53 protein-coding genes (1 of these 53 cut by a window edge) are annotated in these 57,671 nt (G+C 73.1%); 46 read left to right on the top strand and 7 right to left on the bottom strand.

The window, feature by feature from the left end; translation table 11 throughout:
- Together CRP52_RS10330 and CRP52_RS10325 are read left to right on the top strand one after the other, a co-directional pair.
- On the top strand, positions 1-662 hold the 3' portion of the coding sequence (locus CRP52_RS10330; RefSeq protein WP_257032396.1) for an NAD(P)H-dependent glycerol-3-phosphate dehydrogenase. The gene continues 343 nt to the left of window position 1, outside the view; 662 of the gene's 1,005 nt are visible here — the last part of the coding sequence; the start codon falls outside the window, past its left edge; its stop codon occupies positions 660-662.
- A gap of 73 nt (positions 663-735) precedes the next feature.
- Positions 736-1,881 (top strand): D-alanine--D-alanine ligase family protein, encoded by a 1,146-nt coding sequence (locus CRP52_RS10325; RefSeq protein WP_097236125.1) that lies wholly within the window; start codon positions 736-738, stop codon positions 1,879-1,881.
- Positions 1,882-1,975: 94 nt separating this feature from the next.
- On the opposite strand, the gene CRP52_RS10320 is transcribed toward CRP52_RS10325, so the two are convergent.
- On the bottom strand, positions 1,976-2,494 hold the full coding sequence (locus tag CRP52_RS10320; protein WP_097236124.1) for a DUF3515 domain-containing protein: 519 nt from the start codon (positions 2,492-2,494) through the stop codon (positions 1,976-1,978).
- Between the two features lie 19 nt (positions 2,495-2,513).
- Positions 2,514-2,747, bottom strand: coding sequence for an Lrp/AsnC family transcriptional regulator (locus CRP52_RS10315; RefSeq protein ID WP_097239984.1), 234 nt, complete (start codon positions 2,745-2,747; stop codon positions 2,514-2,516).
- A 223-nt stretch (positions 2,748-2,970) separates the two neighbouring features.
- Between CRP52_RS10315 and CRP52_RS10310 the strand changes: the two genes are divergently transcribed.
- From CRP52_RS10310 to thiD, 3 genes are all read left to right on the top strand, one after another.
- On the top strand, positions 2,971-3,936 hold the full coding sequence (locus tag CRP52_RS10310) for a thiamine-phosphate kinase (RefSeq protein ID WP_097236123.1): 966 nt from the start codon (positions 2,971-2,973) through the stop codon (positions 3,934-3,936).
- A 182-nt stretch (positions 3,937-4,118) separates the two neighbouring features.
- Positions 4,119-5,144 (top strand): ATP-dependent 6-phosphofructokinase, encoded by a 1,026-nt coding sequence (locus tag CRP52_RS10305; protein WP_097236122.1) that lies wholly within the window; start codon positions 4,119-4,121, stop codon positions 5,142-5,144.
- A 23-nt stretch (positions 5,145-5,167) separates the two neighbouring features.
- Positions 5,168-5,995: a bifunctional hydroxymethylpyrimidine kinase/phosphomethylpyrimidine kinase gene (gene thiD, locus CRP52_RS10300; protein ID WP_097236121.1), complete on the top strand. Its 828-nt coding sequence runs from the start codon at positions 5,168-5,170 to the stop codon at positions 5,993-5,995.
- 183 nt (positions 5,996-6,178) lie between these two features.
- On the opposite strand, the gene rpmB is transcribed toward thiD, so the two are convergent.
- Positions 6,179-6,364 (bottom strand): 50S ribosomal protein L28, encoded by a 186-nt coding sequence (rpmB, locus tag CRP52_RS10295; RefSeq protein WP_014138233.1) that lies wholly within the window; start codon positions 6,362-6,364, stop codon positions 6,179-6,181.
- Positions 6,365-6,663: 299 nt separating this feature from the next.
- Between rpmB and CRP52_RS10290 the strand changes: the two genes are divergently transcribed.
- The 10 genes from CRP52_RS10290 (at position 6,664) to mutM (ending at position 16,627) form a co-directional block, all read left to right on the top strand.
- Positions 6,664-8,295, top strand: a complete 1,632-nt coding sequence (locus tag CRP52_RS10290) for a DAK2 domain-containing protein (protein WP_179852745.1) — start codon at positions 6,664-6,666, stop codon at positions 8,293-8,295.
- Positions 8,296-8,336: 41 nt separating this feature from the next.
- Positions 8,337-10,568, top strand: coding sequence for an ATP-dependent DNA helicase RecG (recG, locus tag CRP52_RS10285; protein ID WP_097236119.1), 2,232 nt, complete (start codon positions 8,337-8,339; stop codon positions 10,566-10,568).
- Between the two features lie 105 nt (positions 10,569-10,673).
- Positions 10,674-11,207: a hypothetical protein gene (locus tag CRP52_RS10280; RefSeq protein ID WP_097236118.1), complete on the top strand. Its 534-nt coding sequence runs from the start codon at positions 10,674-10,676 to the stop codon at positions 11,205-11,207.
- Between the two features lie 112 nt (positions 11,208-11,319).
- A complete protein-coding gene (gene rsmD / locus CRP52_RS10275) occupies positions 11,320-11,904 on the top strand; it encodes a 16S rRNA (guanine(966)-N(2))-methyltransferase RsmD (protein WP_097236117.1) in 585 nt (194 codons plus the stop codon).
- 49 nt (positions 11,905-11,953) lie between these two features.
- Positions 11,954-12,445, top strand: a complete 492-nt coding sequence (gene coaD / locus CRP52_RS10270) for a pantetheine-phosphate adenylyltransferase (protein WP_097236116.1) — start codon at positions 11,954-11,956, stop codon at positions 12,443-12,445.
- A 187-nt stretch (positions 12,446-12,632) separates the two neighbouring features.
- Positions 12,633-13,805: an ATP synthase F0 subunit B gene (locus CRP52_RS10265; RefSeq protein WP_097236115.1), complete on the top strand. Its 1,173-nt coding sequence runs from the start codon at positions 12,633-12,635 to the stop codon at positions 13,803-13,805.
- 145 nt (positions 13,806-13,950) lie between these two features.
- Positions 13,951-14,637, top strand: coding sequence for a YceD family protein (locus tag CRP52_RS10260; protein WP_097236114.1), 687 nt, complete (start codon positions 13,951-13,953; stop codon positions 14,635-14,637).
- 2 nt (positions 14,638-14,639) lie between these two features.
- Positions 14,640-14,813, top strand: a complete 174-nt coding sequence (gene rpmF / locus CRP52_RS10255) for a 50S ribosomal protein L32 (RefSeq protein WP_097236113.1) — start codon at positions 14,640-14,642, stop codon at positions 14,811-14,813.
- A gap of 20 nt (positions 14,814-14,833) precedes the next feature.
- Positions 14,834-15,622, top strand: coding sequence for a ribonuclease III (gene rnc, locus CRP52_RS10250; RefSeq protein ID WP_097236112.1), 789 nt, complete (start codon positions 14,834-14,836; stop codon positions 15,620-15,622).
- A gap of 126 nt (positions 15,623-15,748) precedes the next feature.
- On the top strand, positions 15,749-16,627 hold the full coding sequence (mutM, locus tag CRP52_RS10245) for a bifunctional DNA-formamidopyrimidine glycosylase/DNA-(apurinic or apyrimidinic site) lyase (protein WP_097236111.1): 879 nt from the start codon (positions 15,749-15,751) through the stop codon (positions 16,625-16,627).
- Positions 16,628-16,635: 8 nt separating this feature from the next.
- Here the strand turns inward: mutM and CRP52_RS10240 are convergent, their stop codons facing one another.
- Positions 16,636-17,556, bottom strand: coding sequence for a hypothetical protein (locus CRP52_RS10240; protein WP_097236110.1), 921 nt, complete (start codon positions 17,554-17,556; stop codon positions 16,636-16,638).
- 346 nt (positions 17,557-17,902) lie between these two features.
- Here CRP52_RS10240 and CRP52_RS10235 point away from each other — a divergent pair, with 346 nt between their 5' ends.
- The 5 genes from CRP52_RS10235 (at position 17,903) to ftsY (ending at position 25,342) form a co-directional block, all read left to right on the top strand.
- Positions 17,903-19,261, top strand: coding sequence for a hypothetical protein (locus CRP52_RS10235; protein ID WP_097236109.1), 1,359 nt, complete (start codon positions 17,903-17,905; stop codon positions 19,259-19,261).
- A 107-nt stretch (positions 19,262-19,368) separates the two neighbouring features.
- Positions 19,369-19,668: an acylphosphatase gene (locus tag CRP52_RS10230; RefSeq protein ID WP_097236108.1), complete on the top strand. Its 300-nt coding sequence runs from the start codon at positions 19,369-19,371 to the stop codon at positions 19,666-19,668.
- A gap of 424 nt (positions 19,669-20,092) precedes the next feature.
- The gene (locus CRP52_RS10225; protein WP_097236107.1) at positions 20,093-20,296 is read left to right on the top strand and encodes a hypothetical protein; all 204 of its coding nucleotides are present in this window, start codon (positions 20,093-20,095) and stop codon (positions 20,294-20,296) included.
- A gap of 160 nt (positions 20,297-20,456) precedes the next feature.
- A complete protein-coding gene (gene smc, locus CRP52_RS10220; RefSeq protein ID WP_097236106.1) occupies positions 20,457-24,068 on the top strand; it encodes a chromosome segregation protein SMC in 3,612 nt (1,203 codons plus the stop codon).
- A gap of 47 nt (positions 24,069-24,115) precedes the next feature.
- Positions 24,116-25,342, top strand: coding sequence for a signal recognition particle-docking protein FtsY (ftsY, locus tag CRP52_RS10215; RefSeq protein ID WP_097236105.1), 1,227 nt, complete (start codon positions 24,116-24,118; stop codon positions 25,340-25,342).
- A 74-nt stretch (positions 25,343-25,416) separates the two neighbouring features.
- Here ftsY and CRP52_RS10210 read toward each other — a convergent pair whose 3' ends face one another.
- A complete protein-coding gene (locus tag CRP52_RS10210; protein ID WP_097236104.1) occupies positions 25,417-26,109 on the bottom strand; it encodes a bifunctional DNA primase/polymerase in 693 nt (230 codons plus the stop codon).
- Positions 26,110-26,723: 614 nt separating this feature from the next.
- On the opposite strand from CRP52_RS10210, the gene nsdA reads away from it, so the two are divergent.
- From nsdA to ftsH, 7 genes are all read left to right on the top strand, one after another.
- Entirely contained in the window at positions 26,724-28,178 is a 1,455-nt protein-coding gene (gene nsdA, locus CRP52_RS10205; protein WP_097236103.1) for a transcriptional repressor NsdA, read from the top strand.
- Positions 28,179-28,511: 333 nt separating this feature from the next.
- A complete protein-coding gene (locus tag CRP52_RS10200; RefSeq protein WP_097236102.1) occupies positions 28,512-29,918 on the top strand; it encodes an ammonium transporter in 1,407 nt (468 codons plus the stop codon).
- Positions 29,918-30,256 (top strand): P-II family nitrogen regulator, encoded by a 339-nt coding sequence (locus CRP52_RS10195; RefSeq protein WP_097236101.1) that lies wholly within the window; start codon positions 29,918-29,920, stop codon positions 30,254-30,256. The genes CRP52_RS10200 and CRP52_RS10195 overlap by 1 nt, the downstream gene beginning before the upstream one ends.
- Before the next feature lie 282 nt (positions 30,257-30,538).
- Positions 30,539-33,043, top strand: coding sequence for a [protein-PII] uridylyltransferase (locus tag CRP52_RS10190; RefSeq protein WP_097236100.1), 2,505 nt, complete (start codon positions 30,539-30,541; stop codon positions 33,041-33,043).
- Positions 33,044-33,145: 102 nt separating this feature from the next.
- Entirely contained in the window at positions 33,146-34,711 is a 1,566-nt protein-coding gene (gene ffh / locus CRP52_RS10185) for a signal recognition particle protein (RefSeq protein ID WP_097236099.1), read from the top strand.
- Between the two features lie 107 nt (positions 34,712-34,818).
- A complete protein-coding gene (locus CRP52_RS10180) occupies positions 34,819-35,343 on the top strand; it encodes a GNAT family N-acetyltransferase (protein ID WP_097236098.1) in 525 nt (174 codons plus the stop codon).
- Positions 35,344-35,484: 141 nt separating this feature from the next.
- Complete coding sequence (gene ftsH, locus CRP52_RS10175; protein WP_097236097.1) at positions 35,485-37,422, top strand: ATP-dependent zinc metalloprotease FtsH; 1,938 nt, start codon at positions 35,485-35,487, stop codon at positions 37,420-37,422.
- A gap of 251 nt (positions 37,423-37,673) precedes the next feature.
- Here ftsH and CRP52_RS10170 read toward each other — a convergent pair whose 3' ends face one another.
- Complete coding sequence (locus CRP52_RS10170; protein ID WP_373560476.1) at positions 37,674-38,501, bottom strand: class I SAM-dependent methyltransferase; 828 nt, start codon at positions 38,499-38,501, stop codon at positions 37,674-37,676.
- Positions 38,502-38,784: 283 nt separating this feature from the next.
- Here CRP52_RS10170 and proS point away from each other — a divergent pair, with 283 nt between their 5' ends.
- From proS to CRP52_RS10080, 18 genes are all read left to right on the top strand, one after another.
- Positions 38,785-40,197 carry a proline--tRNA ligase gene (proS, locus tag CRP52_RS10165; RefSeq protein WP_097236095.1) on the top strand — a complete coding sequence of 471 codons (1,413 nt, stop codon included), beginning with the start codon at positions 38,785-38,787 and terminating at the stop codon, positions 40,195-40,197.
- A 432-nt stretch (positions 40,198-40,629) separates the two neighbouring features.
- The gene (locus CRP52_RS10160; protein ID WP_049650398.1) at positions 40,630-41,208 is read left to right on the top strand and encodes a hypothetical protein; all 579 of its coding nucleotides are present in this window, start codon (positions 40,630-40,632) and stop codon (positions 41,206-41,208) included.
- A gap of 455 nt (positions 41,209-41,663) precedes the next feature.
- Complete coding sequence (rpsP, locus tag CRP52_RS10155; protein WP_097236094.1) at positions 41,664-42,092, top strand: 30S ribosomal protein S16; 429 nt, start codon at positions 41,664-41,666, stop codon at positions 42,090-42,092.
- Between the two features lie 2 nt (positions 42,093-42,094).
- Positions 42,095-42,334 carry an RNA-binding protein gene (locus CRP52_RS10150; RefSeq protein WP_030056773.1) on the top strand — a complete coding sequence of 80 codons (240 nt, stop codon included), beginning with the start codon at positions 42,095-42,097 and terminating at the stop codon, positions 42,332-42,334.
- Positions 42,335-42,579: 245 nt separating this feature from the next.
- A complete protein-coding gene (gene rimM, locus CRP52_RS10145) occupies positions 42,580-43,242 on the top strand; it encodes a ribosome maturation factor RimM (protein WP_097236093.1) in 663 nt (220 codons plus the stop codon).
- Between the two features lie 62 nt (positions 43,243-43,304).
- Positions 43,305-44,123, top strand: coding sequence for a tRNA (guanosine(37)-N1)-methyltransferase TrmD (trmD, locus tag CRP52_RS10140; protein ID WP_097239983.1), 819 nt, complete (start codon positions 43,305-43,307; stop codon positions 44,121-44,123).
- Between the two features lie 154 nt (positions 44,124-44,277).
- Positions 44,278-44,628, top strand: a complete 351-nt coding sequence (gene rplS, locus CRP52_RS10135; protein ID WP_030056776.1) for a 50S ribosomal protein L19 — start codon at positions 44,278-44,280, stop codon at positions 44,626-44,628.
- A gap of 77 nt (positions 44,629-44,705) precedes the next feature.
- Complete coding sequence (gene lepB, locus CRP52_RS10130) at positions 44,706-45,551, top strand: signal peptidase I (RefSeq protein ID WP_097236092.1); 846 nt, start codon at positions 44,706-44,708, stop codon at positions 45,549-45,551.
- 220 nt (positions 45,552-45,771) lie between these two features.
- On the top strand, positions 45,772-46,551 hold the full coding sequence (gene lepB, locus CRP52_RS10125) for a signal peptidase I (protein ID WP_373560475.1): 780 nt from the start codon (positions 45,772-45,774) through the stop codon (positions 46,549-46,551).
- Positions 46,552-46,794: 243 nt separating this feature from the next.
- Positions 46,795-47,823 carry a signal peptidase I gene (gene lepB, locus CRP52_RS10120; RefSeq protein WP_097236090.1) on the top strand — a complete coding sequence of 343 codons (1,029 nt, stop codon included), beginning with the start codon at positions 46,795-46,797 and terminating at the stop codon, positions 47,821-47,823.
- 145 nt (positions 47,824-47,968) lie between these two features.
- Positions 47,969-48,724: a signal peptidase I gene (gene lepB / locus CRP52_RS10115; protein WP_097236089.1), complete on the top strand. Its 756-nt coding sequence runs from the start codon at positions 47,969-47,971 to the stop codon at positions 48,722-48,724.
- A 112-nt stretch (positions 48,725-48,836) separates the two neighbouring features.
- Positions 48,837-49,310, top strand: a complete 474-nt coding sequence (locus CRP52_RS10110; protein ID WP_097236088.1) for an NUDIX hydrolase — start codon at positions 48,837-48,839, stop codon at positions 49,308-49,310.
- Positions 49,311-49,365: 55 nt separating this feature from the next.
- Complete coding sequence (locus CRP52_RS10105) at positions 49,366-49,692, top strand: DUF2469 domain-containing protein (protein ID WP_030056781.1); 327 nt, start codon at positions 49,366-49,368, stop codon at positions 49,690-49,692.
- Positions 49,693-49,860: 168 nt separating this feature from the next.
- Complete coding sequence (locus CRP52_RS10100; RefSeq protein WP_097236087.1) at positions 49,861-50,409, top strand: YraN family protein; 549 nt, start codon at positions 49,861-49,863, stop codon at positions 50,407-50,409.
- A 1-nt stretch (position 50,410) separates the two neighbouring features.
- Complete coding sequence (locus CRP52_RS10095) at positions 50,411-52,120, top strand: YifB family Mg chelatase-like AAA ATPase (RefSeq protein ID WP_097236086.1); 1,710 nt, start codon at positions 50,411-50,413, stop codon at positions 52,118-52,120.
- On the top strand, positions 52,117-53,331 hold the full coding sequence (gene dprA / locus CRP52_RS10090; protein ID WP_097236085.1) for a DNA-processing protein DprA: 1,215 nt from the start codon (positions 52,117-52,119) through the stop codon (positions 53,329-53,331). Before CRP52_RS10095 ends, dprA begins: the two co-directional genes overlap by 4 nt.
- A 591-nt stretch (positions 53,332-53,922) precedes the next feature.
- A complete protein-coding gene (gene whiG / locus CRP52_RS10085) occupies positions 53,923-54,780 on the top strand; it encodes an RNA polymerase sigma factor WhiG (RefSeq protein ID WP_373560553.1) in 858 nt (285 codons plus the stop codon).
- Positions 54,781-54,921: 141 nt separating this feature from the next.
- Positions 54,922-55,506, top strand: a complete 585-nt coding sequence (locus tag CRP52_RS10080; RefSeq protein ID WP_097239982.1) for a TetR/AcrR family transcriptional regulator — start codon at positions 54,922-54,924, stop codon at positions 55,504-55,506.
- A 66-nt stretch (positions 55,507-55,572) separates the two neighbouring features.
- Here the strand turns inward: CRP52_RS10080 and CRP52_RS10075 are convergent, their stop codons facing one another.
- A complete protein-coding gene (locus CRP52_RS10075) occupies positions 55,573-56,181 on the bottom strand; it encodes a M23 family metallopeptidase (protein WP_097239981.1) in 609 nt (202 codons plus the stop codon).
- Between the two features lie 605 nt (positions 56,182-56,786).
- Here CRP52_RS10075 and rpsB point away from each other — a divergent pair.
- A complete protein-coding gene (rpsB, locus tag CRP52_RS10070) occupies positions 56,787-57,656 on the top strand; it encodes a 30S ribosomal protein S2 (RefSeq protein WP_097236083.1) in 870 nt (289 codons plus the stop codon).
- Positions 57,657-57,671 lie beyond the last annotated feature (15 nt).

Genomic DNA, 57,671 nt, shown 5'->3' with positions numbered 1-57,671 from the left:
GGATGAGCGAGGTGATCGACGAGGTCACCAAGGTCGGCCCGGAGCGCGTCGCGGTGGTCAGCGGGCCCAACCTGGCCAAGGAGATCGCCAACCGGCAGCCCGCGGCCAGTGTCGTCGCCTGCGCCGACGAGGCCGTCGCCAAGCGGCTCCAGGCGGCCTGCCACACGCCGTACTTCCGGCCGTACACCAACACCGACGTGGTGGGCTGCGAACTCGGCGGCGCCGTCAAGAACGTGATCGGCCTGGCCGTCGGCATGGCGGCCGGCATGGGGCTCGGCGACAACACCAAGGCGACGCTGATCACCCGCGGGCTGGCCGAGACCACCCGGCTCGGCGAGGTGCTGGGCGCCGACCCGCACACCTTCGCGGGGCTGGCCGGGATGGGCGACCTCGTCGCCACCTGCTCCTCGCCGCTGTCCCGCAACAACACCTTCGGCATGAACCTGGGCCGGGGCATGTCGCTGGAGGAGACCATCGCGGCCACCCGGCAGACCGCGGAGGGCGTCAAGTCCTGCGAGTCGGTGCTCGACCTGGCCCGGCGCAACGGGGTCGACATGCCGATCGTCGAGGCCGTGGTGGACGTGGTGCACAACGGGCGGCCGACCCAGGAGGCGCTGCAGGCGCTGATGTCGCGCTCGGCGAAGGCCGAGCGGCGGCGCTGACACTCCGGGGGGACGTGCCCGCCGGGGCGGTTGACGTCCCGGAAACACGTCGCACGGTAGTCTCAAACCCGATATGAGCATCGAACAGTCCTCCCCGAACCCGTCCGCCCCGAAGCCGCGCGTCGCGCTGGTCTTCGGCGGACGCAGCTCCGAGCACGCCATCTCGGTCTCCACCGCGGGCAGCGTGCTCAGGTCGATCGACCGCGACAAGTACGACGTGCTGCCGATCGGCATCACGCACGAGGGCCGCTGGGCGCTGACCAGCGACGAGCCGGCCCGGATGGCCATCACCGACGGCAGGCTGCCGGACGTGGCCCACGTCGCCGAGGCCGTCGACGGGCAGGTCGCGCTGCCGGTCGCCCCGGGCAGCCGGGAGGTGCTGCTCAACGAGCCGGGCAGTGCCCCCAAGGCCCTCGGCGAGGTCGACGTGGTGTTCCCGCTGCTGCACGGCCCCTGGGGCGAGGACGGCACCCTGCAGGGCCTGCTGGAGCTCTCCGGCGTCCCGTACGTGGGCAACGGCGTGCTGGCCAGCGCGGCCGGCATGGACAAGGAGTTCTCCAAGCGGATCCTGGCCTCGCACGGCCTGGACGTCGGCCGCTACACCATCGTCCGGCCGCGCGACTGGGAGACCGAGGAGGGCCGCGCGGAGGTGCGCGAGCGGGCCGGCGAGCTCGGTCTGCCGCTGTTCGTGAAGCCCTGCCGGGCCGGCTCCAGCATCGGCATCACCAAGGTCAAGGACCTGGCCGACCTCGACGCCGCGATCGAGGAGGCCCGCCGGCACGACCCCAAGCTGATCATCGAGGCGGGCGTGACCGGCCGCGAGATCGAGTGCGGTGTGCTGGAGTTCGAGGACGGCCCGCGGGCCAGCGTGGCCGGCGAGGTCCTGGTCGGCGAGGGCTACGACTTCTACGACTTCGAGGCCAAGTACATCGACTCCTCCGACGTGCAGATCCCGGCGAACCTCACCCCCGAGGAGCTCGCCGAGATCCGGCGCCAGGCCGTCGTGGCCTTCGAGGCGCTCGGCTGCGAGGGCCTGGCCCGGGTGGACTTCTTCCTGCTGGAGGACGGCACCTGGATGATCAACGAGATCAACACCATGCCCGGCTTCACCCCGATCTCGGCCTACCCGAAGATGTGGGAGGCCAGCGGGGTCCCCTACCCGGAGCTGATCGACCGGCTGCTGCAGACGGCGCTGCGGCGCTCGACCGGTCTGCGCTAGCGGTCCGTACGGCGGAGTCTTCGTACGGCGGAGGGCGGGCCGGGAGCTCCCGGCCCGCCCTCCGTACGTCGTGCGCCGTGTGGTGCCGTCCCGCTCAGCCGGGGACGTTGGCCTTGACCAGCGGGGTGAGCGCGGCCGCCGGGTCGAAGGGGTTCCGTGCGGCCCCGGCCGGGACGGTCACCTCGACGTAGGCGGCGCGCATGGTCGTCACGAAGCGGTAGCCGCCGTCGCCGAGCTTCTGCGACCACCAGGTGACGTCGTCGACGGTCGGGGACCAGTCCTTGGCGTGCTCGCCGTCCAGCTCCTCCGGGCGGTCGATGCCGCAACGCAGCACCGTCCGGGGCGAACTGTCCCAGGCGGCCACGTACGGGGAGGCGGGCGACGGGTCCTTGCGGGCGTGCCCGAGCAACTCCGGTGGCAGCGCGGCGGCCAGCGCCCTGCAGTAGCCGGCCGCCTTGCCGCCCGGCGTCGGGGCCTCGACCTTCGGATCGGCCGGGCCCCAACTGCCGACCAGTGCGACGACCGCGCAGGTCAGCGCGACGGGCAGGGCAAGCCAGCGGATCGGCGCCGGCAGGGCGGTCAGCGCCCGGGGGACACGGAGTTCTCTGGCCACCCGCCGATGGTAGCCGGGGTTACAGGTGGACCACGGGACAGGTGAGGGTGCGGGTGATGCCCTCGACCTTCTGCACCTCGGCCACCACCAGGCGGCCCAGGTCGTCCATGGTCTCGGCCTCGGCCTTGACGATCACGTCGTAGGGGCCGGTGACGTCCTCGGCGGTGAGCACGCCGGGGATCCCGGCGATCGTACGGGCCACCGCGGTGGCCTTTCCTACCTCGGTCTGGATCAGGATGTATGCCTGTACCACGGGGACCTCCCGGCGGCCGGTTACGGGGATCGCCGCCGTGATCACCCGGTCAGGATTCGAGGGTGGGGTGGGCTCACCGGCAGTCTGATCACCACGCTACCGCGCAGCGGGCCGGGGAGGGGAGACTTCCGCACCTCCGAAGGGCGTACGCTGCGCGCGGGGGAGCGCGACGGGGACCGGAACGGATGGCAGTGCCATCCGGAAGAAAGGCGAGAGGACGCAGATGCAGGGGACCGTGGGCGAGCTCGGCGAGTTCGGCCTCATCAGGGAGCTGACCGCCCGGGTACCGCTCACCGATGCGGTCGACCTCGGCCCGGGGGACGACGCCGCGGTGGTGCGGGCTCCGGACGGCCGGGTCGTGGCGACCACGGACGTCCTGATCGAGAACCGGCACTTCCGCCGGGACTGGTCCACCGCCTACGACGTGGGCCGCAAGGCCGCCGCCCAGAACCTCGCCGACGTGGCCGCGATGGGGGCGGTGCCGACCGCGATACTGCTCGGCCTGGTCGCCCCCGCCGACCTGCCGACCACCTGGGCAACCGAGTTGATGGACGGGCTGCGCGACGAGTGCCAGGTGGCCGGGGCGACGGTGGTCGGCGGCGACGTGGTGCGCGGCGACACCGTCACGCTGGCCATCACGGCGCTTGGGGACCTCCAGGGGCGCGCGGCGGTGACCCGCTCCGGCGCGCAGGTCGGCGACGTGGTCGCGGTGACCGGCTGGCTCGGCTGGTCGGCCGCCGGACTGACCGTGCTGCAGCGCGGCTTCCGCTCCCCGCGCGCCTTCGTCGAGGCGCACCGCAGGCCCGAACCGCCGTACCACGCGGGCCCGGCGGGGGCCGAGTTGGGCGCCACCTCGATGATCGACGTGAGCGACGGGCTGGTCGCCGACCTCGGCCACGTGGCCCGGGCCAGCGAGGTGGACATCGACCTGAAGGCCGCCGACTTCGACGTCCCGGCGCAGATGGCGGACATCGGCCAGGCGGTCGGGGTGGACCCGTTGGTCTGGGTGCTCTCCGGCGGCGAGGACCACGCGATCGTGGCGACCTTCCCGCGCGGGGTCCAACTCCCGGCCCGCTGGCGGGTGGTGGGCGAGGTGACCGGCCGGCCGACGGGCAGCCGCAGCGGCCGGGTCACGGTGGACGGCGCGCCCTGGGACCGGGTCGGCGGCTGGGACCACTTCGCCGAGTGAGAGGCTGCCGATCGCGCAGTCGCGGGTGCTGTTCTCCTCGCGGGGAGCGGGACATGACGCTCCGCGCGTGCGAGGGACGGGCTTCGCGGGTGCGTTGTGCGTAGGCTTGCGCCATCCGAGCCCGCCCGCCGGCCCGTCCGGCGCGGGCGGGCCGAACCACGGCGAGCGGGAGCACACCTGACATGCGCATCGGTGTACTGACCAGCGGCGGCGACTGCCCCGGCCTCAACGCGGTGATCCGCTCGGTGGTGCACCGGGGGACGGACGTCCACGGCGACGAGATCGTCGGCATCCTGGACGGTTTCCTCGGCCTGATCGAGGGCCGCACCCGGACGGTCTCGCACGACGACGTCACCGGTCTGCTCACCCTCGGCGGCACCGTCCTCGGCTCGGCCCGGGTGCGGCGCGACCGGATCGCCTGGGCGGTGGAGAACGCCAAGGTGCTGGCCCGGGACATCGGCATCGACGCGCTGATCGCGATCGGCGGCGAGGGGACGCTGACCGCCGCCAAGCTGTTCAGCGAGGCCGGGCTGCCGGTGGTCGGGGTGCCGAAGACCATCGACAACGACATCGAGGCCACCGACGTCACCTTCGGCTTCGACACCGCGGTGCACGTCGCGACCGAGGCGATCGACCGGCTGAAGACCACCGCCGAGTCCCACCAGCGCGTCATGGTCGTCGAGTTGATGGGCCGGCACACCGGCTGGATCACCCTCACCGCGGGCATGGCCGGCGGTGCGCACGGCATCCTGATCCCGGAGAAGCCCTTCGACATCGAGGCGGTGGCCCGGATAATCGAGGACCGCTTCGCCCGGGGCAAGAAGTTCGCCATCATCGCCGTCGCCGAGGGCGCGGCCCCGGTGCCCGGCACCATGCGCTTCGACCACGGCGAGGTCGACCAGTACGGCCACCGGACCTTCGGCGGGATCGGCAACCGGCTCGCCCACGAGCTGGAGGACCTGCTCGGCAAGGAGGCCCGTCCGGTCATCCTCGGCCACGTCCAGCGCGGCGGCACCCCGACCGCCCGGGACCGGGTGCTCGCCACCCGCTTCGGCTGGCACGCGGTGGAGGCCGTGCACCAGGGCGCGTTCGGGCACTTCACCGCGCTGCGCCGGACCGGGATCGAGCTGCTGCCGATCGGCGAGGCGGTGACCCGGCTGAAGACGGTGCCGGAGGACCGCTGGGTGGAGTCCGAAGCCGTGCTGTGAGGCCGCGCGGGTAGGTTGGGGGCATGGTTTCGACTGCACCTCCCCAGGTGGCACGCCCGCACGTGGCGCCCCCGCGCGTGCTCACCGTCGCCGGCTCGGACTCCGGCGGCGGCGCCGGCATCCAGGCCGACCTCAAGGCGATGCTCGCCCTCGGTGTCCACGGCATGAGCGTGATCACCGCCGTCACCGCGCAGAACTCCCTCGGCGTCCAGGGCTACTGGGAACTGCCCGCCGAGGCCGTCCGGGCGCAGTTCCGCAGCGTGGTGGACGACATCGGCGTGCAGGCCGTGAAGACCGGCATGCTCGCCTCGATCGAGCTGGTCGAGACCGTCGCGGAGCTGCTGGCCGGGGTGGACGCCCCGGTGGTGGTCGACCCGGTCGGCGTCTCCAAGCACGGGGACGCGCTGCTGGCCGCGGAGGCCGTCGCCACCGTCCGCGAGAAGCTGCTGCCGGTCGCCACCCTGGCCACCCCCAACCTGCACGAGGTGACGCAGCTCACCGGCCGGACCGTCGAGGCCGAGGGGCAGATGCTGGACGCCGCGAAGGCGCTGCTCGACCTCGGGCCGCGCTGGGTGCTGGTCAAGGGCGGCCACCTGGAGGGCGAGGCCGCCGACCTGCTGTACGGCGGGCCGGGGGAGGAGCACTGGTACCGGGCGCCGCGCTACGACAACCGGCACACCCACGGCACCGGCTGCACCCTGGCCAGCTCGATCGCGGCCGGCCTGGCCAAGGGCGAGTCGCTGCCGGAGGCGGTGGGCTCGGCCAAGGAGTACATCACCGGTGCGATCGCCGGGGGCTTCGCCCTGGGTGCGGGCATCGGGCCGGTCGACCACGCCTGGCGCTGGCGCTGAGGGAGCCGGGGGAGCCCGGGGGAGCCGGGAAACGGCTCCGGAAACAGTGGTGGGCGGGCTCCCGGGAGAGCCCGCCCACCACTGGTGAGTCCGGAAAACGGCGTGACCGGTCCGAAGAACAGCGAAGCCGGTCCATCCGAGGATGAACCGGCTCACTGGAGGACCGGCATGCCGGTCTGCGCGTCAGCGCGAGACCTTACCGGCCTTGATGCACGAGGTGCAGACGTTGAGCCGCTTCGGCGTCCGCCCAATCACAGCGCGCACCGTCTGGATGTTGGGGTTCCAACGACGGGGGGTACGGCGGTGAGAGTGGGAGATGCTGTTGCCGAAGCCCGGCCCCTTGCCGCAGACGTCGCAGTTGGCAGCCACAGGAGTCACTCCAAGACTTCAGATCAGTTACTTTCGAAAACCCCGCCCACCCACCGGAGCACTCGCGTGAACCAGACCGGACAAGGGGGTGAGCCTGGACGGTTCCAGGCAACCGGAAGAGCATACAACGCTTGCTTCCGTCCCACGAAACTACCATGACCGGCCGAGTGATCGCTGCGGTCGCCGGTCCGGACGGCCCTCCCCGGCCCCCGATAACCTGCCGGTACCACCCCTCGCCGCAGCTCTGCACGTGCTGCTGCCCCACAGGCCATCGCGGCGTCCCATCCGGAGGAGACCTGGTGCTGCACACGCTCGACGCCCCGGCCGTGCGCACCTGGTGCCAGCTCGCCCTGCGCGCGCTCGGCCAGGCGCGCGAGGAGATCGACGCGCTCAACGTCTACCCGGTCCCGGACGGCGACACCGGCACCAACCTCTACCTGACCGTCGAGTCCGCCGCCGCCGAGGTGGAGAGCCGCTTCGCCGACCCCGCCGCCGACCCGGCCCCCGGACTGGCCGACGCCGTCCGGGCGATGGCCCGCGGTGCGCTGGTCGGCGCCCGCGGCAACTCCGGGGTGATCCTCGCCCAGTGGCTGCGCGGAACCGCCGAGACGCTGGCCGAGGGCGGCGGCGCCGAACAGCTGCGGGCCGCCCTGCAACGGGCCGCCGACTCCGCCTACCAGGCCGTCGCGGAGCCCGTCGAGGGCACGCTGCTGACCGTCGCCAGGGTTGCCGCCCGGGAGGCGGTGCAGGCCGGGGACGGGCTCGCCCAGGTCGCCGACACCGCGTACCGGGCCGCCCGGGACGCGCTGCGGCACACCCCCGAGCAGCTCGCCGTCCTGGCCGAGAACGGGGTCGTGGACGCCGGCGGGCGCGGCCTGGTCACCGTCCTCGGGGCGCTCGCCGACGCCGTCGCCGGGCAGCAGCCGATGGGGCCGGTCGCGCTGCGCGGGGACGTCCGGGCCATGGAGAGCTGCGAGGTGCACCTGCGGCCGCCGGGCCCCGGCCACCCCGCCTTCGAGGTCATCTACCTGCTGGACGCCCCCGACGAGGCGCTGCCCGCGCTGCGCGAGCGGCTCGGCGGGCTCGGCGACTCGCTGGTGATCGGCGGCGGCGACGGCCTGTGGAACGTGCACGTCCACGTGGACGACGCGGGCGCCGCCGTGGAGGCGGGCGTCGAGGCCGGGCGCCCGCACCAGATCCGGATCACCCACTTCGCCGAGGCCGCCGCCCGCTCCGGCACCGCCGCCGAAGGCGGCGAGCGCGAGGAGCGGGCCCGCGCGGTGCTCTCCGTCGTCTCCGGCGGGGGCCTGGCCGAACTCTGCGAGCAGGCCGGCGCCGTCGTCCTGCACGCCGACCCGGACCGGCCGCCGTCCAGCACCGAACTCGCCGCCGCCGTGCGCCGCTCGGCCGCCCGCGAGGTCGTCCTGCTGCTCAACGACCCCGAGCTGCGCGCCGCCGCCGGGGCCGCCGCCGACCAGCTGCGCGAGGAGGGGGTCCGGATCGCCGTCCTGCCCACCCGCTCGCCGGTGCAGGGGCTGGCGGCGCTCGCGGTGCACGAGGGCGGCCGCCGCTTCGACGAGGACGTCGTCGCCATGACCTCCGCCGCCGGGGCCACCCGGTACGCCGAACTCGCCGTCGCCGAGGGGGAGTCCTGGACGATGGCAGGGGTCTGCCAGGCCGGTGACGTGCTCGGCCTGATCGACGGCGACGTCGCGGTGATCGGCACCGGGCTGGCCGAGGTCGGCGAGAGCGTGCTCGACCGGATGCTCGGCGCGGGCGGCGAACTCGTCACCCTGGTCCTCGGCGAGGGCACCGAGGAGGCGCTGGCCGAACGGCTGGTCGCGCACGTGCGGCACCGGCGGCCCGAGGTGGACGCGGTGGTCTTCCACGGCGGGCAGGAACCGGCACCGCTGCTGATCGGCGTGGAGTAGGGCGCGGTTTTTGTCGGTGGTGTGGTGTAAACAGGGCGCTGATGGGCGCTCTCGATGAACCACTGACCAAGCTCGTCGGCGACCGCACCGCGAAGGTGCTCGCCGACAGCCTCAAGCTGCGCACGGTCGGGGACCTGCTGCACCACTACCCGCGGCGCTACGTCGAACGCGGCCAGCTCACCAGCCTGGACGAGCTGGAGGTCGACGAGCACGTCACCGTGCTGGCCCGGATCGAGAAGGTCACCCTGATCCCGTTCCGCGGCCGCAAGGGCGACCGCCTGGAGGTCGTCGTCACCGACGGCCGCAGCCGGCTCTCGCTGGTCTTCTTCAACCAGGGCTGGCGGCAGAAGGAGCTCAAGGCCGGCGCCCAGGGCCTGTTCGCGGGCAAGGTCGGCGTCTTCAACCGCAGCCGCCAACTGGTCTCGCCCGACTACCAGCTGCTCGACGAGGACGCCACTGCATCGACCGGAGCTGGCGACGCCGCGAAGCAGTTCGCCGGCCGGCTCATCCCGGTGTACGGCGCCAGCGCGCAGATGCCCAGCTGGAAGCTGTCGATCTGCATCGAGACCGCGCTCACCAAGCACCTCGGCGACGTCGGTGAGCCGCTGCCCGCAGAGCTGCGCGAGCGGCACGAGCTGATCCCGCTGCCCGAGGCGCTGGAGCTGATCCACCGCCCGCGCAGCCAGGCCGACCGCGAGCGCGCCCAGAGCCGGCTGCGCTGGGACGAGGCCTTCGTGCTCCAGGTCGCCCTGGCCCGGCGCCGGGCCGCCGACTCCGCGCTGCCCGCCAAGCCGCGCGAGGCCCGTGCGGGCGGACTGCTGGACGCCTTCGACGCCCGGCTGCCGTTCACCCTCACCGAGGGCCAGCAGAAGGTGTCCGCGGAGATCGCCGCCGACCTCGCCACCGACCACCCGATGCACCGCCTCCTCCAGGGCGAGGTCGGCTCAGGCAAGACCTTGGTCGCGCTGCGGGCCATGCTGGCCGTGGTCGACGCGGGCGGCCAGGCCGTGCTGCTGGCGCCCACCGAGGTGCTGGCCCAGCAGCACCACCGCTCGATCGTCGAGATGATGGGGGACCTCGCCGAGGGCGGCATGCTCGGCGGCTCCGACCTCGGCACCCGGGTGGTGCTGCTGACCGGCTCGATGGGCGTCCCGGCCCGCCGCCAGGCGCTGCTGGACATGGCCTGCGGGGACGCCGGGATCGCCATCGGCACCCACGCGCTGATCGAGGACAAGGTGCAGTTCCAGGACCTCGGCCTGGTCGTGGTGGACGAGCAGCACCGGTTCGGCGTCGAGCAGCGGGACGCGCTGCGGGCCAAGGGGGACCAGCCGCCGCACCTGCTGGTGATGACCGCCACCCCGATCCCGCGCACCGTCGCGATGACCGTCTTCGGGGACCTGGAGACCTCCGTCCTGGACCAGCTGCCGGCCGGCCGCTCGCCGATCTCCACCCACGTCGTCCCGGCGCTGGAGAAGCCCAACTTCCTGGCCCGGGCCTGGGAGCGGGTCCGCGAGGAGGTCGCCAAGGGCCACCAGGCGTACGTGGTCTGCCCCCGGATCGGGGACGAGGAGCCCGCGGCCGAGCCGAAGAAGCGGCGCAGGGCCGCCGAGGAGGACTTCGAGGAGGTCGCCGACATCGGCGCCGCGAGCGACGAACGACGGCCCCCGCTCTCGGTGGTGGAGACCGCCGAGCAGCTGCTGAAGGGCCCGCTCGCCGGGCTGCGGGTGGAGATCCTGCACGGGCGGCTCGCCCCGGAGGCCAAGGACGAGGTGATGCGGCGGTTCACGGCCGGCGAGGTGGACGTGCTGGTCGCCACCACGGTCATCGAGGTCGGCGTCAACGTCCCCAACTCGACCGTGATGGTCATCATGGACGCCGACCGCTTCGGCGTCTCCCAGCTCCACCAGCTGCGCGGCCGGGTCGGCCGCGGCAGTGCGGCCGGCCTGTGCCTGCTGGTCAGCGACATGCCCGGGGGCAGCGCCGCGCGGGCCCGGCTGGACGCGGTGGCGGGCACCCTGGACGGTTTCGAGCTGTCCCGGATCGACCTCGAACAGCGCCGCGAGGGCGATGTGCTGGGCCAGGCGCAGTCCGGGGTGAAGTCCTCGCTCAAGGTGCTCTCGGTGCTGGAGGACGAGGAGGTCATCCTCACCGCCCGGACCGAGGCCACCCGGCTGGTCGCCGAGGACCCGGAGCTGGCTGCCCACCCGGAGCTGCGCACCGCGCTGGAGAGCCTGCTCGACGAGGACCGCGCGGCCTACATGGAGAAGGGCTGAGCGGGTCGCAGGGGAGGCCCGATTGTCAGACCCCCGGGAGAGAATGAAGGTGTTCAGGACGCACCCTCAAGGTGCGTACCTGGCGCGACACTTGGGGGTCCTGCCATGGCATTCCGTCATCTCAACGAGCTCCCGCTGGGCGACAAGGTCTTCCGGATCGAACTCGCCAGCGACGACGACCGCGAGGTCACCCTCACCCTGACCGGCTGGCGCGAGGGGGCGGCCGCCGCGCCGCTCGCCTCGGGCAAGCTCCGCCTGCCGGTCGAGGACGTCGCCTCGCTGCGGATCGCGCTCAACCGCGCGCTGCGGGCGCTGGCGATCGTCGCCGACGTCTCCGAGCCCATCCCCGACCGCGACGTGCTGCGCGAGCTGTACCCCGGCCACGGCGCCCCCTGGGTGCCGCAGCACGAGGAGGAGCTGGTCCGGCGCTTCCACGACAGCGAGACCATCGCCCGGATCGCCGCCCGCTTCGGCCGCACGCCCGACTCCGTCCGGACCAAGCTGCGCGAGCTCGGGCACGACCCGCGCCGCCCCGAGTTCTGCCCGCCCGACGGCTGCCTGTCCTGGTCCCGCTACGCGTCGCCGGCCCTGCTCGGCGCGGCCGTCCCGGCCCAGCAGACGGGCTCCGAGGCGAGCTGACCGCCCGACTCCGCAGGCCCCGCCGGTCCGATCGGCGGGGCCTGCGAAGGTCACTCGCGGGCTCGGCGCGGGATAGCGTGGTCGGGCAGCGACGAAAGGACCTTCCACCACCATGACCCGCGTGATCGCCGGGTCGGCCGGCGGCCGCCGGCTGGCCGTACCGCCCGGCCGGGGCACCCGTCCGACCTCCGACAAGGCCCGGGAGGCGATGTTCTCCACCCTGGAGGCGTTCCGCGGCACCCTGCACGGGGCGCGGATGCTGGACCTGTTCGGCGGATCGGGCGCGGTCGGCCTGGAGGCGCTGTCGCGCGGCGCCGAGCACGTCCTGCTGGTCGAGGCGGACAGCCAGGCGGCCCGGGTGATCCGGGAGAACGTCCGCACGATCGGCCTGCCGGGCGCCGAGGTTCGGGCCGCCAAGGCGGAGAAGGTGATCGCCGGGCCACCCCCGCAGTCCCCTTACGACCTGGTGTTCCTCGATCCGCCGTACGCCGTGACGGACGAGGAACTGCGCGAGATGCTGATCACACTGTCGGCTGGGGGCTGGCTCGCGGAGGACGCACTCGTCACCGTGGAGCGCAGCACCCGTGGCGGCGAGTTCGGCTGGCCCGAGGGCTTCGAGGTGCTGCGCTCCCGCCGCTACGGCGAGGGCACGCTCTGGTACGGTCGCGCCGCCGCCGAGGCCAGCGATCACGAGTAGCGGGCCGCGGCCCGCAGCAGCCGTCACCCCACGAGGGAGCACACACGCCATGCGCCGAGCCGTCTGCCCCGGTTCGTTCGACCCGATCCACAAGGGCCACCTGGAGATCATCGAGCGGGCCTCGAAGCTCTACGACGTGGTGCATGTCGCGGTCCTGATCAACCGGAACAAGCAGGGCATGTTCACCGTCGAGGAGCGGATCGGCCTGATCGAGGAGGTCACCGCCCCGTTCGGAAACGTGGTGGTCGAGTCGCACCACGGCCTGCTGGTGGACTACTGCCGGGAGCGCGGCATCCCCGCGATCATCAAGGGCCTGCGGGCGGTCAGCGACTTCGACTACGAGCTGCAGATGGCCCAGATGAACCACGGCCTGTCCGGCGTGGAGACGCTGTTCCTGCCGACCTCGCCGACGTACAGCTTCCTCTCCTCGACGCTGGTCAAGGAGGTCGCCTCGTACGGCGGCGACGTCTCGCACCTGCTGCCGGAGACGGTGCACCGCCGGCTGGTCGAGCGGATCGCGGAGCGCAGGGCCGAGCAGTAGTCGGCTGCCTGCCCCTTTCTGCCGGTTCGTCACGGATTGTCCGAAGGGCGGGAGGCGGGTTCGACTCAGGCGTTGTGACCCTGCCCCGCGGTGGCCGTACAGTCTGTATTCCTGCCCTGCGGTGAGGTCCACCGCGCCGGGCCTGCCTCCGCCGGACCGTCGGCGGCACACGGAAAGACGAAGCCCCGTGGACGTGCAGAACAAGGTCGACGAGATCGTGGCGGCGGTCGAGAACGCCCGCTCGATGCCGATGTCGGCCTCCTGCGTGGTGAACCGGGCCGAGCTGATCGGCCTGCTCAACGACCTCAAGGCGGCGCTGCCCGCCGAACTGGCCCAGGCGCAGTCGGTGATGGCCGACCACGAGCAGGTGGTGGCCGGTGCGCAGGAGGAGGCCGAGCGGATCATCCAGGGGGCGCACGCCGAACGCGGCTCGCTGATCTCGGACACCGAGGTCGTCCGCCAGGCGCAGTCCCAGGCCGACCGGATCCTCGCCGAGGCGCGCGCCGAGGTCGAGACCAAGCGGGCCGAGGCCGACGACTACGTGGACAGCAAGCTCGCCAACTTCGAGGTGGTGCTGACCAAGACGCTCGGCGCGGTCGGCCGCGGCCGCTCCAAGCTGCGCGGCGACGCCGGCGTCTTCGAGAGCGAGCCCGCGGGCGAGGGCGACGGCGAGGAGTTCCGCCCGCAGCGGATCAGCCCGAGCCCCGAGGTGGACGAGTACGTCGATGTGAAGCTCGCCACGCTGGAGAACGTGCTGAGCGCCACCCTGGACGCCGTCGGCAAGGGCCGCGACAAGCTGCTCGGCAAGCGCCCCATCGACGAGCTGGGCGCCTACCTGGCCGCCGCCGACGAGGCGCAGCAGGCCAAGGAGCGGGCCGAGGCGGTGGCGGCGGGCTTCGCCGACGACGCCGACGGCGCGGACATCGCCTGGTACCGCGAGGACGTCCCGCAGCAGCAGAGCTGGCCGGAGCAGACCCCGGCCGCGGCCGGCTGGCAGGGCCCCGGGGCCGACCAGTACGCCGCCGCCCAGCAGCCGGGCGGGCAGTACGCCGAGGTGTACGGCGGGGGCTTCGACCCGGCCGGCCAGGGCGACCCGTACAACACCCAGTGGGGCCAGCAGCAGGGCGGTTACCCGCAGCAGGGCTACCCGGACCAGCAGCAGGCCGGCTACGGCTACGAGCAGCACCAGCACCAGCAGCAGCAGGGCTACGGTGCGCAGGGGTACGACGGCTACGCCTACCCGCAGCCGCCCGCCGCCCCGCCGGCCGTGCCGCACCAGCAGCAGGGCCTGGACGAGACCAGCTTCTTCGACACCAGCATGATCGACATGACCAGGCTGCGGGAGCTCGGCGGCCGCTGAGCGGGCCGCCGAGGGGCCTCCCGACAGGACCGAAGTTGGGCCTGACGGGAGACTCCGGTAGTCTGACCACTCCGGCATCCCCATGCCCGCCTCTCGGCTTGCCCTCGCAACGTCGACTTGTATGGGGACACATCGAAGATTCCCCATGGAAGTCAGGACCACCGTGAACCGCCTCGACCACCGCGACCCCCTCGTGTTCGACACGCACGAGCTGGGCCGTCGTCCGGGTTCGATGCGCAAGGTGACCCGGACCCTGGAGGCCCCCGAGGGCTTCGGGATCGTCGACGTCATCGGCGTCCCGGAGAAGAGCCCGATCGAGCTGGAACTCCGCCTGGAGTCCGTGGTCGAGGGCGTGCTGGTCACCGGCACCGCCGACGCCCACGTCGAGGGCGAGTGCGTCCGGTGCCTGGAGCCCGTCGAGTTCGACATCGACGTGGACTTCCAGGAGCTGTACTACTACCCGGAGTCCGACGAGCGCCACCGCGCCCGGACCTCCGGGGCCGAGGACCTCGACGAGGACTCGGAGGAAGAGACTTACCGCCTGGAGGGCGACTTCTTCGACCTCCAGCCGGTGCTGCGTGACGCGGTGGTGCTCGCACTGCCGCTGCAGCCGGTGTGCCAGGAAGACTGCCTGGGCCTGTGCTCCGAATGCGGAGCGCGCCTGAGCGACGACCCGGCGCACCACCACGACGCCGTCGACCCCCGGTGGGCGGCACTGCAGGGACTCTCCGCCACCCCCGGCGACGAGGCCCGCGGCGAAGCCGCTAACGGGCGGCGGGGAACCAAGACCAGCGACACCCGTGAGGGTCTCGCCGAGAACCAGGAGAAGTAGCCGTGGCTGTTCCGAAGCGGAAGATGTCGCGCAGCAACACGCGCCACCGTCGGTCCAACTGGAAGGCCGTTGCCCCGGCCCTCGTGGCGTGCGACCGCTGCCACGAGCCGAAGCTCTCGCACATCGCGTGCCCGAGCTGCGGCACGTACAACCGTCGCCAGGTCCTCTCGGTCTGATCGGCGGGGTGCACGGATCGATGTCGGACGGTAACTCCACCCGCAAGGCGTCCACCGCCCCGAAGGGTTCTTCGGGCGGCGGCAAGGCCGGCGGGCCGGCTTCGACCGAATACGACGTCCTGGAAGGGCGCCTCGGGTACACGCTCGAGCGCGCCCTTCTGGTGCGTGCCCTGACCCACCGCTCGTACGCGTACGAGAACGGGGGGCTGCCCACCAACGAGCGCCTGGAGTTCCTCGGCGACTCGGTGCTGGGCCTGGTGGTGACCGACACCCTCTACCGCGTCCACCCGGACGTCCCGGAGGGCACGCTCGCCAAGCTGCGCGCCGCGGTGGTCAACTCCCGTGCGCTCGCGGACGTCGGCCGGGGCCTGGACCTCGGCGCGTTCATCCGGCTCGGCAAGGGCGAGGAGGGAACCGGCGGCCGCGACAAGTCGTCGATCCTCGCCGACACCGTCGAGGCCGTGATCGGGGCCGTCTACCTGGACCAGGGCCTGGACGCGGCAACCGAGTTCGTCCACCGGCTGTTCGACCCGCTGATCGAGGAGTCCTCTCAACTGGGTGCCGGCCTGGACTGGAAGACCAGCCTCCAGGAGCTCACCGCCTCGGTGGGCATCGGCGTTCCCGAGTACGTGGTCATGGAGTCCGGTCCGGACCACGAGAAGACCTTCACCGCGGCGGCCCGGGTGGCCGGCGAGGACTTCGGCAGCGGCGTGGGCCGCTCGAAGAAGGAAGCCGAGCAGAAGGCCGCCGAGAGCGCCTGGCGCGCGATCAAGGAGAAGTACGCCGACCGGCTGCCCGCCGGGGCGTAGCGCGAGCGCGGCGAGCGACCACGAGAAGGTGCCCGTCGCGCGGAGCCCCACCGGGCACAGCGAGGCGGGTGGACCGCGAAGTAGCCTGTCCCTGCTGATCGGTACCGAAGCAGGAGGTTCCTTCCCGTGCCCGAACTTCCCGAAGTCGAGGTCGTCCGCCGCGGTCTGGCCAACTGGGTCGCCGGGCGTACCGTCGCCGACGTCCAGGTGCTGCACCCGCGCGCGGTGCGCCGCCAGCCGGCCGGCGCGGCCGACTTCACCGCCCGGCTGACCGGCGCCACCCTCGGCAGCGCGCAGCGGCGCGGCAAGTACCTGTGGGTGCCGCTGGCCGGTGCGGGCGCCGGGTTCTCGCTGATCGGCCACCTCGGGATGAGCGGCCAACTCCTCGTCCAGGACCCGTCGGTGCCGGACGAGACGCACCTGCGGGTACGGCTGCGCTTCGCCGACGGCGGGCGCGAACTGCGCTTCGTCGACCAGCGGACCTTCGGCGGCCTGGCCGTCGAGGAGGCCGAGGAGGACGACCCGGAGGGCACGCCCGTCTCCATCGCGCACATCGCCCGTGACCCGCTCGACCCGCGCTTCGACGACGCGGCGTTCGCGGCCGCGCTGCGCGCCAAGCGCACCACCGTGAAGCGCGCGCTGCTCGACCAGACCCTGATCAGCGGCGTCGGCAACATCTACGCCGACGAGGCGCTGTGGCGCTCCAGGCTGCACTACGACCGGCCGACCGCGACGCTGACCCGCCCGCAGGCCGCGCTGCTGCTGGCCAACGCCCGGGACGTCATGACCGCGGCGCTCGCCGTCGGCGGCACCAGCTTCGACAGCCTCTACGTCAACGTGAACGGCGAGAGCGGCTACTTCTCCCGTGACCTCGACGCCTACGGCCGCGAGCACGAGCCCTGCCGCCGCTGCGGCAGCGCGATCCGGCGGGCGGCCTGGATGAACCGCTCCAGCTACTTCTGCCCCCGCTGCCAGCGCGTGCCGCGGGCCCGCAACGGGGGCTGAGCCGGCCGCTACTTGTGGGCGAGTTCGGGGTGCTCGGCCGAGGTGTCGCCGGGTGTGCCGTGGGTGTCCTGGCCGAAGTAGGCGACCCCGACCGCGGAGACCACCGCGAGCAGGAAGCCGAGCACCCCGAGCCAGCCCAGGCCGGGCTTGGAGGAGTCGCCGAGCCAGAGCACGCCGACCGCGCCGGGCAGCACCGTCTCGCCGACCACCAGGGCGGCCGTCGCGCCGTTCACCGAGCCGATCTGCAGCGCCACGGTGTGGATGTACATCCCGCCGAGGCCGCCGACCAGGATCGCGTACAGCGCCGGATCGGAGAGCAGCGGGCCGAGCGCGAACGGCTCGACGCCGTTGAGGATGCGCACGCCGACGCCCAGCGCGCCGAAGCCGAGGCCGGAGAGCAGACCGGCGACGATCGCGCCGCCGGCGCCCATCCGCCGCACCAGCAGGCTGCCGCCGACCAGCAGCACGGTGCTGACGATCAGCAGCCACCAGTGGAAGGACATGTCCGCGTGGTGGCCGCCCTCCGGGCCGGCCGAGACGGCCAGCATCACCAGGGCCGAGCAGAGCACGCCGATCGAGGCCCACTCCAGCTGCTTGAGCCGGATGCCCAGCAGCTTGATGCTGAGCAGCGCGGTGATCACCAGGTTGGCGCTGATGATGGTCTGGGAGAGGAACAGCGGCAGCAGCCGGGCGGCCAGTGCGCCGAGCCCGAAGCCGATCAGGTCGAGCACCGTGCCCAGGATGAACTCCCAGGTGACGGCGGCCTTCGCGGTCGAGGAGAGGCTGGGCCCGCCGTGCTCGGTGGTCGAGGTGGTGGCGCCCTTGGCGGCCTCCTCCCGGGCGGAACGGCGGGATCCGACGGCCTGCAGGACCGATCCGGTGCCGTAGCAGGCGGATGCCGCCACGGCCGTGACGAGGCCGATGATCACCGGGGAGCTCCGATCGGGAGTTGGGTCAAGAAAGGGTAAGGGGACCGGCGGTCCAGGACTGCGGTGCCCGTTCGCGCGGTACGGTCGGGACGTCCCCCGCAGCGCCCGAGAGCGCCCGAGAGCGCCCGGGAGCGCCCGGGGGTGCTCCGGGAATCGGGCCGGGCCCGCCGGGACGTACGTCCGGGCAGACCCCGCGGTTCCCCTGCCCGACCCGATTCGGGGGCGGCTGGGGGAAACATCATCCCCGAGAAGGGGAGCGGCCCCGGCGGACGGCGGGGAGTCTTGCCACCACCAGTATGCGAAGGGTATGGCGTGCTCCGACGCCGCTCGCGGTAGCGTCGGGGGCATGAGAACCCTTGCACGACGTTCCCGGGGCGCCGGGCCACTTGCCCTGGTGGCGGCGCTGCTCGGGCTGCTGCTCCTGCTGGCACCGGCGGCCTCGGCCGCCGGCGGTCTGAGCGACGCCGCCGCCACCCTGAAGAAGGGCAAGGTCTACGTCGACCCGGCGATGACCGACCGCTTCAGCCAGGCCCAGGCCGACGCCCTGACCAAGAAGATCGACAAGGCCGACAAGCCGATCTTCATCGCGGTCGTCCCGGACTCGCCGGCCTACAACAAGGACACCGTCTTCAAGGACCTGCGGACCCTGGTCGGCGTCGACGGGGTCTACGCGGTCTGGCGCGGCAACGCGTTCCGGGCCGACGCGGACCGGGGCGCGATGGCGGCCGGTGCCGCCACCCGGATCTCCGGCGCCGTCCTCCGGGCCCACAACGGCGACATCGACGCCACCCTGAACGACTTCGTCGACCAGGCCGCCCCGCAGGCCAAGGGCCAGGGCGTCAACCACAGCACCTCGATCGCCTGGGTGGTCATCCCGGTCGTCCTGGTGGTCCTGGCCGGCGCCGGCGTCTTCTTCCTCTTCCGCCGCGCCAAGAAGCGCAAGGAGGAGCAGGCCCGGGCCGAGCTGGAGCAGCTGCGCCGCGTCGTGGACGAGGACATCACCGCCTTCGGCGAGGAGCTGGACCGGCTCGACTTCGACCCGCGCGCCGCGGACGCCGACGACGCCCAGCGCGCCGACTACACCCACGGCCTGGACTCGTACGAGAAGTCCAAGCGCCTCATGGAGGAGGCCAAGCGGCCCGAGGACGTCAAGCAGGTCACCGAGGCGATCGAGGACGGCCGGTTCGCGCTGGCCACCCTGGCTGCCCGGCGGGACAAGCGCCCGCTGCCCGAGCGGCGTCCCCCGTGCTTCATGGACCCGCGCCACGGCCCGTCCGTCAAGGACGTCGACTGGGCCCCGGCCGGCGGCTCGGCCCGCTCCGTCCCGGTCTGCCAGGCCGACGCGGACCGGGTGGCGGCCGGCCTCGACCCGGCCGTCCGTACCGTCGACACCGACCACGGCCCGCAGCCGTACTGGAACGCCGGCCCGGCGTACGCCCCGTACGCGGGCGGCTACTACGGCGGCTTCGGCGGCGGTCTGCTGCCGGGCCTGCTGGTCGGCACCATGCTCGGCTCGATGATGAGCACCCCGGCCTACGCCGCGGCGCCCATGACGGACGGCGGCCACCACGGCTACCAGGACCAGTACGAGGGCGGCGACTACACCGGCGCCGACTTCAACGCCGGCGACTTCGGCGGCTTCGGCAGCGGCGACTCCGGCGGCGACTTCGGTGGCGGCGGGGACTTCGGCGGCGGGGACTGGTAACCGACCGACCCGCAGACCCGGGCACGACTCCACGCGGCCCCGCCGGTCCTTCCGGCGGGGCCGCTCCCGTGCGGGCGTGCGGGCGGGCGGGCGGCTAGGGTCGGGGCATGCACGGTCGCGACGCCCACAGTGAGGAACCGGTCCGGGTCACCGCCTGGGTCCGGGGGAAGGTCCAGCAGGTCGGGTTCCGCTGGTGGACCAGGGCACGGGCGCTGGAGACCGGCCTGACCGGCTACGCGAGCAACCTCGGCGACGGGCGGGTGCAGGTGGTGGCCGAGGGGCTCGCGGCCGACTGCGAGCAGCTGCTGGCCCTGCTGCGCGGCCCGGACACCCCCGGGAACGTCACCGGCGTGACCGAGATCTGGACGGCCGTCGGCCCTGGTTACGAGGGTTTCGAGATCCGCTGAGCCGCCGCCCCCGGGCACACCGACCGCCCCCTCGCTGGACCCGTCGCGAAAAGATCCGGAACGGTCGGTGTCACGAGGTTGCCATCCGGGCAGACTCGTGGTTGACTCCGCATCGAACGATGATCCACGAGCATGTGGTGGACCCGCCCAAAGAGCCCCCGGCGTGACGACACCGCCAGGCAGGTGACAGGGCCGCGGTAGCGTGCGGTGATCGTGTTGACCCTTTCCGTCTTTGGTGAGACGCTGGAAGCCCGCGCACACGACCGCGTTCGCCCGGCAGGCGCATGCCCTCGTGAGCCCAGCTCACGGTGGATGTGCCGTAGTGCCCAGCCAGCACTTCCGGTGACGCGCCGCGCGTGCGTCCCCCTTCCCCCTAGACACGAACCATTCCGGTTCTGTCACTCAGCGTGGAGGACCATTCATCATGGCAAAGGCGCTTCTCGGGTACGTCGGCGGCCCCGACCCGCGAATGCTCTCCGAGATGCGACGGCTCCAGCAGCGCGTCCACGAGCTTGAAGCCGAGCTCCTTCGGATGCAGGCTGAGAACGACGCGCTCACCGCTGTCGCTGACGAGCACTCGCTGCTCAACAGCATCGATCTGGATCAGCGGGAGCCGGCTCTCACCTGAGTCCCGCCCGGTCCTCGCAGATCGACGCCGCTGTGCACTGAGCCGCCCCGAAAGGGACGCAGCTTGCAAGGGACGCCCTGATGTGGCGTCCCTTCGTCGTGTCCGAGTCCGGCTACAGTCGCACGCTGGGGCCCCTGGCGAGCGATGAGGAGACCGGCGCGTGCACCTGAAGAGTCTGACGCTGCGCGGGTTCAAGTCCTTCGCCTCCAGCACCACCCTGCGCTTCGAGCCCGGCATCACCTGCGTCGTCGGCCCGAACGGCTCCGGCAAGTCGAACGTGGTGGACGCGCTGTCCTGGGTGATGGGCGAGCAGGGGGCCAAGACGCTGCGCGGCGGCAAGATGGAGGACGTCATCTTCGCCGGGACCAGCGGGCGCGCCCCGCTCGGCCGCGCGGAGGTCAGCCTCACCATCGACAACGCCGACGGCGCCCTGCCGATCGACTACGCCGAGGTGACCATCACCCGGACCATGTTCCGCAACGGCGGCAGCGAGTACGCGCTCAACGGCGAGACCTGCCGCCTGCTGGACATCCAGGAACTGCTCTCCGACTCCGGCATCGGCCGCGAGATGCACGTCATCGTCGGGCAGGGGCAGCTGGACTCCGTGCTGCACGCCGATCCGATGGGCCGGCGCGCCTTCATCGAGGAGGCGGCCGGCGTCCTCAAGCACCGCAAGCGCAAGGAGAAGGCGCTGCGGAAGCTGGACGCCATGCAGGCCAACCTCAACCGGGTCCAGGACCTGGTGGCCGAGCTGCGCCGCCAACTCGGCCCGCTCGGCCGACAGGCCCGGATCGCCCGCCGGGCCGCCGGCATCCAGGCCGCACTGCGCGACGCCCGGCTGCGGATCCTCGCCGACGACCTCGACACGCTCCGCCGGGCCGTCGAGGCCGAGGTCGCGGACGAGCTGGCGCTGCGGCTGCGCCGGACCACCGTCGAACAGGAGCTGGCCCGCGCGGTGCAGCGCGAACGGCTCCTGGAGGCACAGGTCGGGCAGCTCGGGCCGAGCCTGGAGACCGCCCGGCAGACCTGGTACCGGCTCTCCGCGCTCGCCGAGCGCACCCGCGGCACGATCGGGCTGGCCGAGGCCCGGGCCCGGCACGCCGCCGCCGGCGGACAGACCGAGGAGCGGCGCGGTCGCGACCCGGAGGAGCTGGAACGGGAGGCCGAACGGGTCCGCGAGGAGGAGGCCGCCCTCGCCGAGGCGCTGGAGGAGACGCAGTACGCCCTCGCCGAGGCCGTCGAGCGCAAGGGCGAGCTGGAACGGGAGCTGGCCGCCGAGGAGCGCCGGCTGCGCGACGCCGCCCGGGCCATCGCCGACCGCCGGGAGGGCCTGGCCCGCCTCCAGGGGCAGGCCGCCGCCGCCCGGTCCCGGGCCGCCTCGGCGCAGGCCGAGATCGGCCGGCTCGCCGAGGCCAGGGACGAGGCCCTGCTGCGCGCCGAGGCCGCACAGGGCGAGCTGGACGAACTCCGGCAGCAGGTGGACGGCCGGGCCGGGGACGACGAACAGTTCGAGGCCGGCCACCAGGAGGCCCGCGAGCGGCTGGCCGCCGTCGAACGCGACCTCGCCGCCGCCCGCGACACGGCCGGCGCCGCCGAGCGCGAACGGGCCGCACTCACCGCACGGCACGAGGCGCTCTCCCTCGGACTGCGCCGCAAGGACGGCACCGGCGCGCTGCTGGACGCGGGCGGGCGGCTGGGCGGGCTGCTCGGCCCGGCAGCCGCGCTGCTGCGGATCGAGACCGGGTACGAGGTGCCGGTGGCGGCGGCGCTCGGCGCGGCGGCCGACGCCGTCGCGGTGGACTCGCCGTCCGCCGCCGCCGAGGCGCTGCGGCTGCTGCGGGCGGACGAAGCCGGCCGGGCCGCGCTGCTGATCGCCAGTGGCGTGGCCGAAGTGCCGTGCCCGGACGGTGAGTTGCCGCACGGTGCCCGCTGGGCCGCCGAACTGGTCGACGGCCCGGCCGAGTTGCTGGCCGCCGCCCGGCAACTGCTGTCCGGGGTGGCCGTGGTGGCGGACCTGGACGCGGCGCTGCGGCTGGTCGACGGACACCCCGGGTGGTGCGCCGTCACCGCCGACGGGGACCGGCTGGGTGCCGGCTTCGCCCACGGCGGCTCCGGCGGCGCACCCAGCCTGCTGGAGACCCAGGCCGCGGTGGACGAGACGGCCCGGGCGATCGGTGAACTCACCCTCCGCTGCGCCGAGTCGGCCGAGCGGCTGGCCGAACTCACCGAACTGCGCCGGGAGTCGGCCGCCGAAGTGGAGCGGCTCGCCGAACGGCGGCGGCAGGCGGAGCAGGAGCGGGCCCAGGTCGCGGGCGCACTCGGCCGACTCGGCGGCCAGGCCCGGGCCGCCGCCGGGGAGGCCGAACGGCTGTCGGCCGCGGCCGACCGGGCCGAACAGGGCCTGGCCGAGCTGCTGGCCACCGCCGAGGAGCTGGCGGAACGCCTGGCCGCGGCCGAGGAGTCGGCGGAGGCAGGAGCGGACGAGCCGGACAGCGGAGAGCAGCAGCGGCTGGCCGGGGCGGCGAGCGCCGCCCGGCAGGCCGAGCTGGAGGCCCGGCTCGCGGTGCGCACCCACGAGGAGCGGGTCCGCGCGCTGGCCGGCCGGGCGGACCAGCTGGACCGGGCCGCCCGGGCCGAGCGCGAGGCACGCGCTCGTGCCGCCGAGCGCCGCCGGCGCGCCGAGCACGACGCCGAGGTGGCGAACGCCGTCGCGGCGGGCGCCCGCGGGCTGCTGGCCTGCCTGGAGGTGTCGCTGGCCCGCGCGGACGCCGGGCGGGCGGCCGTCGAACGGGCGCGCGCCGAGCGCGAGGAGGAGCTGCGCGAGCACCGCGAGCACGGCCGCGGGCTCAAGGAGGAGCTGGACAAGCTGGTCGACGCCGGCCACCGGGACGAGGTGCTGCGGGCCGAGAAGCGGCTGCGGATCGAACAGCTGGAGGCCCGGGCGCTGGAGGAGTTCGGCATCGACGGCGGCGAACTGCTCGCCTCGTACGGCCCGGACCGGCCCGTCCCGCCGGACGCCCCGGAGGAGGGCGGGGAGCCGGGGGAGCCGTACCCGTACGTGCGGGCCGAGCAGGAGAAGCGACTGAAGGCCGCCGAGAAGGCCTACCAGCAGCTCGGCAAGGTCAACCCGCTGGCGCTGGAGGAGTTCACCGCGCTGGAGGAGCGGCACACCTTCCTCGGTGAGCAGCTGGACGACCTCAAGCGCAGCCGGCGGGACCTGCTGGACATCGTCCGGGACGTGGACCAGCGGGTGGAGCAGCTGTTCACCGCGGCGTACCACGACACCGCCGCCCAGTTCGAGGGCGTCTTCGCCCGGCTCTTCCCGGGCGGCGAGGGGCGGCTGGTGCTGACCGACCCGGAGAACATGCTCGCCACCGGGGTCGAGGTGGAGGCGCGCCCGCCGGGCAAGAAGGTCAAGCGGCTGTCGCTGCTGTCCGGCGGCGAGCGCTCGCTGACCGCGGTGGCGCTGCTGGTGGCGATCTTCAAGGCCAGGCCCAGCCCGTTCTACGTGATGGACGAGGTGGAGGCGGCGCTGGACGAGACCAACCTGCGCCGGCTGATCGGGATCATGGAGGAGCTGCGGGAGAGCTCCCAGCTGATCGTGATCACGCACCAGAAGCTCACGATGGAGTCCGCCGACGCGCTCTACGGCGTGACGATGAAGGGCGACGGCATCTCGCAGGTGATCAGCCAGCGGCTGCGCGTGGAGGCACCTCCCGGCCGCCAGGCTGCGGGAGAGCACCGGGAACGACGCCCGGCGGTATCCGTGTAGTCGCGGTGCGGTCCATCCGGGCGCCGGTCACGGATACTGGACGGGTTATGGAATACGTGATCCTTGCCGTAGTCATCGCCGTGGTCGCCGTCGGCGCGATCGCCGGCCTCGTCGTTTCCGGCAGACGACGCCAGCAGCTGCCCCCGAAGTCGCAGGCGCCGGTCATCACGGCGCCGAAGCCCACCCCGCAGGAACCCCAGGTCGGCGAGGAGGCCGCCCCGCCCCGCGAGGAGCCGCGCCGCACCGTCGAGGAGGTGGAACTCCCGGCGGAGCCCGAGGCCGTCGAGGTCGTCGAGGCCCCCGAGGTCGAGCCGGCCGAGGCCGAGGCGGCCCCGGCGATCGAGGTGCCCGAGCCCACCGCCGGCCGGCTGGTCCGGCTGCGCTCGCGGCTCTCCCGCTCGCAGAACTCGCTCGGCAAGGGCCTGCTCTCGCTGCTCTCCAGGGAGCACCTGGACGAGGACACCTGGGAGGAGATCGAGGACACCCTGCTCACCGCCGACGTCGGCGTCGCCCCCACCCAGGAGCTGGTCGAGCGGCTGCGCACCCGGGTGAAGGTGCTCGGCACCCGTACGCCCGCGGAGCTGCGCGCGCTGCTGCGCGAGGAGCTGGTCGAGCTGGTCGGCAAGGACGCCGACCGCACCGTGCGCTCCACCAAGCACGAGGAGGGCCCGGCCGTGGTCCTGGTCGTCGGCGTCAACGGCGTCGGCAAGACCACCACCACCGGCAAGCTGGCCCGGGTCCTGGTCGCCGACGGCCGTACGGTGGTGCTCGGCGCCGCCGACACCTTCCGGGCCGCCGCCGCGGACCAGCTGCAGACCTGGGGCGAGCGGGTCGGTGCGCGCACCGTGCGCGGCCCGGAGGGCGGTGACCCGGCTTCGGTCGCCTTCGACGCGGTCAAGGAGGGCATCGCCGAGGGCGTGGACACCGTCCTGGTCGACACCGCCGGCCGGCTGCACACCAAGACCGGCCTGATGGACGAGCTGGGCAAGGTCAAGCGGGTCGTCGAGAAGCACGGCCCGGTGGACGAGGTGCTGCTGGTGCTGGACGCCACCACCGGTCAGAACGGCCTGATCCAGGCCCGGGTGTTCGCCGAGGTGGTCGACATCACCGGCATCGTGCTGACCAAGCTGGACGGCACCGCCAAGGGCGGCATCGTGGTCGCGGTCCAGCGCGAGTTGGGCGTGCCGGTCAAGCTGATCGGTCTGGGCGAGGGTGCGGACGACCTGGCGCCGTTCGAGCCGGGTGCGTTCGTGGACGCGCTGATCGGGGACTGACCGGGTTCCCCCGCCTGCTGCCGGAAGGGTCCGCTCCGCTCGGGGCGGGCCCTTTCACGTGCCCGGCTCTGCTCTTACGAGGCGATCCAGGCCGGTTCGGCGGTGCGCTCGCGGCCGCGGTGGCAGGCGTAGGCGAGGGTGCCGAGCAGCAGCCGGGCCTCGGGCGGGCAGCCGGCGTTGTCGCGGGTGGGGCGGCGCAGCCAGCGGACCGGGCCGAGGCCGCCGAGGACGGTGGGAGGGGCGGCGACGTAGCTGCCCTCGCCGTGGCAGATGAGGTCGAGCGCGGCGTCGTCCCAGCCCATCCGGTAGAGCAGGTCGGGCAGTCGGCGGGCGGTGCCGGCGGCGACCAGGAACTGCAGCCGGCCGGTGGGGGCGGCGAGCACCGGACCGACCTGGGTGCCCATCCGCTCCAGCCGGACCAGCGCCTGCAGGCCGGCCTGCTCGGGGACGTCCAGGACGTCGAAGGCGCGGCCGGTGGGGAAGAGCACCGAGCTCTCGGCGCGGGCGGCGCGGCCGCGGCCCTCGGTGCCCGGCACGGGGTGCAGGCCGGGCGCGGCGCAGCGGGCGGAGCCGCAGGGACAGCGGGTCGGGGCGGTGGCGCCGGTGACCGGAGTGTCGGTGGCCGGGTCGCCGGTGGCGACCGCCCAGCCCCAGCGGCCGGTGTACTCCGCGGCGGCCTGGGACGCGGTGACCTTGGTGCGGCGGCGCGCGCCCAGCGGTGTCAGCCGCAGGTGCCCCAGTCGAAGTTCGCCGAACAGGTTGTCCATGCCTCCCCCAACAGGTTCTCGTTGCCGATGGTTACGGGACGGTGACTGTGTGTCGATTGTCGGTTGCGTGGTGCGTTGTGCGGTGGCGGCGCGCAGCGCGTGGCGTGCGCCTGTTCCCGTGGTGTGCCTCGGGCGCCGCCTTGTGGGGGCGGCGCGGATGCCGGATCGTCGTGTACGCGAGGCTGTTGCCGCCCGGAGTGGGTGGTGAACTCGCTTGTGGCTGCGGTGGGTTGTGGGGCCTGCCGGGTCTTCCGGGGTGAGCCGGTGGACTGGGCGGCCCGCATATGCCGGACCGTCGGGACTACCTAGTGAAGCGTGTGCCCCGAGGCTTCGGTTCACTCCTGGGGGTGGCGAAAGGTGGCGTTTCGCCAGGGCCGCTCCCACGGGCCCCTCGCGGGGCATTACGTTCAGCACGCGGATGTCGTCGAGGATCCCGCTCCGGGCTTTCGGGGAGCGGGAGTTGGGGCCTGACGGATCGTCCGCGACGATGGCACACCAGTACGACGACGCGGCACGGCGGCACCTCAGGCACGGCACGTCTGGCAAGAGCCCGCAACCGTCGGGCGGTCACGATCGGGGGCCCCGTGAGGGGCCGGGCGGGATGGGACGTTCCCATGGCAGAGAAGCAACCCAATGAGAAGCTGACCACGTGGTTCGCCCGCAGCGGCTGGTCCAAGGGCGAGTTGGCGCGTCAGGTCAACCGCCGGGCCCGCCAGATCGGCGCCCACCACGTGTCCACCGACACCTCACGGGTGCGCCGCTGGCTGGACGGCGAGCAGCCGCGCGAACCCATCCCCAAGATCATGTCGGAGCTCTTCTCCGAGCGCTTCGGCTCGGTGGTGTCGATCGAGGACCTCGGCCTGCGCGCCGCGATCCCGGTCTCCACCGTGGGCGGCGGGGTGGACCTCCCGTGGAGCGGCCCGCAGACCGTCCAGCTGATCAGTGACTACTCCCGCAGCGACCTCATGCTCAACCGTCGGGGTTTCCTCGGCACCTCGCTGGCGCTGACCGCCGGCGCCGCGCTGATCGAGCCGATGCAGCGCTGGCTGGCCCCCGGCCCGACCGGCATCCCCACCCCGATCCTCACCGCGGCCAACGGCGGCGAGGCGTTCACCGGCCGGCTCTCCGAGCCCGAGCTGGAACTGCTGGAGCAGACCACGGTCATGTTCCGTCAGTGGGACGCGCAGAACGGCGGCGGGCTGCGCCGCAAGGCCGTCGTCGGCCAGCTGCACGAGGTCACCGACCTGCTCCAGGAGACGTACAGCGAGGACACCACCAAGCGGCTGTTCCGGCTCACCGCCGAACTCGCCCACCTGGCCGGGTGGATGTCCTACGACGTGGGGATGCACCCGAGCGCGCAGAAGTACTACGTGCTGGCCCTGCACGCGGCCAAGGAGGCCGGCGACCGCCCGTTCGGCGCGTTGATCCTCACCGACATGAGCCGCCAGATGATCCACCTCAACCGGGGCGAGGACGCCCTGGAGCTGATCCACCTGGCGCAGTACGGCAGTCGGGACACCGCCACCCCGCGCCAGCAGTCGCTGCTGTACGCGATGGAGGCGCGCGCCTACGCCACCATCGGCGAGGTCAACCGCTGCGCCCGGGCGATCCGGCTGGCCGAGGACACCTTCACCGACATCCGGGAGGGGGACGAGGAGCCGGACTGGCTGAGGTTCTTCTCCCCGGCCGAGCTGAACGCCGAGAACGCGCACTCCTTCCGCGACCTCGCGTACCACTCCGACAACGCCCAGCTGTACGCCTCGATGTCCGCGCCGGTGATGGAGCGTGCGGTCGACCTGTTCCGCCAGGACGGCGACCACGTGCGCAGCTACGCCTTCAACCTGATCGGCATGGCCAGCGTGCACCTGCTGCAGAAGGAGGCGGAGCAGGCGGCGGTGATGGCCGAGCAGGCGGTGGACATCGCCACCAAGGTGCGCTCGGAGCGGCTGAACTCCCGGGTGCGCAAGACCACGGAGGCCGCGGCGGCCCGGTTCAAGGGCGTGGACGCGGTGAGCCGGCTCAAGGAGCGGGTCGTCCAGGACATCCCGGAGTTCGTCTCGGTGGTCTGAGCCGCCCGGGGCCCCTCCCCGTGACTCCACCGGCCGTGGTGGCCGCCGCCGCCACGGCCGGTGGCCTGCGCGGGTCGGCGTGTTTTCCGTCCGGGACCGGGGCGGGGGGCGGGGCAGGGGCCGGGCGGGTGGCGGAACGGTAGCCCGTCCGGGCGTACCCGGGGGTGCGGTTCACGCAGCCGTAACCCGCGCGTCGCACGCGTCACGGTCGCGAAACAACCGGCCGCACTGGCCGAAACCCGCCTTCGGCACGCTCCTCTTCATCGCCGACACCCCGGGTGGCACGGGACAGGTACCCGGGAGCGGATCGGCTTGGACGCAGAGGAGACGCCGATGCCGGACGGCTTCAGCGCGGGCGACACCGCCTTCGTGCTCATCAGTGCGGCCCTGGTCATGCTCATGACCCCGGGCCTGGCCTTCTTCTACGGGGGCATGGTCAGGGCCAAGAGCACACTGAACATGCTGGCGATGAGCTTCCTCTCGCTCGGCATCGTCAGTGTGCTGTGGGTCCTCTACGGCTACTCGCTCAGCTTCGGGCCCGACGCGTTCGCCGGACTGATCGGCAACCTGGACTTCCTCGGGATGCGCGGCATCGGCCTGAACGAGCTGGCCGGGACCATCCCGGTCACCGCCTTCTCGATCTTCCAGCTGATGTTCGCGATCATCACCCCGGCGCTGATCAGCGGCGCCATCGCGGACAGAGCCAAGTTCGCCGCCTGGGGCCTGTTCATCGCGCTCTGGGTGACGATCGTCTACTTCCCGGTCGCGCACTGGGTGTTCTTCTTCGACGGCGGCAACGGCGGCTGGCTGGGCGACCGCAACGGCGTGATCGACTTCGCCGGTGGGACGGCCGTGCACATCAACGCCGGGGTCGCGGGCCTCGCGCTCTGCCTGGTGCTGGGCAAGCGGGTCGGCTTCAAGAAGGACCCGATGCGCCCGCACAGCCTCCCGCTGGTGATGCTCGGCTCCGGGCTGCTGTGGTTCGGCTGGTTCGGCTTCAACGCGGGCTCGGCGCTGGCCGCCAACGGGGTCGCCGCGATGGCCATGGTCAACACCCAGGTCGCCACCGGCGCGGCGCTGGTCGGCTGGCTGATCTACGAGAAGCTCAAGCACGGCGCCTTCACCACGCTGGGCGCCGCCTCCGGCGCGGTGGCCGGACTGGTCGCGATCACCCCGGCCTGCGGCTCGGTCAGCCCGCTCGGCGCGGTGGCGATCGGCCTGGTCGCGGGCGCGGTCTGCGCCGCGGCCGTCTCGCTCAAGTACCGCTGGGGCTTCGACGACTCGCTGGACGTGGTGGGCGTGCACGCGGTGGGCGGGGCGATCGGCTCGCTGCTGATCGGCCTGTTCGCCACCGGCGGGGTCGGCCAGACCGCCAAGGGCCTGTTCTACGGCGGCGGGCTGGGGCAGCTCGGCAAGCAGGCGATGGGCGTGGCCGTGGTCGCGGCGTACTCGTTCGTCCTGTCGTGGCTGCTGGCCAAGGCGGTCGACAAGCTGGTCGGCTTCCGGGTCGCCGAGGAGGTCGAGGTGGCCGGCATCGACCAGGCCGAACACGCCGAATCCGCCTACGATTTCAGCGCGGTCGGAGCGGGACTGGCCCGGGCCCTGCCCGGCCTGGCCGCCGCCGCGTCGGCGGGCCCCTCCGCAGGGACGGCCGTCGCGACGTCCGCGGAGAAGACCAGCGAGAAGCCCACCGAGAAGGCCGCCGGCAAGGCCGCCGAGAAGACCGAGGTCGACGCCTGATGAAGCTCATCACCGCCGTGATCAAGCCGTACCGCCTGGACGAGGTGAAGGCCGCGCTGCAGGCCTTCGGGGTCCACGGCCTGACCGTCACCGAGGCCAGCGGCTACGGCCGCCAGCGCGGCCACACCGAGGTGTACCGGGGCGCGGAGTACACCGTGGACCTGGTGCCGAAGGTCAGAATCGAGGTCCTGGTCGAGGACGAGGACGCCGACGACCTGATCGAGGTCCTGGTGAAGGCCGCCCGGACCGGCAAGATCGGCGACGGCAAGGTCTGGAGCATCCCGGTCGACACCGCCGTACGGGTCCGTACCGGCGAGCGGGGCCCCGACGCCCTGTAGGGCGTGAACGGCACTCCCCGGCCCCCACCTGCGGCGGGCCCGTGATCCCCCGGGGTGGGGGCGCGGGCCCGCCGACGGCGTACCGGCGGCCGGCGCTCGGCCGCCACGACCCACCTGTACGACGGCCCACCTGTACGACGGCGCAACCGCATGACGGCTCAGCTGTCACGGCTCACCCGCACCACGGCTCACCCGCACCACGGCTCACCCGCACCACGGCTCACCTTCACCACGGCTCACTCGCACCACGGCTCACCCGCACCACGGACGGGACGCACGCGCATGACCACCGAGACCAGGCCTTCCGACCCCGCCGACCACGCCGCCGCCCGGGCCGCGCTGCTCGCCGCCCCCGGCCCGGTGGGCCGCCCGCGCCGTGAGGCGCTGGCCGCGGCCACCGACGACTGGCTGGCCGGCCTGCTCACGGCCGCCGGCGCCCCGCCGGGCGTGGCACTGGTCGCCGTCGGCGGGTACGGGCGCGGCGAGCTGTCCCCGCGCAGCGACCTGGACGTCCTGCTGCTGCACGACGGGCCGATCGCCCGGGAGCTGCCCGAGCGGATCTGGTACCCGGTCTGGGACGCGGGCGCCAAGCTCGACCACTCGGTGCGCACCGTCGCCGAGGCCCGGGCGGTCGCCGCCGCCGACCTCAAGGCGCAGCTCGGCCTGCTGGACGCCCGCCACCTGGCCGGCGACCCGGCACTCACCGCCGCGCTGCGCTCCGCCGTCTTCACCGACTGGCGCGCGAGCGCCCCCGCGCGCCTGCCCGAGCTCCGCGAGCTGGGCCGCGAGCGGGCCGAACGGCACGGCGAGCTGTCCTTCCTGCTGGAGCCCGACCTCAAGGAGGCCCGCGGCGGCCTGCGCGACGTGGTCGCGCTCAACGCCGTCGCCGCCACCTGGCTGGCCGACGCGCCCCGGGACGGCCTGGACGCCGCCGCGCTGCGGCTGGCCGACGTGCGCGACGCGCTGCACCTGGTCACCGGCCGGGCCACCGAGCGGCTCAGCCTGCAGGACCAGGACCAGGTCGCCGAACGGCTCGGCGTGCTGGACGCGGACACCCTGCTGCGCCAGGTCTACGAGGCCGCCCGCACCATCGCCTACGCGAGCGACGTCACCTGGCGGGCGGTGGAGCGGGTGCTCGCCGCCCGGACCGGCCGGGGCCGCCGGGTGGCCCGGCTGGCCATCCCGTTCACCGGGGTCAGCCGGGGAGCGGGGGCGGTGGCCCGCGGTGCGGTGGAGCGCCGCCCGCTCGCCGAGGGGGTGGTCGAGCAGGACGGCGAGGCGGTGCTGGCCCAGGGCGCCCGCCCGGCCGCCGACCCGGTGCTGCCGCTGCGCGCCGCGGCCGCCGCCGCGCAGAACGGGCTGACCGTCTCGTACGCGACGGTGCGCCGGCTGGCCGCCGAGTGCCGCCCGCTGCCGGTGCCCTGGCCGGACGAGGCGCGCGAGCAGCTGGTCACGCTGCTGGGCGCGGGGGAGGCGGCCGTCCCGGTGTGGGAGGCGCTGGAGGCGGAGGGGCTGGTCACCCGGCTGCTGCCGGACTGGGAGCGGGTGCGCTGCCGTCCGCAGCGCAACGCCGTGCACCGCTGGACGGTGGACCGGCACCTGGTGGAGACGGCGGTGCGGGCCGCCGCGATGACCCGCCGGGTGGCCAGGCCGGACCTGCTGCTGGTCGCGGCGCTGCTGCACGACATCGGCAAGGGCTGGCCCGGGGACCACAGCGAGGCCGGCGAGGTGATCGTCCGCGACCTCGCCCCCCGCATGGGCTTCGGCGCGGAGGACACCGAGACGTTGGCGGTGCTGGTCCGCCAGCACCTGACCCTGGTCGACACCGCGACCCGGCGTGACCCGGACGACCCGGCCACCGTCGAGGCGATCACCAAGGTGGTGACCACCCTGCCGGAGCTGGAGCTGCTGCACGCGCTCACCGAGGCGGACGCGCTGGCCACCGGTCCGGCCGCGTGGAGCAGCTGGCGGGCCTCCCTGGTGGACGGGCTGGTGGCGCGGGCCGCCGACCGGCTGGCCGGGGCGGTCACGGCGCCTGTGGAGGCGGCGCCCAGCGCCGAGCAGGAGCGGCTCGCGGTCGAGGCCGCCCGCACCGGCGAGCCCGCGCTGTCGCTGCGGGCCCAGGCCGAGGGGACGGACCCGGGTGCCGGGCCGACGGGTGCCGGGACGGCCGGTGCCGGGACGGCGGCCGCGCCGATGGGCACCGAGCGCATGGGCACCGGGCCGATGGGCGTCGAGCTGAACCTGGCCGTTCCGGACCGTCCGGGACTGCTCGGCACCGCCGCCGGGGTGCTCGCGCTGCACCGGCTGACCGTCCGCTCGGCCGGGCTGCGCGAGCTGGACCCGATCGGCGCCGGGCCGGTGCTGCTGCTGTCCTGGCGGGTGGCCGCCGAGTTCGGCGAGCTGCCGGAGGCGGCCCGGCTGCGGGCCGACCTGCGCCGGGCGCTGGACGGCTCGCTGGACGTCGCCCGGCGCCTCGCCGAGCGGGACGCCGCCGCCCCGCGCCGCCGGGGCATCCCCACCCCGCCGCCGCTGGTCGCGGTGGCGCCCGCGGTGGCCTCGGCGACCGCGACCGTGCTGGAGGTCCGCGCCCACGACGCCCCAGGACTGCTGCACCGGATCGGCCGGGCGCTGGACGAGTCGGGCGTACGGGTGCGCACCGCGCACGTCTCCACGCTGGGCGCGGAGGCGGTGGACTCGTTCTACCTGACCGACGAGGCGGGCCGTCCGCTCGCCGCGCAACGGGCCGGTGAGGTGGCGGCCGCGGTCCGGGCGGCGCTGGGCTGAGAGCCCGCCGGGGACAGGGGTGGAGACCGTACCCGGGGCGGCCGGATACCCTGGGGGACGACGACCGTACCGATACCGATGCCGTAGAGGACCCGCGACGACGTGTTCGACACCCTTTCCGATCGCCTCGCAGCGACGTTCAAGAACCTCCGGGGCAAGGGCCGCCTGAGCGAGGCGGACATCGACGCCACCGCCCGCGAGATCCGCATCGCGCTGCTGGAGGCGGACGTCGCGCTGCCGGTCGTCCGGGCCTTCATCAAGCAGGTCAAGGAGCGGGCGCTCGGTGCCGAGGTCTCCGGGGCGCTGAACCCGGCGCAGCAGATCATCAAGATCGTCAACGAGGAGCTCATCGCGATCCTCGGTGGCGAGACCCGCCGGGTGCGGTTCGCCAAGAACGGCCCGACGGTCATCATGCTCGCTGGTCTGCAGGGTGCCGGTAAGACCACCCTCGCGGGCAAGCTCGGCCACTGGCTGAAGAAGCAGAAGCACACCCCGCTGCTGGTCGCCTGCGACCTCCAGCGCCCCAACGCGGTCAACCAGCTCCAGGTGGTCGCCGAGCGCGCCGGTGTGGCCTTCTACGGCCCGCAGCCGGGCAACGGCGTCGGCGACCCGGTGCAGGTGGCGAAGGACTCGATCGAGTACGCCAAGCAGAAGCAGTACGACGTCGTCGTCGTCGACACCGCCGGCCGCCTGGGCATCGACGCCGAGCTGATGCAGCAGGCCGCGGACATCCGCGCCGCGGTCGACCCGGACGAGGTCCTGTTCGTCGTCGACGCGATGATCGGCCAGGACGCGGTCACCACCGCGCAGGCCTTCCTCGACGGCGTCGACTTCACCGGTGTCGTGCTCTCCAAGCTCGACGGCGACGCCCGCGGTGGTGCCGCCCTGTCGGTCGCGCACGTCACCGGCCGGCAGATCATGTTCGCCTCCAACGGCGAGAAGGTCGACGACTTCGACGCCTTCCACCCGGACCGGATGGCCTCGCGCATCCTCGGCATGGGTGACGTCCTCTCGCTGATCGAGAAGGCCGAGCAGACCTTCTCGCAGGCCGAGGCGGAGAAGATCGCCGCCAAGCTGCGCGGCGGCCCGAAGCAGTTCACGCTGGACGACTTCCTGTCCCAGCTGGAGCAGGTCCAGAAGATGGGCTCGATCTCCAAGCTGCTCGGCATGCTGCCCGGCATGGGCCAGATCCGGGACCAGATCAACAACATCGACGACAAGGACGTCAACCGGGTCGGCGCGATCATCAAGTCGATGACCCCGACCGAGCGGGCCGAGCCGGAGCTGATCAACGGCTCCCGCCGGGCCCGCATCGCCAAGGGCTCGGGCGTGCAGGTCGGCGAGGTGAAGAACCTGGTCGAGCGGTTCTTCGAGGCCCGCAAGATGATGTCCGCGATGGCCTCCGGCAAGGGCATGCCCGGCATGCCGGGGATCCCGGGCATGGGTGGCGGCGCGAAGAAGTCCGGCAAGAAGGCCCCGCAGGCCAAGGGCAAGCGCAAGAGCGGCAACCCGCTGAAGCGGGCGCAGGAGGAGGCCGCGGCCGCCGAGCGCCGCGCGCTCGGCCCGGGTGCCGGCCAGGCCCCGGCGGACGGCGGTGCGTTCGGCCTCGGCGCGGGCAAGGGTCCGGCCGACTTCGAGCTGCCCAAGGAGTTCAAGGACCTGCTGTAGGCCTTGATCGGCTCGGACTCCCTGTGGATCGGCCTTGATCGATTCCGTTCGGCCCGTCGTCCGGTGTTTCCGGGCGGCGGGCCGATCGCGTGTCCGATGATGGGGGCATGCGAGTGATGATCAGGGCCCCGAGGGCCGAGGACGCGGTTGCGTACGCCGAAGCGGTCCGGCGGTCCGCCGAACACATCGGCCGGTGGAACCCGGTCGAGCCGGACGGGCTGCCGGAGCTGCTGCAGCGCCAGGGGGCGGGCCTGCGCACCTTCCTGATCCTCGACCGGGACACCGGCGGGCTGGTCGGCAAGGTGAACGTCGCCAACATCGTGATGAGCCGCTTCTGCAACGCCGCGCTGGGCTACGACGCGTACCTGCCGTTCGCCGGCACCGGGCGGATGACCGAGGGCATGCGGCTGGTCCTGGACCGCTGCTTCGCCCCGCAGTCGGCCGACGGGCTGGGGCTGCACCGGCTGGAGATCAACGTGCAGCCGGAGAACGAGCGCTCGATCGCGATGGCCAAGCGGCTGGGCTTCCGGCACGAGGGCTTCTCCCCGCGGATGCTGTTCCTGCAGGGCGACTGGCGCGACCACGAGCGGTTCGCGCTGACCGCGGAGGAGTGGCCGGGCGCCTCGGCATAGCCGCTGGTCAGGGGCCTCGACCCGGCCGCCGGCGGGAGGCCGTGCGCGGTCCTCGGCGGCACGCTCCGGCACGGCCGTACGGGTGCTCGGGCGCGGCGTTGCGGTTGGCCGGCCCGAGCGCCTGTCCGTATCGTCCGATGGGTGACCGAACCCGTGCCACCGCGTCAGACCCCCGACCAGCCCTGGCGTTCCGAGGGCGCCCCGCCCCCGCCACCGCCGCGCCGTCGGATGCCCGGCGGTTGGGCCGGCCTGGTCCTCACCGCCCTCGTGGTGTTCCTGATCTCGGACGTGCTGCTCTCGTTCTTCGGCAACGAGGGCGCCACGACGATCTCGTACACCGAGTTCAACAGCCAGCTGAACAAGGGCAACATCACCAAGATCTACTCCAAGGGCGACTCGATCGAGGGCACCCTCAAGAGCGCCCAGCCCAAGCCGGACGGCGGCAAGGGCGACTACACCGAGTTCGACACCCAGCGCCCCTCCTTCGCGGGCGACAACCTCTGGGCCACTCTGCAGCAGCAGGGCGTCGAGGTCACCGCCACCTCACCGGTGCAGCAGCGCAGTTTCCTCACCAACCTGCTGCTCTCGCTCGCACCGATGCTGCTGCTGATCTTCATCTGGGTGCTGCTCGCCCGCCGGATGGCCGGGGGCCTCGGCGGCGGACCGCTCGGGCGCAAGGCCCCGCCCAAGCCCGTCACCGCCGAACAGGGCAAGCGCACCACCTTCGCCGACGTGGCCGGCATCGACGAGGTCGAGGCCGAACTCACCGAGGTCGTCGACTACTTGAAGAACCCCGACCGCTACCGCAGGCTCGGCGCCAAGATGCCCCGCGGCGTCCTGCTGAGCGGCCCGCCCGGGACGGGCAAGACCCTGCTGGCCCGGGCCGTGGCCGGCGAGGCGGACGTGCCGTTCTTCTCCGCTTCGGCCTCCGAGTTCATCGAGATGATCGTCGGTGTCGGCGCCAGCCGGGTCCGCGAACTGTTCGCCGAGGCCCGCAAGGTCGCCCCGGCGATCATCTTCATCGACGAGATCGACACCATCGGACGCCAGCGCGGCGCGGGCGGCGGCATGGGCGGGCACGACGAGCGCGAGCAGACGCTCAACCAGATCCTCACCGAGATGGACGGCTTCTCCGGCTCCGAGGGCGTCATCGTCATCGCCGCGACCAACCGGGCGGACGTGCTCGACCCGGCGCTGCTGCGCCCCGGCCGCTTCGACCGGCGGATCACCGTCAGCCCGCCCGACCGGGAGGGCCGCGCCGCCATCCTGCGCATCCACACCCGGACCGTCCCGCTGGCCGGCGACACCGACCTCACCCAACTCGCCAAGGTCACCCCCGGGATGACCGGCGCCGAACTCGCCAACCTGGTCAACGAGGCGGCCCTGCTGGCCGTCAAGCGCCGGCAGGACGCGGTCAACGAACGGGACCTCTCGGACGCCCTGGAGAAGGTCCAACTCGGCGCCGTACGGCCGCTGGTGATGCCGCAGGAGGAGCGCGAGCGGACGGCGTACCACGAGAGCGGGCACGCGCTGCTGGGCATGCTCCAGCCCGGCGCGGACCCGGTCCGCAAGATCACCATCGTGCCGCGCGGCCGGGCCCTCGGCGTCACCCTCTCCACCCCGGAGAACGACCGCTACTCCTACACCGAGCCCTACCTGCGCGGCCGGATCATCGGCGCGCTCGGCGGCATGGCGGCCGAGCAGGTGGTCTACGGGGTCATCACCACCGGCGCGGAGAGCGACCTGGAACAGGTCACCAGCATCGCCCGCGGCATGGCCGGGCGCTGGGGGATGAGCGAGCGGGTCGGCCGGCTCACCGCCGTGCCCGCGGACGTGCAGGGCGCCGGTGCGTACGGGCTCTCCGCGGCGCCGACCACGCTGGACGCGGTGGACGAGGAGGCCCGGCGGATCGTCGCCGAGTGCTACGACGACGCGGTACGGCTGCTGACCGAGCAGCGGCCCCGGCTGGACGCGCTGGCGGCGGCGCTGCTGGAGGCGGAGACGCTGGACGAGGAGGAGGCGTACCGGGCTGCGGGGGTGGCGCGGGAGGGGGCTGAGGGGGGCTCGGAGGGCTCCTAGGGGGGCTTGGAAGGCTCCTAGGCGGGTTCGCAGGGCTCCCCCGGGGCACGCGGGAGGCTCCTCGGGGCACGTGGGAGGCCCCTCGGGGCACGCGGGGGCCCCTCGGGGCACGCGGGGGGCTCCGAAGGGGGCGTGGAGGGTTCCGGAGGGGCTGGTGGTTCCGGCGACGCTCCCGGCGGGAAGTCGCTCGGCCAGGCGTGAATCGACGGCCGGGGGCGCTCTCCGAGATGGCGGGCGCCCCCGGTTCGCGTCTACCGGCGCGGCCGCTCGGCAACCAGGTAGCGGAACACGTTCTCCATCCGGACCGAGCCGTCCGGGCGCAGGTACGGCTGCAGCGCCTCCTCCAGCTCCTTGGCCACCAGCGAGGCGCCGGAGAACTCCTCGGCCGCGTCGAACAGGCCGGTGGAGAGCAGGCCCCGAACCGCGCTGTCGATGTCCGCGTAGGCGAACGGGCAGGCCACCCGCCCGCCGCCGGCCGGCCGCAGGCCCGCCGGGGCGAGCAGGTCCTCCAGCGCTCCCGGCGCGCTCAGCTCGAAGGGGTCGCGCGCGGTGGTCCGGCCCGCCATCCGCCGGGCCACGTCCAGCACCAGGGCGCTCGCGCAGCGCTCCGGCGGGCCCCACACGGCGAGCACCACGTGCCCGCCCGGCAGCGCGAGCCGGGCGGCCTCGGCCACCACCGGGCCGGGCGCGGCGGCGCCGGGCAGCTGGTCGAAAACGGTCACCAGTGAATGGGCCGAGCGGGGGACGGCGGCCGTCGGCCGGAACCCGGCGCACACCCGTAGTCGGCGGCCGTGCGCCAGCTCGCGCAGCTCCTCCCGCGGCTCCTGCCCGGCGACCTGGGCGCCCCGTCCCGCGGCGAGCAGCAGCGCCAGCCCGGACCGGCAGCCCAGGCCCAGCACACTGCTCGCCGGGCCGACCTCCAACCGGTCGTAGACCGCCTCGTAGAGCGGCACCAGCATGCGTTCCTGGATCTCCGCCCAGTCGCGCGCCCGCGCGGGCGCGGTGGCCCCGGGCTGCGGGTGGTGCGCCTGTGCGCCCGTTGGTCGTACGGCTGTGCCGGTCGTCCGAGCTGAAGCCATCGCGGCCTCCCATCCGGTCCTTCGGTGTGCTGCTACGGCTCCCCCAAAGTCCCGCCCCACTCCAGCGAACAGCGGGTAGGGCCCGGCGTCCAGAGGGGTGCAGGGTGGTGCGCCCGTGTCGCGGTGGTGCGCCCCCCGCCGGGCGACCCCGGGCGCCGCCGTCCGTGGGTGCGGTGGCGGTGGTGGCGGCGAAGGTGGAGTAGCGGGGTTGAGGTCCCGGGGGCCCTCCCGCGGGTGCGATACCGATTCGAAGTCAGGGGGCCGCTCCCCGTACCATTCGCCCATGGCTAAGGCACCCGTTCTCACCCCTCAGGCGGAAGACTTCCCGCGCTGGTACCAGGACCTCATCAACAAGGCCGAGCTGGCCGACAACGGTCCGGTGCGCGGCACCATGGTCATCCGACCGTACGGCTACGGCCTGTGGGAGCGGATGCAGCAGGAGATGGACGCGCGGATCAAGAAGGCCGGCGCGCAGAACGCCTACTTCCCGATGTTCATCCCGCAGTCCTACCTGACCAAGGAAGCGGAGCACGTCGAGGGCTTCGCCCCCGAGCTCGCGGTGGTCACCCACGGCGGCGGCAAGCAGCTGGAGGAGCCGGTCGTCGTCCGGCCGACCTCCGAGACGATCATCAACGAGTACTTCTCGAAGTGGGTGCAGAGCCACCGCGACCTGCCCCTGCTGATCAACCAGTGGGCCAACGTGGTCCGTTGGGAGCTGCGCCCGCGCGTCTTCCTGCGCACCACCGAGTTCCTCTGGCAGGAGGGCCACACCGCCCACGCCACCTACGAGGACGCCCGCGCGTACGCGTCGATGATCCACACCCAGGTCTACGGCGACTTCATGACCAACGTGCTCGCCATCGACGTCGTGCTCGGCCGCAAGACCGCCAAGGAGCGCTTCGCCGGCGCCATCAACACCCTCACGCTCGAAGGCATGATGGGCGACGGCAAGGCGCTGCAGATGGGCACCAGCCACGAGCTGGGCCAGAACTTCGCCAAGGCGTTCAACACCACCTACCAGCTGCAGGGCGCCGAGCGCGAGCACGTCTGGCAGACCTCCTGGGGCGTCTCGACCCGCATGGTCGGCGGCCTGATCATGTCCCACGGCGACGACAACGGCCTGCGGGTGCCCCCGCGTCTGGCCGCCGTCCAGGCCGTCGTGCTGGCGATCAAGGGCGACGACGCGGTCATCGCCAAGGTCCGCGAGATCGGCGCCCAGCTGGAGGCCGCCGGCATCCGGGTCGTGGTCGACGACCGCACCGACACCCCGTTCGGCCGCCGCGCCGTCGACTGGGAGCTCAAGGGCGTCCCGCTGCGCATCGAGGTCGGCCCGCGCGACCTGGAGAACGGCACCGCGATGCTGGCCCGCCGCATCCCGGGCGGCAAGGAGCCGGTCTCCATCGACGCCCTGGCGACGCTGCTCCCGGGCGTCCTGGAGGAGGACCAGGCGCTGCTGCTGCGCCAGTCCCGCGAGCGCCGCGAGGCCCGCACGGTCGACGTCAAGACCATCGACGAGGCCGTCGAGGCCGCCGCGACCGGCTGGGGCCGGATCTCCTGGGCCGACCTCGGCGCGGAGGGCGAGGCCAAGCTGGCCGAGCAGGGCGTCACGGTGCGCTGCATCGTCGCGGCCGACGGTTCGGTGCCGCAGGCGGACGACCAGGACGGCAATATCGCGATCGTCGCCCGCGCGTACTGACATCCGTTCGGGATCCGTTCGGACCACGTTCGAGATCCGTTACCTGTGGGTAATGGCCGTCGACGGAGACATTTGCCCGGAATGCGGATGAGTAAGAATCCGGTAACTCTTCCGAGCGGGTCCGGATGGCGGACATCCCTACTGGCCGGTCAACTCCCGGTATTAACGGAATAGCGGTACGGTGTACGGCCCGTGGCCCTGTCAATCGGACGGGACCACGGGCCGTACGTCCTGGGGGCGACAGCCCGCTCCCGGACGGAATTCCTCAGGCGCGCCGACTCTGCGGCGGGCCGAAACCGGCAGGGGGTTGGTCTTGCGTCAGATCCGGAGCGCGCAATTCGCGCGCGGCCTTGCATTCCTGGGAGTTCCCTGTGAATTCCCGGAGAACGGGAACATGCGGAACATCGGCTCGCACTCCATCGTTGGTCTAGCGTGAGCACGACACAGCCCCTCGTTCTCGCGGCCGAACTGGCCGCCGCCTGGAGTGACATCCAGGCCTACCATCAGGATCTCCCCGACCTGGCCTCGCCCGAGGCCCTGATCGGCGAATCCTCCTCGGCCTGTGGGACGCGGCTCGGTTTCGAGCGGCTCCTCCACGAGGCTGCCCACGGTCTGGCCGCGGCCCGGGACATCCGGGACACCTCGCGGGCCGGCCGCTACCACAACCGGCGCTTCCTGATGCTGGCCTCCGAGCTGGGCCTGGCGCACCCCGTCGAGCCGCACGCGAGCAGCGGTTTCTCCCAGGTGACCATGCTCAAGGAGACGCAGGAGCGCTACGCCGAGACCATCGAGCGCCTGGACCGCGCCCTCGGCGCACACCAGGAAGCGGTGGCCGGCGACGGCGCGACACGTGCCTTCCGCGGCCCGGCCGCCCGGCACGGCTCCTCCGGGGGTGGCGTCCGGGTCAAGGCGGTCTGCGGCTGCGGGCGCAACGTCCGGGTCGTACCGTCGGTGCTCGCACAGGCGTCCATCGTCTGCGGCGCGTGCCAGCAGCCGTTCAAGATCGCGTAGTCGGATCGCGCCATCGGGACTGCGTGGTCGGGATCGCGCAGTCGTAGCGGGTGATCGGATCGGGTGATCGGATCGGGTGATCGGATCGCGTGATCGGAGCGGGTGATCGATCGCGTGATCGGTCCGCGGCCGGTTCGTGGCCGGGCGGACTGCTGTGCGGGCAGCGGGCCGGCGGGCGAAAGAGCGTGTGCTGTGTGACGGGACGGTCGTGCGGCACGACAGCGGTGAATACGTGGGTTGGACCGGGGGCGGGGGCTCCCGGTCGAACCCTGATCGGTCCCTGGGCCCGTGTGCAGGCGGTTCGCGCCGGTATGGCAGAATGGACAGCTGAGTACTCGGCAGCCGAGCAGGACCCCTCTCTCCTACGGCTGGCGTGTCCCTTGAACGGTCCGCCCCGCAACCCCACGCGGTGGCGATCCCGCTCACCCACGTCAACACCAGGAGAATCCACTCCCGTGGCAGTCAAGATCAAGCTCAAGCGTCTCGGCAAGATTCGCTCCCCGCACTACCGCATCGTCGTCGCCGACTCGCGCACCAAGCGTGACGGCCGCGCGATCGAGGAGATCGGCATCTACCAGCCGACCTACAACCCCTCGAAGATCGAGGTCGACAGCGACCGCGCCCAGTACTGGCTGTCCGTCGGCGCCCAGCCGACCGAGCCGGTGCTCGCCATCCTGAAGCTGACCGGCGACTGGCAGAAGTTCAAGGGCCTGCCGGCTCCGGCCCCGCTGAAGGTCGCGGAGCCGAAGGTCGAGGACTTCTCGCACCTGTTCGCCAAGGCCGTCGCCGGCTTCGAGGACGCCACGACCGGCGTCGCCATCACCCCGAAGGCCAAGAAGTCGGACAAGGCCGAGGCTGAGGCCGACGCCGCCGCCGAGGCCTGATCGTGATCGAGGACGCCCTCGACCACCTGGTGAAGGGCATCGTCGAGCACCCCGACGAGGTGCAGGTGCGCTCGCGCAACCTGCGTCGGGGTAACACCATCGAGGTGCGGGTGCACCCCGATGACCTCGGCAAGGTGATCGGCCGGGGCGGCCGTACGGCGCGCGCTCTGCGCACCGTGGTCGGCGCCCTCGGCGGTCGCAACGTCCGGGTCGACCTGGTCGACGTGGACAACATTCGCTGACGCAGCTGCTCGTTCAGCCGTCAGGGCTTGGGGCCGACCGGGACGCATGTCGTCCCGGTCGGCCTTTTCTCGTTCCTTCGCCCTGCTGCTCCTTCGCCCTGCTGCTTCGGACGCCGTCGCGCTTCGGCTCCGGTCGGCTCGGCCCACTCGGTCTGCTTGACCGACTCGGTAAGCGCAACCCAGTTCGACTCATTTCGACTCATTTCGACCCACTTCGACCCAGGAACTCCAGGAGAACGATCACCGTGCAGCTCGTCGTCGGCAGGATCGGCCGTGCCCACGGCATCAGGGGGGACGTCAGCGTCGAGGTCCGCACCGACGAGCCGGAACTCCGGCTCGGCCCCGGTGCCGTCCTGCTCACCGACCCCGCGTCGGCCGGGCCGCTGACCGTCGAGTCCGGCAAGGTCCACAGCGGCCGGTTGCTGCTGCGCTTCGCCGGCGTCAAGGACCGCAACGCGGCCGAGGCCCTGCGGGGGACCCTGCTCATCTCCGAGGTCGACCCGGAGGAGCGTCCCGACGACCCGGAGGAGTACTACGACCACCAGCTCATCGGCCTGGACGTGGTGCTGCTCGACGGCACCCTGGTCGGCGAGCTGACCGAGGTGGTCCACCTGCCGTACCAGGACCTGCTCACGGTGAAGAAGGCCGACGGGACGGAGGTGCTGGTGCCCTTCGTCAGCCAGATCGTGCCGACCATCGACCTGGAGAACCAGCGCGCGGTGATCACCCCGCCGGCCGGGCTGATCGATCCGGACCAGGCCGAGGTCGCCGGTACGTCGTCGGCCGAGCGCGTCGAGAGCGCCGAGCGCGTCGAGAGCGCCGAGCGCGCCGAGGACTCGGAGGGGTCGGAGGCCTCGGGCGAGCCCGAGAGCTCGGAGGGGACCGAGGGTTCGGGGGAGTCGGAGTGACCGTCGAGGAGACCGGCGGCGTGCAGGTCAGCGGTGCGCACAGCGGCGGCGTGCAGAGCGGCATGCGGATAGACGTCGTCACGATCTTCCCCGAGTACCTGGAGCCGCTGAACATCTCGCTGGTCGGCAAGGCCCGCGCCCGCGGCCAGCTGGACGTGCACGTCCACGACCTGCGCGAGTGGACGCACGACGTGCACCGCACGGTGGACGACAGCCCGTACGGCGGCGGCCCCGGCATGGTGATGAAGCCCGAGCCGTGGGGCGAGGCGCTGGACGCGGTGGTCGCCGGCGGGCCCGAGGGCGAACTGCCCACCCTGGTGGTGCCCACCCCGAGCGGACGCCCGTTCACCCAGGAGCTCGCGCAGGAGCTGGCCGGCCGCCCCTGGCTGGCCTTCACCCCCGCGCGCTACGAGGGCATCGACCGCCGGGTGATCGAGGAGGCGGCCACCCGCATGCCGGTGGTCGAGGCCTCGATCGGCGACTACGTGCTGGCCGGCGGTGAGGTCGCGGTGCTGGTGATGGTCGAGGCGATCGCCCGGCTGCTGCCCGGGGTGCTCGGCAACGCCGAGTCCCACCGCGACGACTCTTTCGCGCCGGGCGCGATGGCGGACCTGCTGGAGGGCCCGGTCTACACCAAGCCCGCCGAGTGGCGAGGCCGAGCGGTGCCGGACGTGCTCCTCAGCGGCAACCACGGCCGTATCGCCCGCTGGCGGCGCGAGCAGGCCTTCGCCCGCACCTTGGCCAACCGGCCGGACCTGGTCGAGCGCTGGCAGTACGGCGCCTTCGACAAGAAGGACCGGGAAGCGCTCAGCATCCTGGGCCTGGCCTGGGACGAGAAGCTCGGCCGATTTCGGTCGGCGGCCGGTGGTGTGGAAGAATAGGCCGCTGTTGTCTGTCGCTGGCTCCCTCCCGTAGGGGGCACGTGGACCGGCGCCCCCGCCACGGGGGGCTCGCCGTCAGCCGATGCGGCCCGCAGCAAACCCCATTGTGACGATTTTCCGTGGGCGGCCCGTGGCGCCTGCGATGGAGAGCAACATGAGCAACAAGCTCGCTGCTGTCGACGCGGCCTCGCTGCGTACCGACATCCCGGCCTTCCGCGCCGGTGACACCCTGAAGGTCCACGTCCGGGTCATCGAGGGCAACCGCTCCCGTGTCCAGGTCTTCCAGGGCGTCGTCATCCGTCGCCACGGCGCCGGCATCGGTGAGACCTTCACCGTTCGCAAGGTCAGCTTCAACGTCGGCGTGGAGCGCACCTTCCCGGTGCACACCCCGGTCGTCGAGAAGATCGAGGTCGTGACCCGCGGTGCGGTTCGCCGCGCCAAGCTGTACTACCTGCGTGACCTCCGCGGCAAGGCCGCGAAGATCAAGGAGAAGCGCGACCGCTGATCCACCGGCCCCCGGCCTGGCCGGGGGATCGGAGCGCTCCGGGGGGCCGAACGGCCGCAAGGTAAGCTCACCCCCCGATGAGCACGCACGAACCACCCGCGGACCGCGACGGCAGTCCCGCACCCACCGGTGCGGGCTCGCTGTCGCGGTCCGCGGTCGTTTCCGGGGAAGCGGTGACCGGTACGGCTGCTGCCGACGACATGGCGAAGGACAATGCCGAGGACTCGGAGCAGGAGGCGGAGCCCGGCCACTCGCGCTCGCGCGACCTGCTGTTGCTGGTGGGGATCTGCCTGGCGGCCCTGCTCGTGGTGAACGCCTTCGTCGCGCGTCCGTTCGCGGTGCCCTCCGGGTCGATGGAGGACACCCTGCGGCCGGGGGACCGGCTGGTCGCGAACCAGCTCGCCTACGCCTTCGGCGGCCACCCGCAGCGGGGCGACGTCGTGGTCTTCGACGGAACGGGCTCCTTCCTGAGGGAGTCGGCGAAGCCGTCGGGCTTCTGGGACGGCCTGCGGGCGTTCGCCCAGGACCTCGGGCTGGCCCCGGCCGGTGACACGGTCTACGTCAAGCGCGTGATCGGCGTCGGCGGCGACCGGGTGACCAGCACCGGCCCGGGCGCGCCGATCACCGTCAACGGCGTAGCGGTGGACGAGACCTCCTACCTGGCCCCGGGGGACGACCCGTCGAGCGTGGCCTTCGACGTGGTGGTGCCGGCCGGCGAGCTGTGGGTGATGGGTGACCACCGCAGTGCCTCCCGGGACTCCCGCGACCACCTCGGTGAGCCCGGCGGCGGCTTCGTGCCGGAGGAGAAGGTGATCGGCCGGGCGGACTGGGTGGTGTACCCGTTCTCGCGGTGGACCGGCCTGGACCGGCCCGCGGCCTTCGCCGCGACTGCGGGGACGGGTGGTCATGGGGACCAGAGGTAGGGGTAGGGTCGCCGACCGTCCGGCCCGGGAGCCGGGCGAGGCGCGGTCAGCCGGTGTGCGACCGGGCGGTGTGGGAACGGGTGGTACCGAACCGGGCAGTGCGGGAGCGGGCAGTGTGCGACCGGGGGACACCGGGGCTGCCGGAGGTCGGGCGGTTCGCGGTCGGGCCGAGCGCCGCCGCAGTGCCCGACGCGTGGCCCGTCGGCGCAAGCGGTCGCTGGTGCGCGAGATTCCGATGATCATCCTGGTGGCCCTGCTGGTGGCGCTGGTGATGAAGACCTTCCTGATCCAGGTGTTCGTGATCCCCTCGGGCTCGATGGAACAGACCATCCGGGTCGGTGACCGGGTGCTGGTGGACAAGTTGACCCCCTGGTTCGGCAGTGAGCCGCAGCGCGGCGACGTGGTGGTGTTCAAGGACCCGGGGGGTTGGCTGGAGCACGACCGCAAGCCCTCCGGCGACGGTGCGGCGCTGGGCGCGGGCAAGCGGGTGCTGACCTTCGTCGGGCTGCTGCCGTCCGACGACGAACAGGACCTGATCAAGCGGGTGATCGGGGTCGGTGGGGACACCGTCGAGTGCTGTGACGCGCAGGGGCGGCTCAGCGTCAACGGCCACCCGGTGGACGAGCCCTACCTCGCGCCCGACAATCCGCCGTCCCGGCAGCCCTTCAAGGTGAAGGTGCCGGAAGGCCGGTTGTGGGTCATGGGCGACCACCGGGACGTCTCCGCCGACTCCCGTTTCCACATGGGCAATCCGGGCCAGGGCACGATCCCGCTGAGCGGCGTGGTCGGTCGCGCCTTCGTGATCGCCTGGCCGCTGGACCGGTTCCGGCAACTCGACGTGCCTACGTCACTCTCCTCTCTCCCCACGGCGCCGCAGGCCGCCGGAACTGCCGCGGAATCCGTGGGTGTTGGGCCGGTTCCTATGGAACCTCCGCTCGTTATGGGTGTGTTGGGCATCCTTCCGCTCGTCGTTCGTCGGCGGGGCCGGCCTCCGGAGTGAGCCGCGCCGACCGCCGACCGGCCGGGCCTCGCGTGTGGAACCGCGAGCGAGGTGCCTTGGAGTGATAGAGAAGTGCAGGTGCGGCCGGGAGTGGTCCCGGTCGTACGGCCGAGGCTGTGCCGGTGTCAGGGGAGCCCGCGGTGGGCAGCCCTGAGGCGTTCATGGTCATGGCGAGCGTGGTGCCCGCTGTGCGGCACTCTGAGCGCGGGCGCGCGGGCGTCCGCACAGCAGGGAGGAGACGTTGTGGGGGATTTGGTGATCGGTGCCCGCTCAGGCGCCGGAGAACCCGAGGGCCCGGGCCGCCGGGTGGCCCGGTCCGCCGACTCCGCGGCGCCCTCGGCCGCGGTCGAGGACGCGGCGGCCCAGACCGCCGACGAGCACGGCGCCGGAGCGGAGGACTCCCCGGAACGCTCGCACTCGCAGCCCTCGCATCCGGGACCTTCGCATGCGGGGACCGAGCCGGCGGACGGGCCGGAGTCTCCGGCCAAGCCGCGCAAGCAGCGTTCCTTCTGGAAGGAACTGCCGATCCTGATCGGGATCGCGCTGATCCTCGCGCTCGTTATCAAGACCTTTTTCGTCCAGGCGTTCTCCATTCCGTCGGAGTCGATGCAGAACACGCTGCAGGTGGGTGACCGCGTCCTGGTGGACAAGCTGACCCCGTGGTTCGGGGCGGAACCCGAGCGCGGTGAGGTCGTGGTGTTCCACGACCCGGGCGGCTGGCTGAACGACGAGCCGACCCCACAGAGCAGCAACTCCTTCGTCCGCGGCCTGCAGGACGTGCTCAGCTTCGTCGGGCTGATGCCCTCCGCCAACGAGAAGGACCTGATCAAGCGGGTCATCGCGGTCGGCGGGGACACCGTCGAGTGCGAGGGCGAGGGACCGGTCAAGGTCAACGGCGTCGCGCTCAACGAGCCGTACGTCTACCGGGGCAACACCCCCTGCGGTGACCACCCGTTCGGGCCGGTGAAGGTGCCCAAGGGCCGGATCTGGGTGATGGGCGACCACCGCGCCAACTCGCTGGACTCCCGCTTCCACATGGACCAGCCGGGCGGTGGCACCGTCCCGGTGGACAACGTGATCGGGCGGGCCTTCGTGGTGGCCTGGCCGATCGACCACTGGTCGACGCTGCCGGTGCCGGACACCTTCGACCAGAAGGGCCTGGCGGCGGCCGCGCCGCCGGCGCCGCCCGTGGCCGGTGCGGTCGGGGCCGTCGCGCTGCTCCCGCTGGTGCGTCGGGTGCGGGGCCGGGAGGAGCGCCGGAAGGAGTCCTGAGCTCCACGGGGTCGTCCCCGACTCTTGCGCGGGCCGTGGTACCGACGAGTAATCTGCTCGGACGTGCCACGGCCCGTCGGCTTTCCCGCCGGTGCCCCCGGCGTGCCAGTGGAGTTCTCCGGTCGGCCAGAGGTGGACGGTGTCGATGAGCAGTGTCGTGGAGCAGACGGCGGACCGCCCGGTCGCGCCCGCCGACGGGCGCCGCCGGCCCGGCACGGTGCTGCAGGGCATCGCACTGGCGCTCGGGCTGCTGCTGATGGTCGGCGGCTTCGCCCTCATCGCGATCGACTACCGGCCGTACAACATCCCCACCCCCTCGATGCACCCGACCCTGCAGGCCGGGGACACCGTGCTGGCGCGGAAGGTCGGCGGCGGCGCCATCGGCCGGGGCGACGTGGTGGTCTTCCGGGACCAGGCCTGGGGCGGCGAGCTCATGGTCAAGCGGGTGGTCGCGGTCGGCGGCGACACCGTCGCCACCAGCGGGGACAACCGCCGGCTGACGGTCGACGGACAGCCGGTGGACGAGCCGTACCTCGCGGCCCAGGGCCGCCAGGGCGAGTCGTTCAGCGTGACCGTGCCGCAGGGCAGGCTGTTCGTGCTCGGCGACAACCGCGTGGGCTCGCTCGACTCCCGCAGCCACCTGGAGGTCGACGGCGGGACCGTCCCGGTCGCGGCCATCGAGGCCAGGGTCGAGGCCACCGTGATGCCCTTCGGTCGGATGGGCCTGCTCGGCCGCACCGCCGCCTTCGACGGTTTCGCGGGCCCGCGGGCGTCCCAGCCCGGCCCCCTGGAGCCGGCCGCCTACGCCACCGTCGCGGGTGCGGCGCTGATCCTGGTGACCTCGGCGGTGGGAGGGGTGGCGGGCCTGGCCCGCCGGTTCCGCCGGGGGCGCAGCTCCTGACCGGGGCCGTCGCGGCGCGGGCCGCTCTGCCGAACATCGCCCCGGACGGCCGCGCCGGGTGGCAGGATCGGTAGCGCCACCGAGACGGACGGAAGGAGCGTGGAGGGCCGCCATGACCGCACAGCGCCGCCGCGCGGCGCGGATCCTGCTGCTGGACGGGCTGGACCGCATCCTCCTCTTCCTGGGCGCCGATCCGGCGGTCCCCGGGGAGACGTGGTGGTTCACGCCCGGGGGCGGCTTGGAGCCGGGGGAGGACGTGCGCGAGGCCGCCGAGCGGGAGCTCGCGGAGGAGACCGGCTTGCGGGGCGTGGACCTGGGGCCCTTGGTGGCGTACGGCACGGTGTCGTTCTCCTTTCGGGGACAGCGCTACGAGCAGGAGCAGTGGTTCCACCTGGCCCGGACCACGGAGACCGGGCTGGACCACTCGGGGATGGGCGCGGAGGAGCACGCCCAGCTGCTCGCCGCGCGCTGGTGGACGGTCGAGGAACTGAGGGGGACCGCCGAGACGGTCTATCCAGCCGGCCTGGCGGACTTCCTGGAAGTGCTGCTGGCCGAGGGCCCGCCGGAGGATCCGGTACGGCTCTGACCGTGGGTGCGGTGGTCCACAATGGGTGGACGTGACAAGTTGAGGGGACGCCTGGATGAGTGCCGAAGATCTCGAGAAGTACGAGACCGAGATGGAGCTCAAGCTCTACCGGGAGTACCGGGACGTCGTCGGCCTGTTCAAGTACGTGATCGAAACCGAGCGACGGTTCTACCTCACCAACGACTACGAGCTGCAGGTGCACTCGGTCCAGGGCGAGGTGTTCTTCGAGGTGTCGATGGCGGATGCGTGGGTCTGGGACATGTACCGGCCGGCCCGGTTCGTCCGCAAGGTCCGGGTGCTGACCTTCAAGGACGTGAACATCGAGGAACTCGCGAAGAGCGATCTGGAGCTGCCCTCGGACGAGTCCGGCTTCGGGAACTGACGTTGGACGACTCCGTCCCGCGTTGTCCAGCCGAATTTCGCGGGATCGGAGCTTCTCACCCCTGCGGGTGACAAAGTTATCCACAGGCCCCGGGTTATCCACAGGGTCTGAGAATTTCCGCGCCTCTCGGTGCGCGGTGGGGCAGCCTCCTCGGCGGAGGTGGTCACCATGCAGCACACCGTCGTGCAGGACCAGGCCGTACCGGACGCGGAAGCGCCGGAGACGGTCGTACCCGTCGCAGCCGCGCCCGCCACGGCAGCGCCCGGGGAGAGGGAGCGGGCCGTCCCGGGCCGCTCCAGCAAGAACGGGCTCGGCCGCTACGGGGAGCGGGTCGCCGCCCGCCGCCTCGCGGAAGCCGGGCTCCGCATCCTGGACCGCAACTGGCGCTGCGTCGAGGGCGAGCTGGACATCGTCGCCCTCGACGGCGACACGGTGGCGGTCTGCGAGGTGAAGACCCGCTCCGAGCGAGGCTTCCAGCAGCCCAGCGAGGCCATCGACCGGGCCAAGGCCGCCCGGCTGCAGCGCCTGGCCGAGCGGTGGATGGCCGAGCGCTGGCCCGGCCACTTCGCCCGGCTGGCCGGGCCCGACTACGACCCCGGCCCGACGGACCCGCACTGGCCCCCCGCCCCGCCGGGCGGAGTGCGGATCGACCTGGTCGCCGTGGTCAACCGGGCGCGGGGTGCGGCCCTGGTCGACCACCTGCGGGGGGTGGTCTGAGATGGCCTTCGCCCGCACCTGTTCCGTCGCGCTGGTCGGCGTCGACGGCGTGATCGTCGAGGTCCAGGCCGATCTGGAGCCCGGGGTGGCCGCGTTCACCCTGGTCGGCCTACCCGACAAGGCACTCACCGAGGCCCGCGACCGGGTCCGCGCAGCGGTCGTGAACAGCGGCGAGGCCTGGCCGCAGCGCAAGCTGACGGTCGGCCTCAGCCCCGCCTCGGTCCCCAAGAGCGGCAGCGGCTTCGACCTCGCAGTGGCCTGCGCCGTGCTGGCCGCCGCCGAGCGGCTCGACCCCTCCTCCATCGCCGACCTGCTGATCATCGGCGAGCTGGGGCTGGACGGCCGGGTGCGGCCGGTCCGCGGGATCCTGCCGTCGGTGCTGGCCGCCGCGGACGCCGGGTACGAACGGGTCGTGGTCGCCGAGCAGACCGCGCCCGAGGCCTCGCTCGTCCCCGGGGTGACGGTGATCGGCGTCCGCAGCCTGCGCCAACTGCTCGCCATCCTGACCGGGGCGGCGGCACCGGAGGAGCCGCCCGACCCGATCGGCGGCCGACCGGATCCGCTGATGGCCGGGCTGATGCTGCCCAGCGCGAGCGTGCGGGGCCTGTCCGACGACAAGGCCGCCCACCTCGACATGGCCGACGTGGCAGGCCAGTACGAGGCCCGGCGCGCCCTGGAGATCGCCGCCGCCGGCGGGCACCACCTCTACCTGAAGGGGCCGCCGGGCGCGGGCAAGACCATGCTGGCCGAGCGGCTGCCCGCGCTGCTCCCACCGCTGACCCAGAAGGAGGCACTGGAGGTCACCGCCGTGCACTCGGTGGCGGGCCTGCTCCCGGCCGGGCGCCCGCTGATCGACACCGCGCCCTACTGCGCCCCGCACCACTCCACCACGATGCCCGCGATCGTCGGCGGCGGCAGCGGCCTGCCGAGACCGGGCGCCGTCTCGCTGGCCCACCGGGGCGTGCTGTTCCTGGACGAGGCCCCGGAGTTCCCCGTCCGGGTGCTCGACGCGCTGCGCCAGCCGTTGGAGTCCGGCGAGGTGCTGATCGCCCGCTCGGCCGGCTCGATGCGGCTCCCGGCCCGCTTCCTCCTCTGCCTGGCCGCCAACCCCTGCCCGTGCGGACGGTTCTCACGGCGCGGCGAGGGGTGCGAATGCACCCCGACGATGGTCAGCCGCTACCAGGGGCGGCTCTCCGGGCCGCTGCTGGACCGGGTCGACCTCCAGGTCCAGGTCGCCCCGGTGACCAGGGTCGAACTCATGGAGCGGGACGCCACGGCGGAGAACACCGCGACCGTCGCGGCCCGGGTGCTGGCGGCCCGGGAGCGGGCGGCAGCCCGGCTGGCGGACACCCCGTGGCGGACCAACGCCGAGGTGCCGGGCCATGAGCTGCGCACGCGCTGGCAGCTCGCGCCCGGTGCGCTGAACGACGTCGCACGCCAGTTGGAGCGGGGGCTGCTGACCGCCCGCGGCCTGGACCGGGTGCTCAGGGTCGCCTGGACGGTGGCGGACCTGGCCGGCCGCGACCGGCCGGACCAGCGGGACGTGCGCACCGCCCTGGTCCTGCGCACCGGGGTGGAACACGGACTGCCCTCGCAGGAACGGGCCCTGGGCCGCCTCGGCGGTATCCCGGCCCAGCGCACCGGCCCGCCGGGCGAAGGCCGGCCCGGCCCGGGCATCGAACGTTCGGAGAGCGAGAAGGGCGAGGCATGAAGCAGCTGTCCAGGCACCCCCAGGCACACGGCGAGACCGGAGCGGCGGGTGACGCCGCGGCCGGCCCGGCGCCCCGCCCCACCGCGGCCTCCGAACCCGAGCGCCTCGCCCGTGTCCGGCTCAGCCGGCTCAGCGAGCCGGGCGACGCGGTGCTCGGCCGCTGGCTCGGCCGCCTCCCCGCCGTCGACGTGGTCGAGGCGATCCGGACCGGGACGGTGCCCGACCATCCGGGGCTGGACGCCGAGCGGCTGGCCGGGTACCAGGCGAGACTCCCGGGGCCGGATCCGGAAACGGACCTGAAACGGGTACGGCACGCCGGTGGACGGTTCATCATTCCGGGGGACACGGAATGGCCGAGTCAACTCGACGATCTGGGCGACGGACGCCCGATCGGGCTCTGGGCGACCGGCACCGGCTCGCTGCGGCTCCTGGCGCTCCGCTCGGTCGCCGTCGTGGGCTCCCGCGCCTGCACGGCCTACGGCGCCCACGTCGCCGGCGAGCTGTCGGCCCAACTGGCCGAGCGCGGCTGGGTGGTGGTCTCCGGGGCCGCCTACGGGATCGACGCGGCCGCGCACCGAGGGGCACTCGCCGTCGGCGGGATGACCATCGGAGTGCTCGCCTGCGGGGTCGACGTGGCCTACCCGAAGGGGAACGCCGAACTGATCCGGCGGATCGGTGTCCAGGGCCTGTTGGTCAGTGAACTCCCGCCCGGGGAGCACCCGAACCGCTTCCGCTTCGTCCTGCGCAACCGGGTCATCGCGGCGCTCACCCGGGGCACCGTGGTGGTCGAGGCCGCCGTGCGCAGCGGTGCCCTGAGCACGGCCCGACGGGCTCGGGACCTCAACCGCCACACCATGGGCGTGGCCGGCCCGGTGACCTCGGAGCTCTCGGCCGGGGTGCACGCCCTGATCCGCAGCGGCGGCGCCACGTTGGTCACCGACGCGGCCGAGATCAGCGAGTTGGTCGGGGCGATCGGGGACGACCTGGCTCCGCAGCGCAGCGGACCGGTGCTGCCGCGCGATCTGCTGGAGCCCCCGGTGGCCCGGGTGCTGGAGGCCGTACCGGCGACGGCCGAGGGCGCGCCGGTCGAGCGACTGGCCCGCCAGTGCGGGCTCCCGCCGGACGAAGTCCTGCAACGGCTCTACGAGTTGGTCTCGCTCGGCTACGTCGAGCGACACGGCGCGCACTGGCGCATGGTACGGAGGAGGTGAGCGTCGGAGCAGAGAACACCGGTACGCCGAGGGGCCCTGCGACGGGGGCGGCCCGGTGGGACGGCCCGACTGACCTGCTGATCCGGTCTCCGCTCGGGTGGCCGGATCCGATGAGTGAACGCCACCGGATCGGGGGACGACCGAGTGGCGGTAGCGCTTTGCAGTGAGTCGGTCACGCTACGCTCCACATGCCTTCCCTATCAGCACATGACTCGGCAGAACGGCGCAGACCAACGCATGCCCACACACATTCCCGGACACAGAGTGACCGGTGGCGGCACCCGGTCCTCGGGAGGGCCGAGGACGGAGCGGCGCTCCGCGACCGAGTTCCCGTCCAAGTCGGCGGGGACGATGGGAGGCCTGTCGCGCCAGGGCGGCCGGCCGGCGGCGGTTCCAGGCCAGCCCGCGGACGCGGCCCGGGACACCGAGGCGACGCGCGACGGCGAGGCGGCCCGCACCGCCGACGCGTCCGCCGACACCTCCGTCGGCCCCGAGGCCGACGGTGCGGCCCGGCCGCTCGGAGTGGCCCGCCCACCGGGTGCGGCCGGTCCGCCCGGCACCGACCAGCAGCCGGACGCGGCCCGCCCGCCACTGCCCTCGCCCCTCTCGCAGTCCCGCCGGGAGCAGCCGGCGGGCGGTCCGCGGCAGGCAGCTCCGGGCCAGGGCAGCCAGGACGCCGCGGCCCGGGGCCGCAGCGCGCTCGAAGAGCTCTGGCGCTCCTACAAGGAGACCGGGGACCAACGGCTGCGGGAGCAGCTGATCCTGCACTACTCACCGCTCGTCAAGTACGTCGCGGGTCGGGTCGGGGTCGGTCTGCCCTCCAATGTCGAGCAGGCGGACTTCGTCTCCTCCGGCGTCTTCGGGCTGATCGACGCGATCGAGAAGTTCGACATCGATCGCGCCATCAAGTTCGAGACCTACGCGATCAGCCGCATCCGCGGCGCGATCATCGACGAGCTGCGCGCCCTGGACTGGATCCCCCGCTCGGTGCGGCAGAAGGCCAAGGCGGTCGAGCGGACGTACGCGACGCTGGAGGCCCGGCTGCGTCGGACGCCGCACGAGCCCGAGGTCGCGGCCGAGATGGGCATCGCGATCGAGGACCTGCACGCGATCTTCAGTCAGCTGTCGCTCGCCAATGTCGTGGCGCTGGACGAACTGCTCCACCCGGTGGGGGAGAGCGGCGACCGGCTGAGCCTGATGGACACCCTGGAGGACCACGGCGCGGACAACCCGGTCGAGGTGGCCGAGGACCGCGAGCTGCGCAGACTGCTGGCCCAGGCGGTCAACACCCTCCCCGAGCGGGAGAAGACGGTGGTGACGCTCTACTACTACGAGGGGCTCACCCTCGCCGAGATCGGACAGGTGCTGGGAGTGACGGAGAGTCGGGTGAGCCAGATCCACACCAAGTCCGTCCTCCAACTGCGCGCCAAGCTGTCGGACGTCCGGTAGCCCGCCGGTCCGGTGGGGCAGGAGTCCGGCCTGGAGGGAACGGGTCAGGCGGGTCCGCGCCGGCTCCGGATGCGCGGCGCCGTATCGGCCGCGGGTAGGGCTCCGTACAGTGGGAGCGTGCCGAAGATCCGAGCGGCCACGGTGGCCGAGCATCGCCAGCTGCAGCGGGCAGCCCTCCTCGACGCTGCCCGCACCCTGCTCACCGAGGGCGGTATGGAGGCCCTGACCTTCCCCGCGCTCGCGACGCGCACCGGGCTGGCGCGTTCCTCGGTCTACGAGTACTTCCGCTCCCGCGCCGCCGTGGTCGAGGCGCTCTGCGAGGTGGACTTCCCGCTCTGGGCGGCCGAGATCGAGGCCGGGATGGAGAGCTGCGACACCGCCGCCGAGCGGATCGAGGCGTACGTCCGGGGCCAGCTGGCGCTGGCCGCGGACCCGCGCCACCGTGCGGTCGTGGCGATCTCGGCGCTGGAGCTGGACGAGGCCGCGCGCGAGCGGATCCGGGCGGCGCACGGCAGGCTGGCCGGACTGCTCGTCCAGGCGCTGGAGGAGCTGGGCCACGAGCAGACCCGGCTGGCCGCGGCACTGCTGCAGGGGGTCGTGGAGGCGGCCGTCCGCAGGGCCGAGCAGGCGGCGGCCGGGAATCGCGCCGGCTGCGCGACCGAGAGCAGCGAGCAGATCGCCGACGCCGCCGTCGCCCTGGCGCTGCACGGCCTCGGCCGGGCCTGATCCGCTGCAGTCTCCCCGTCGGACGTGAACTCCTCCGGTGGGAACCCCCCAGCTATCCACTCCCTGTTATCCGCTCCCGCCGTTGAAGGGCAGCAGTCGGGCCGTGCCCGCGCCGAACAGGGCCAGCGGGTCCAGGTAGCGGCCTCCGCGTAGCAGCCCCCAGTGCAGGCAGTCCTGAGCGGGGCAGTGCCGACCGTCCGTGGCGAGCTGCCCGATCACCTGCCCGGCGGTCACCGCGGTGCCGACCGGGACGGTGCCGGTGACGGGCAGGTAGGTGGTCCGGAGCGGGGGAGAGCCCGAGCCCGGGTGCGCGACGGTCACCACCGGGCGGCCCGCCACCAGGCCGGAGAACGTGACCACCCCGGCGGCCGCCGCCCGCACCTCCGCCCCGGGCGCGGCCGCGAGATCCACCCCGCGGTGTCCGGCGGCCCAGGGCTTCGCCGGCGGCTCGAACCGCCCCAGCACCCCTCCGGGCCCGCCCACCGGCCAGGCCCGTGCGCCGCTCCGGCCGCCACCGCCACCGCCACCGCCATCCACGCCATCCACGCCACCCACGGAGCCTCGGGAGCCCCCGGTCCGGCCCTCGGCCGTCGCGGCGCCCGACAGTACGAGCACCACCCCCAGCACCACGGAGAGCGCTCCCCGAACCCCGACGAACCACGCACGAGCTGTCATGCACGAAGGCTCGCGGTCGCGCCGCCGCCGCACCACCCACATCCGGATTCCTGTGGACAAACCGCCTCCACCCCAGGCCGCCATCCCTCCGACGGGTGTACGGACGCCGCCATCCGGTGTACAAGAGGCATACCGACGGCCCACGAGGGGCAGGCGGCCACGCCGGGCACGGCTCGGCCCCCACCTGCCGCAGACCCCGGCAGTCCCCCCGAAGTTCCTCCCGCAGTTCCCCCGCCGACCCGCCCGCTCCGGCCGTTTCCCGGGCTCTTCCCAGGTCCCCGGCGGCCCCCCGGCCGCTCGCGAAGTCGCCCGCCGCTCGGCGCTTCCCGTACACTTCACACGCGACCCGGTCCGCCGGGTCGACTTCGCACGCCCCGCCACCGGTGGTCGGACGCGGTACATCCGCGGCCCCGCCAGGTGCGAGTGCCGCTCGGTCCGCCGAGCCCGACCGGCCCCAGGCCGAGCGGGCGCAAGCGGCTCGGCACGTTCGGGGCGTCAGGCGTGGCTGTCACCTGGCCGCCACGGACAAACCGAGACTGACCCGGCTGTGGGCGATCGCTGCGACGCAGTGCCGCCGCCGGGCCGCAACACCAAGGAGTACGGCAATGGCCGTCGTCACGATGCGGGAGCTGCTGGAGAGCGGCGTCCACTTCGGTCACCAGACCCGCCGCTGGAACCCGAAGATGAAGCGCTTCATCATCACCGAGCGCAACGGCATCTACATCATCGACCTCCTGCAGTCGCTGAACTACATCGACCGCGCCTTCGAGTTCATCAAGGAGACCGTTGCCCACGGCGGCAGCGTCCTCTTCGTCGGCACGAAGAAGCAGGCCCAGGAGGCCATCGCCGAGCAGGCCACCCGCGTGGGCATGCCCTACGTGAACCAGCGCTGGCTCGGCGGCATGCTGACCAACTTCTCGACCGTCTACAAGCGCCTGCAGCGCCTGAAGGAGCTCGGCGAGCTGGACTTCTCGGACGTGGCCGGCTCCGGCCTCACCAAGAAGGAGCTCCTGGTCCTCCAGCGCGAGCACGACAAGCTGGAGAAGACCCTCGGTGGTATCCGCGACATGCAGCGCGTTCCCAGCGCTGTCTGGATCGTGGACACCAAGAAGGAGCACATCGCGGTCGGCGAGGCCCGGAAGCTCAACATCCCGGTCGTCGCCATCCTCGACACCAACTGTGACCCCGACGAGGTCGACTACAAGATCCCGGGCAACGACGACGCGATCCGCTCCGTCACCCTGCTGACCCGCGTGATCGCCGACGCCGTCGCCGAGGGCCTGAAGGCCCGCGCCGGTGTCGCCAAGGGCGACGCCAAGGCCGAGCCGGGCGCCGACCAGCCGCTGGCCGACTGGGAGAAGGACCTCATCGAGGGCGAGAAGAAGGCCGAGGAGGCCCCCGCCGCCGAGGCTCCGGCCACCGAGGCTCCGGCCGCCGAGGCCCCGGCTGCCGAGGCTCCGGCCGAGCAGGCCTGACGTACCAAGGGTGAG

The sequence above is a fragment of the Streptomyces sp. 1331.2 genome (assembly GCF_900199205.1).
Taxonomy (GTDB): Bacteria; Actinomycetota; Actinomycetes; order Streptomycetales; family Streptomycetaceae; genus Kitasatospora.
The sequence above is the reverse complement of the archived record's forward strand: the minus strand, read 5'-3'. Positions and strand labels throughout refer to the sequence as shown.

Bases quoted from the DNA above. Each gene is read 5' to 3' on its own strand.
- coaD (WP_097236116.1), top strand. From the start codon at position 11,954: ATGCGCCGAGCCGTCTGCCCCGGTTCGTTCGACCCGATCCACAAGGGC.
- CRP52_RS10100 (WP_097236087.1), top strand. From the start codon at position 49,861: ATGCAGCACACCGTCGTGCAGGACCAGGCCGTACCGGACGCGGAAGCG.
- proS (WP_097236095.1), top strand. From the start codon at position 38,785: ATGGCTAAGGCACCCGTTCTCACCCCTCAGGCGGAAGACTTCCCGCGC.
- rplS (WP_030056776.1), top strand. From the start codon at position 44,278: ATGAGCAACAAGCTCGCTGCTGTCGACGCGGCCTCGCTGCGTACCGAC.
- CRP52_RS10235 (WP_097236109.1), top strand. From the start codon at position 17,903: ATGAGAACCCTTGCACGACGTTCCCGGGGCGCCGGGCCACTTGCCCTG.
- CRP52_RS10105 (WP_030056781.1), top strand. From the start codon at position 49,366: ATGAGTGCCGAAGATCTCGAGAAGTACGAGACCGAGATGGAGCTCAAG.
- CRP52_RS10305 (WP_097236122.1), top strand. From the start codon at position 4,119: ATGCGCATCGGTGTACTGACCAGCGGCGGCGACTGCCCCGGCCTCAAC.
- CRP52_RS10280 (WP_097236118.1), top strand. From the start codon at position 10,674: ATGGCATTCCGTCATCTCAACGAGCTCCCGCTGGGCGACAAGGTCTTC.
- CRP52_RS10190 (WP_097236100.1), top strand. From the start codon at position 30,539: ATGACCACCGAGACCAGGCCTTCCGACCCCGCCGACCACGCCGCCGCC.
- CRP52_RS10325 (WP_097236125.1), top strand. From the start codon at position 736: ATGAGCATCGAACAGTCCTCCCCGAACCCGTCCGCCCCGAAGCCGCGC.
- CRP52_RS10180 (WP_097236098.1), top strand. From the start codon at position 34,819: ATGCGAGTGATGATCAGGGCCCCGAGGGCCGAGGACGCGGTTGCGTAC.
- CRP52_RS10230 (WP_097236108.1), top strand. From the start codon at position 19,369: ATGCACGGTCGCGACGCCCACAGTGAGGAACCGGTCCGGGTCACCGCC.
- CRP52_RS10170 (WP_373560476.1), bottom strand. From the start codon at position 38,501: ATGGCTTCAGCTCGGACGACCGGCACAGCCGTACGACCAACGGGCGCA.
- ftsY (WP_097236105.1), top strand. From the start codon at position 24,116: ATGGAATACGTGATCCTTGCCGTAGTCATCGCCGTGGTCGCCGTCGGC.
- CRP52_RS10075 (WP_097239981.1), bottom strand. From the start codon at position 56,181: ATGACAGCTCGTGCGTGGTTCGTCGGGGTTCGGGGAGCGCTCTCCGTG.
- CRP52_RS10210 (WP_097236104.1), bottom strand. From the start codon at position 26,109: ATGGACAACCTGTTCGGCGAACTTCGACTGGGGCACCTGCGGCTGACA.
- CRP52_RS10195 (WP_097236101.1), top strand. From the start codon at position 29,918: ATGAAGCTCATCACCGCCGTGATCAAGCCGTACCGCCTGGACGAGGTG.
- CRP52_RS10225 (WP_097236107.1), top strand. From the start codon at position 20,093: ATGGCAAAGGCGCTTCTCGGGTACGTCGGCGGCCCCGACCCGCGAATG.
- CRP52_RS10095 (WP_097236086.1), top strand. From the start codon at position 50,411: ATGGCCTTCGCCCGCACCTGTTCCGTCGCGCTGGTCGGCGTCGACGGC.
- CRP52_RS10260 (WP_097236114.1), top strand. From the start codon at position 13,951: ATGGAAGTCAGGACCACCGTGAACCGCCTCGACCACCGCGACCCCCTC.
- thiD (WP_097236121.1), top strand. From the start codon at position 5,168: ATGGTTTCGACTGCACCTCCCCAGGTGGCACGCCCGCACGTGGCGCCC.
- dprA (WP_097236085.1), top strand. From the start codon at position 52,117: ATGAAGCAGCTGTCCAGGCACCCCCAGGCACACGGCGAGACCGGAGCG.
- rpsB (WP_097236083.1), top strand. From the start codon at position 56,787: ATGGCCGTCGTCACGATGCGGGAGCTGCTGGAGAGCGGCGTCCACTTC.
- lepB (WP_097236092.1), top strand. From the start codon at position 44,706: ATGAGCACGCACGAACCACCCGCGGACCGCGACGGCAGTCCCGCACCC.
- recG (WP_097236119.1), top strand. From the start codon at position 8,337: ATGGGCGCTCTCGATGAACCACTGACCAAGCTCGTCGGCGACCGCACC.
- CRP52_RS10200 (WP_097236102.1), top strand. From the start codon at position 28,512: ATGCCGGACGGCTTCAGCGCGGGCGACACCGCCTTCGTGCTCATCAGT.
- lepB (WP_097236089.1), top strand. From the start codon at position 47,969: ATGAGCAGTGTCGTGGAGCAGACGGCGGACCGCCCGGTCGCGCCCGCC.
- rnc (WP_097236112.1), top strand. From the start codon at position 14,834: ATGTCGGACGGTAACTCCACCCGCAAGGCGTCCACCGCCCCGAAGGGT.
- CRP52_RS10110 (WP_097236088.1), top strand. From the start codon at position 48,837: ATGACCGCACAGCGCCGCCGCGCGGCGCGGATCCTGCTGCTGGACGGG.
- rsmD (WP_097236117.1), top strand. From the start codon at position 11,320: ATGACCCGCGTGATCGCCGGGTCGGCCGGCGGCCGCCGGCTGGCCGTA.
- nsdA (WP_097236103.1), top strand. From the start codon at position 26,724: ATGGCAGAGAAGCAACCCAATGAGAAGCTGACCACGTGGTTCGCCCGC.
- CRP52_RS10310 (WP_097236123.1), top strand. From the start codon at position 2,971: ATGCAGGGGACCGTGGGCGAGCTCGGCGAGTTCGGCCTCATCAGGGAG.
- trmD (WP_097239983.1), top strand. From the start codon at position 43,305: ATGCGGATAGACGTCGTCACGATCTTCCCCGAGTACCTGGAGCCGCTG.